Origin of the sequence: Thalassobellus sediminis (assembly GCF_044386045.1) — a bacterium.
Lineage (GTDB): Bacteria > Bacteroidota > Bacteroidia > Flavobacteriales > Flavobacteriaceae > Thalassobellus > Thalassobellus sediminis.
Genome location: NZ_JBISCD010000036.1, coordinates 1 through 57,671 on the forward strand (window position 1 = coordinate 1; position 57,671 = coordinate 57,671).

Annotated in this window: 49 protein-coding genes and 1 tRNA gene (1 of these 50 running past the window's edge); 20 read left to right on the forward strand and 30 right to left on the reverse strand. The window is 30.9% G+C overall.

Features of this window, described 5'->3' with window-relative positions; all coding sequences use genetic code 11:
- A partial coding sequence (locus tag ACH5TW_RS01350; protein ID WP_439334680.1) for a PQQ-dependent sugar dehydrogenase occupies window positions 1-2,891 on the reverse strand: 2,891 nt, incomplete at its 3' end.
- Window positions 2,892-3,179: 288 nt separating this feature from the next.
- Entirely contained in the window at window positions 3,180-7,382 is a 4,203-nt protein-coding gene (locus tag ACH5TW_RS01355; RefSeq protein WP_439334681.1) for a PQQ-dependent sugar dehydrogenase, read from the reverse strand.
- A 572-nt stretch (window positions 7,383-7,954) separates the two neighbouring features.
- On the opposite strand from ACH5TW_RS01355, the gene ACH5TW_RS01360 reads away from it, so the two are divergent.
- The 8 genes from ACH5TW_RS01360 (at window position 7,955) to ACH5TW_RS01395 (ending at window position 18,559) form a co-directional block, all read left to right on the forward strand.
- A complete protein-coding gene (locus ACH5TW_RS01360; RefSeq protein ID WP_439334682.1) occupies window positions 7,955-9,157 on the forward strand; it encodes a phage integrase SAM-like domain-containing protein in 1,203 nt (400 codons plus the stop codon).
- A gap of 547 nt (window positions 9,158-9,704) precedes the next feature.
- Window positions 9,705-12,035, forward strand: a complete 2,331-nt coding sequence (locus tag ACH5TW_RS01365; protein ID WP_439334683.1) for a TolC family protein — start codon at window positions 9,705-9,707, stop codon at window positions 12,033-12,035.
- A gap of 5 nt (window positions 12,036-12,040) precedes the next feature.
- The gene (locus tag ACH5TW_RS01370; protein ID WP_439334684.1) at window positions 12,041-13,129 is read left to right on the forward strand and encodes an efflux RND transporter periplasmic adaptor subunit; all 1,089 of its coding nucleotides are present in this window, start codon (window positions 12,041-12,043) and stop codon (window positions 13,127-13,129) included.
- 18 nt (window positions 13,130-13,147) lie between these two features.
- A complete protein-coding gene (locus ACH5TW_RS01375) occupies window positions 13,148-16,258 on the forward strand; it encodes an efflux RND transporter permease subunit (protein WP_439334685.1) in 3,111 nt (1,036 codons plus the stop codon).
- 1 nt (window position 16,259) lies between these two features.
- Window positions 16,260-16,913: an ion channel gene (locus ACH5TW_RS01380; RefSeq protein ID WP_439334686.1), complete on the forward strand. Its 654-nt coding sequence runs from the start codon at window positions 16,260-16,262 to the stop codon at window positions 16,911-16,913.
- A 93-nt stretch (window positions 16,914-17,006) separates the two neighbouring features.
- Entirely contained in the window at window positions 17,007-17,690 is a 684-nt protein-coding gene (locus ACH5TW_RS01385) for a hypothetical protein (RefSeq protein WP_439334687.1), read from the forward strand.
- A gap of 6 nt (window positions 17,691-17,696) precedes the next feature.
- Window positions 17,697-18,128 (forward strand): hypothetical protein, encoded by a 432-nt coding sequence (locus ACH5TW_RS01390; RefSeq protein ID WP_439334688.1) that lies wholly within the window; start codon window positions 17,697-17,699, stop codon window positions 18,126-18,128.
- Window positions 18,129-18,136: 8 nt separating this feature from the next.
- Window positions 18,137-18,559, forward strand: coding sequence for a hypothetical protein (locus tag ACH5TW_RS01395; RefSeq protein ID WP_439334689.1), 423 nt, complete (start codon window positions 18,137-18,139; stop codon window positions 18,557-18,559).
- Between the two features lie 24 nt (window positions 18,560-18,583).
- On the opposite strand, the gene ACH5TW_RS01400 is transcribed toward ACH5TW_RS01395, so the two are convergent.
- The 15 genes from ACH5TW_RS01400 to nrfH all read right to left on the reverse strand — a co-directional run bounded on the left by ACH5TW_RS01400 (window position 18,584) and on the right by nrfH (window position 35,937).
- Window positions 18,584-19,699 (reverse strand): BamA/TamA family outer membrane protein, encoded by a 1,116-nt coding sequence (locus ACH5TW_RS01400; protein WP_439334690.1) that lies wholly within the window; start codon window positions 19,697-19,699, stop codon window positions 18,584-18,586.
- Window positions 19,700-20,371 carry a hypothetical protein gene (locus ACH5TW_RS01405; RefSeq protein WP_439334691.1) on the reverse strand — a complete coding sequence of 224 codons (672 nt, stop codon included), beginning with the start codon at window positions 20,369-20,371 and terminating at the stop codon, window positions 19,700-19,702.
- Between the two features lie 8 nt (window positions 20,372-20,379).
- Window positions 20,380-21,396, reverse strand: coding sequence for a S1C family serine protease (locus ACH5TW_RS01410; protein ID WP_439334692.1), 1,017 nt, complete (start codon window positions 21,394-21,396; stop codon window positions 20,380-20,382).
- Between the two features lie 12 nt (window positions 21,397-21,408).
- A complete protein-coding gene (locus ACH5TW_RS01415) occupies window positions 21,409-22,983 on the reverse strand; it encodes a hypothetical protein (protein ID WP_439334693.1) in 1,575 nt (524 codons plus the stop codon).
- 45 nt (window positions 22,984-23,028) lie between these two features.
- A complete protein-coding gene (locus ACH5TW_RS01420; RefSeq protein ID WP_439334694.1) occupies window positions 23,029-24,867 on the reverse strand; it encodes an SLC13 family permease in 1,839 nt (612 codons plus the stop codon).
- 124 nt (window positions 24,868-24,991) lie between these two features.
- Entirely contained in the window at window positions 24,992-25,408 is a 417-nt protein-coding gene (locus ACH5TW_RS01425) for an META domain-containing protein (RefSeq protein WP_439334695.1), read from the reverse strand.
- Between the two features lie 48 nt (window positions 25,409-25,456).
- The gene (locus ACH5TW_RS01430; RefSeq protein ID WP_439334696.1) at window positions 25,457-25,933 is read right to left on the reverse strand and encodes a hypothetical protein; all 477 of its coding nucleotides are present in this window, start codon (window positions 25,931-25,933) and stop codon (window positions 25,457-25,459) included.
- 199 nt (window positions 25,934-26,132) lie between these two features.
- On the reverse strand, window positions 26,133-26,321 hold the full coding sequence (locus tag ACH5TW_RS01435; protein ID WP_439334697.1) for a hypothetical protein: 189 nt from the start codon (window positions 26,319-26,321) through the stop codon (window positions 26,133-26,135).
- Window positions 26,322-26,552: 231 nt separating this feature from the next.
- The gene (locus ACH5TW_RS01440) at window positions 26,553-27,494 is read right to left on the reverse strand and encodes an adenylate/guanylate cyclase domain-containing protein (RefSeq protein ID WP_439334698.1); all 942 of its coding nucleotides are present in this window, start codon (window positions 27,492-27,494) and stop codon (window positions 26,553-26,555) included.
- A 143-nt stretch (window positions 27,495-27,637) separates the two neighbouring features.
- On the reverse strand, window positions 27,638-28,399 hold the full coding sequence (locus tag ACH5TW_RS01445; RefSeq protein ID WP_439334699.1) for a LytR/AlgR family response regulator transcription factor: 762 nt from the start codon (window positions 28,397-28,399) through the stop codon (window positions 27,638-27,640).
- Between the two features lie 5 nt (window positions 28,400-28,404).
- Window positions 28,405-29,361 (reverse strand): sensor histidine kinase, encoded by a 957-nt coding sequence (locus ACH5TW_RS01450; RefSeq protein WP_439334700.1) that lies wholly within the window; start codon window positions 29,359-29,361, stop codon window positions 28,405-28,407.
- Window positions 29,362-29,605: 244 nt separating this feature from the next.
- Entirely contained in the window at window positions 29,606-30,259 is a 654-nt protein-coding gene (locus ACH5TW_RS01455) for a hypothetical protein (protein WP_439334701.1), read from the reverse strand.
- Window positions 30,260-30,598: 339 nt separating this feature from the next.
- Window positions 30,599-33,742: a cytochrome c biogenesis protein gene (locus tag ACH5TW_RS01460; RefSeq protein ID WP_439334702.1), complete on the reverse strand. Its 3,144-nt coding sequence runs from the start codon at window positions 33,740-33,742 to the stop codon at window positions 30,599-30,601.
- A gap of 81 nt (window positions 33,743-33,823) precedes the next feature.
- Window positions 33,824-35,323 (reverse strand): ammonia-forming cytochrome c nitrite reductase, encoded by a 1,500-nt coding sequence (gene nrfA, locus ACH5TW_RS01465; RefSeq protein WP_439334703.1) that lies wholly within the window; start codon window positions 35,321-35,323, stop codon window positions 33,824-33,826.
- Between the two features lie 14 nt (window positions 35,324-35,337).
- Window positions 35,338-35,937, reverse strand: a complete 600-nt coding sequence (nrfH, locus tag ACH5TW_RS01470; protein WP_439334704.1) for a cytochrome c nitrite reductase small subunit — start codon at window positions 35,935-35,937, stop codon at window positions 35,338-35,340.
- A 483-nt stretch (window positions 35,938-36,420) separates the two neighbouring features.
- Here nrfH and ACH5TW_RS01475 point away from each other — a divergent pair, with 483 nt between their 5' ends.
- Window positions 36,421-36,675, forward strand: coding sequence for a pyridoxal-phosphate dependent enzyme (locus ACH5TW_RS01475; RefSeq protein WP_439334804.1), 255 nt, complete (start codon window positions 36,421-36,423; stop codon window positions 36,673-36,675).
- 140 nt (window positions 36,676-36,815) lie between these two features.
- Here the strand turns inward: ACH5TW_RS01475 and ACH5TW_RS01480 are convergent.
- Window positions 36,816-36,889 (reverse strand) — tRNA-Met (locus ACH5TW_RS01480).
- Window positions 36,890-37,018: 129 nt separating this feature from the next.
- Here ACH5TW_RS01480 and ACH5TW_RS01485 point away from each other — a divergent pair.
- Window positions 37,019-37,411, forward strand: a complete 393-nt coding sequence (locus tag ACH5TW_RS01485) for an START-like domain-containing protein (protein ID WP_439334705.1) — start codon at window positions 37,019-37,021, stop codon at window positions 37,409-37,411.
- 64 nt (window positions 37,412-37,475) lie between these two features.
- Window positions 37,476-38,318: an aminotransferase class IV gene (locus ACH5TW_RS01490; protein WP_439334706.1), complete on the forward strand. Its 843-nt coding sequence runs from the start codon at window positions 37,476-37,478 to the stop codon at window positions 38,316-38,318.
- Here the strand turns inward: ACH5TW_RS01490 and ACH5TW_RS01495 are convergent.
- The 5 genes from ACH5TW_RS01495 to ACH5TW_RS01515 form a co-directional block, all read right to left on the reverse strand.
- Complete coding sequence (locus ACH5TW_RS01495; RefSeq protein WP_439334707.1) at window positions 38,315-38,875, reverse strand: YqgE/AlgH family protein; 561 nt, start codon at window positions 38,873-38,875, stop codon at window positions 38,315-38,317. The genes ACH5TW_RS01490 and ACH5TW_RS01495 overlap by 4 nt on opposite strands.
- Before the next feature lie 124 nt (window positions 38,876-38,999).
- Window positions 39,000-39,272 carry an HU family DNA-binding protein gene (locus ACH5TW_RS01500; protein WP_034040429.1) on the reverse strand — a complete coding sequence of 91 codons (273 nt, stop codon included), beginning with the start codon at window positions 39,270-39,272 and terminating at the stop codon, window positions 39,000-39,002.
- Window positions 39,273-39,460: 188 nt separating this feature from the next.
- On the reverse strand, window positions 39,461-40,408 hold the full coding sequence (fmt, locus tag ACH5TW_RS01505) for a methionyl-tRNA formyltransferase (protein ID WP_439334708.1): 948 nt from the start codon (window positions 40,406-40,408) through the stop codon (window positions 39,461-39,463).
- A 37-nt stretch (window positions 40,409-40,445) separates the two neighbouring features.
- Window positions 40,446-42,350, reverse strand: a complete 1,905-nt coding sequence (locus ACH5TW_RS01510) for a RecQ family ATP-dependent DNA helicase (protein ID WP_439334709.1) — start codon at window positions 42,348-42,350, stop codon at window positions 40,446-40,448.
- 9 nt (window positions 42,351-42,359) lie between these two features.
- Window positions 42,360-42,914: an AAA family ATPase gene (locus ACH5TW_RS01515; protein ID WP_439334710.1), complete on the reverse strand. Its 555-nt coding sequence runs from the start codon at window positions 42,912-42,914 to the stop codon at window positions 42,360-42,362.
- 167 nt (window positions 42,915-43,081) lie between these two features.
- Here ACH5TW_RS01515 and ACH5TW_RS01520 point away from each other — a divergent pair, with 167 nt between their 5' ends.
- The 3 genes from ACH5TW_RS01520 to murA all read left to right on the forward strand — a co-directional run bounded on the left by ACH5TW_RS01520 (window position 43,082) and on the right by murA (window position 45,416).
- Window positions 43,082-43,375, forward strand: coding sequence for a DUF493 family protein (locus tag ACH5TW_RS01520; RefSeq protein ID WP_439334711.1), 294 nt, complete (start codon window positions 43,082-43,084; stop codon window positions 43,373-43,375).
- A gap of 67 nt (window positions 43,376-43,442) precedes the next feature.
- The gene (locus tag ACH5TW_RS01525; RefSeq protein WP_439334712.1) at window positions 43,443-44,099 is read left to right on the forward strand and encodes a DUF4290 domain-containing protein; all 657 of its coding nucleotides are present in this window, start codon (window positions 43,443-43,445) and stop codon (window positions 44,097-44,099) included.
- Between the two features lie 6 nt (window positions 44,100-44,105).
- Window positions 44,106-45,416 (forward strand): UDP-N-acetylglucosamine 1-carboxyvinyltransferase, encoded by a 1,311-nt coding sequence (gene murA, locus ACH5TW_RS01530; RefSeq protein WP_439334713.1) that lies wholly within the window; start codon window positions 44,106-44,108, stop codon window positions 45,414-45,416.
- Between the two features lie 21 nt (window positions 45,417-45,437).
- On the opposite strand, the gene ACH5TW_RS01535 is transcribed toward murA, so the two are convergent.
- Window positions 45,438-46,124 carry a porin family protein gene (locus ACH5TW_RS01535; RefSeq protein ID WP_439334714.1) on the reverse strand — a complete coding sequence of 229 codons (687 nt, stop codon included), beginning with the start codon at window positions 46,122-46,124 and terminating at the stop codon, window positions 45,438-45,440.
- A gap of 207 nt (window positions 46,125-46,331) precedes the next feature.
- Here ACH5TW_RS01535 and ACH5TW_RS01540 point away from each other — a divergent pair, with 207 nt between their 5' ends.
- Entirely contained in the window at window positions 46,332-48,104 is a 1,773-nt protein-coding gene (locus tag ACH5TW_RS01540; protein WP_439334715.1) for an ABC transporter ATP-binding protein, read from the forward strand.
- A gap of 14 nt (window positions 48,105-48,118) precedes the next feature.
- Here the strand turns inward: ACH5TW_RS01540 and ACH5TW_RS01545 are convergent, their stop codons facing one another.
- From ACH5TW_RS01545 to ACH5TW_RS01555, 3 genes are all read right to left on the reverse strand, one after another.
- Entirely contained in the window at window positions 48,119-48,664 is a 546-nt protein-coding gene (locus ACH5TW_RS01545) for a cupin domain-containing protein (RefSeq protein WP_439334716.1), read from the reverse strand.
- An 84-nt stretch (window positions 48,665-48,748) separates the two neighbouring features.
- Window positions 48,749-49,552: a helix-turn-helix domain-containing protein gene (locus tag ACH5TW_RS01550; protein WP_439334717.1), complete on the reverse strand. Its 804-nt coding sequence runs from the start codon at window positions 49,550-49,552 to the stop codon at window positions 48,749-48,751.
- A gap of 191 nt (window positions 49,553-49,743) precedes the next feature.
- Window positions 49,744-50,949, reverse strand: a complete 1,206-nt coding sequence (locus ACH5TW_RS01555; protein WP_439334718.1) for a multidrug effflux MFS transporter — start codon at window positions 50,947-50,949, stop codon at window positions 49,744-49,746.
- Between the two features lie 100 nt (window positions 50,950-51,049).
- Between ACH5TW_RS01555 and ACH5TW_RS01560 the strand changes: the two genes are divergently transcribed.
- From ACH5TW_RS01560 to ACH5TW_RS01580, 5 genes are all read left to right on the forward strand, one after another.
- The gene (locus ACH5TW_RS01560) at window positions 51,050-51,634 is read left to right on the forward strand and encodes a Crp/Fnr family transcriptional regulator (protein ID WP_439334719.1); all 585 of its coding nucleotides are present in this window, start codon (window positions 51,050-51,052) and stop codon (window positions 51,632-51,634) included.
- A gap of 95 nt (window positions 51,635-51,729) precedes the next feature.
- Window positions 51,730-52,308 (forward strand): YceI family protein, encoded by a 579-nt coding sequence (locus ACH5TW_RS01565; protein ID WP_439334720.1) that lies wholly within the window; start codon window positions 51,730-51,732, stop codon window positions 52,306-52,308.
- 122 nt (window positions 52,309-52,430) lie between these two features.
- Window positions 52,431-53,039, forward strand: a complete 609-nt coding sequence (locus tag ACH5TW_RS01570; protein ID WP_439334721.1) for a DEAD/DEAH box helicase — start codon at window positions 52,431-52,433, stop codon at window positions 53,037-53,039.
- Between the two features lie 10 nt (window positions 53,040-53,049).
- Window positions 53,050-53,688, forward strand: coding sequence for an acyloxyacyl hydrolase (locus tag ACH5TW_RS01575; RefSeq protein ID WP_439334722.1), 639 nt, complete (start codon window positions 53,050-53,052; stop codon window positions 53,686-53,688).
- A 75-nt stretch (window positions 53,689-53,763) separates the two neighbouring features.
- Window positions 53,764-55,335: a helix-turn-helix transcriptional regulator gene (locus ACH5TW_RS01580; RefSeq protein WP_439334723.1), complete on the forward strand. Its 1,572-nt coding sequence runs from the start codon at window positions 53,764-53,766 to the stop codon at window positions 55,333-55,335.
- Window positions 55,336-55,705: 370 nt separating this feature from the next.
- Here ACH5TW_RS01580 and ACH5TW_RS01585 read toward each other — a convergent pair whose 3' ends face one another.
- The 3 genes in view from ACH5TW_RS01585 to ACH5TW_RS01595 are tightly spaced (at most 50 nt apart) and all read right to left on the reverse strand, a layout consistent with a single transcriptional unit that may run on beyond the window.
- Window positions 55,706-56,380 (reverse strand): PrsW family intramembrane metalloprotease, encoded by a 675-nt coding sequence (locus ACH5TW_RS01585; RefSeq protein WP_439334724.1) that lies wholly within the window; start codon window positions 56,378-56,380, stop codon window positions 55,706-55,708.
- Window positions 56,381-56,935 (reverse strand): NUDIX hydrolase, encoded by a 555-nt coding sequence (locus tag ACH5TW_RS01590; RefSeq protein WP_439334725.1) that lies wholly within the window; start codon window positions 56,933-56,935, stop codon window positions 56,381-56,383.
- Window positions 56,936-56,985: 50 nt separating this feature from the next.
- On the reverse strand, window positions 56,986-57,671 hold the 3' portion of the coding sequence (locus tag ACH5TW_RS01595; RefSeq protein WP_439334726.1) for a M42 family metallopeptidase. It continues 403 nt past the right edge of the window; 686 of the gene's 1,089 nt are visible here — the last part of the coding sequence; its start codon lies beyond the right edge, outside the window — the gene reads right to left on this strand; its stop codon occupies window positions 56,986-56,988.

A 57,671-nucleotide genomic window follows, 5' to 3' on the forward strand; every position in this document is an offset into this window, starting at 1 on the left:
CTATAGCCGCTAGGAGCAGAAGCCTCACATAGCATAGCAGTAGTTGTAGAACCAAAGCCATCACCATCGGCATCGACATAGTATTGTTGTGGCGTATTCACGGTATCATCCGTATCATCACAATCGGTATTGTTATCACTATAGCCGCTAGGAGCAGAAGCCTCACATAGCATAGCAGTAGTTGTAGAACCAAAGCCATCACCATCGGCATCGACATAGTATTGTTGTGGCGTATTCACGGTATCATCCGTATCATCACAATCGGTATTGTTTAGACTATAGCCAGCTCCTGGGTTAGAAGAAAATTCAGTTCCTGTTGTATCATTTGTATCACCATAGTTATCTCCATCAGCATCTGTGTAGTATGTTGTTGTACTGGTTGGGCCAATATATTTAAATTTCATTATAACACCAGGATTATCAATACTTACACTTGAACTACCAGAAGGCCCGGAAGTTGTACCACCAGTATCAGTTATAGCATAGAATGTTAAGCCATCAGGATCCATTGCAAAATCTCTATATCGATCGTTTGAAGAATGAAATTCTTCAAATTGATTATTAGTTGTTATATCTACAAGAGCGTCTCCTGAAGTATTTAATTTTGCTCTAAAAATAGTACCTTCTTTAAGTGTTGAAATTAAAAGTGATTGTCCCCAATTAGGAATAATACCACCTTCATATATATCAATACTTGAGGGTGCTACCGTTGGCCATGTTAACCAGCCACCTGATGGATCGTAATTTGTTGTACTATCATAAGTTCCTATTGGAGGTTGAAAATTTGAAAGTAATGAATTATTTACGGCGTCAAACTCTTGTACAGAAGAAACTCCTGAAGGACAGTTATGGTCGCTGAATCCACTGGTGCTACAGCCTCCAGGTGTAATAGACCAATTACAATAACTATATGCTAAATTATCATAGTAACCTGCAATATGTGGCCAGCCATAATTTTTACCAGCTGTTATAAGATTTAATTCGTCATCAACTTTTGCTCCATGTTCTGAAGCATATAATTTTCCATTAGATCCAAAAATGATTCCTTGCGTATTTCTGTGTCCATAAGTGTAAACGTGACTTTGAACTCCACTTAAGGTAGGATTATCAGAAGGGATAGTACCATCTAAATTTAATCTAAGAATTTTTCCTTTGTATGGGTCATAATCTGAAGGAGATGATGGTAATTCCTGAGCTTGTATGGGGTTGCAAGCGTTACCAAATTGGTTTGCTCCTTGGTCTCCAATGGTGTAATAGAGTTTTAAATCTGGACCTATAATCAGTCTTCCTGAGTTATGGTCATTACTTGCATCAATGCCTTCAATTATAGTAGTTGCACTGCTACTATTTAATAAACCTGTTCCTGTATTGTACGTATATCTTGCAATTCTCAGTTTTCTTCCACCTGAATCATAAGTATATGCTAAATAAACAAAATTATTAGAAGTGTTGATATCTGTATATAAATCTGGATGAATAGCCATACCCATAAGTCCATCTTGTCCAGCAGTTTGATACACTAAGCCAGAGAGGTCTAGCATAGTAGTTTTAGAGTTTATACCATCAGCAGGGCTAACCTTAACTACTTTTTTACCAACTCTTTCGGTTATCCATAAAAAACCATCTGGACCATAAGTCATTTCATAAGGATAATTTAACTCACTATCTGCTGTGATATTTGTAACAGACCAAAGACTGGTATCTGATGTAGCTCTTGTTGAACCACGAATAACAAATTCAAAAGAACCTTCATCACTATCGTTATTTGTTATTGTTACCGTAGAGGAATGTTTTCCTGAAGCTCCTGTATATCTAATACTAAACTGTGTGCTATTTCCAACATCAATAGGTGAGCTATAAAAAGGTGTTACAATTTCAAAGTCTGTAGTATTTGAAAGAGATATATTTGAAATGCTTAAGGGGGTTGTTCCAGTATTACTAATTGTATAAGTTTTTGTTGATGTGTTAGAAATGTCTACAGATCCAAAATTAGTGTCATTAGAAGTAGTAGGGTATAAATCTCCATTATTAATATCTTGTCCATTGCCCTGAACTTGAATTTCTGGTGAAGGTGCTACTGAGGTTCCTCTGATATTAAATGTATAAGAACTTGTATTGCTATCATTGTTGGCAATGGTTAGTGTCGCGTTTTTAACACCAGAAGTTGTTGGGTTAAAATCTATACTAAATTCAGAAGAAGATTGGGCTGATATTGGGCTTATTGGTATTTGATTTACTTCAAAATCAGAGGCATCATCTCCTGTTATTGAAATAAATGGAGAACCATCAGTTAGAATGAGGTTCGCTGATCCAAGATTTTGGATGGAGAATATTTCGGTTGCTATTGTATTGGCAGCTATAGAGCCGAAGTCTGTATTGTTTAATTCTGATGGTGAGTTACTACCATTTGAAATATCCATACTATTACCTTGAATATTGATTTCTGGACCTACTGATGCTCTAATATAAAAAGTGTGTCCGTCACCACCATCATTTGTTGCGTCACTAGTTATAGTTACTTTGGATGTGTATACACCTATAGCAGAGGTGAGTAGACTTATAGTGAAATTTGCATTTGGACCATTTTTTGCAATTCCTACAGGATTAGGATTAGTAGGGTTTACACTAACACTAAAATTAGTTGTATTATTCAAATCTATTGCAGAAACTGTTAGGGTAGTATTTCCAGTTCCTTGACTATTATCGATAGTGAATGATCTTGTAGTTTCAGAACCAAAATCTGTAAAGTCAATGGTTGAAGTATTGGTTTCTCCATCTGCAATAGATGTACCATTTCCAATAATATCAATTTCTTGAGCATATGAATATGGGAAAACCAATAATATTATTACACCTATTATTGCTTTTTTTAAAAAAGTAAAGTTTATCATGAGAGACTAGGTTTGATTTGAGAGTAAATTTGATTAACAATTTAGGTGTAAATGTATGACTAAATTTTTTTAATTATCCATGAAATGCTAAAAAAATCGATGAAATGCTTTTTTATTTTGTTAAATATTTGTAAATCATATAATTACAATATTTGAATTTTGAAAGAAAAATAAGTCTAATTGATGTTTTTTTGTGTTATTATTTTAAATTTTTAATAAAAGAAGGTGTGTAAATATTAATATTTACACACCTTCTAAATAACTTAAAGAATCTTTTTAAGGTTATTCTTAATGTTTTATAACAATTCTATTTATCTTAAGTATACTTCCTTTGCTATCTATTATATTAAGCATATATATACCTTCAGAAAGTTCTTTTACATCAATCTTTTGTAATTTGTTATAGTTACCGGTTAAATCAACTTTACGAATCAATTGACCTACAAGATTATAAAGTGAAATTGTGGCCTTTTCACCATTTAAAGAATTACATTCTATAAATAAATTTTGAGATGTAGGGTTAGGATAAATTTTTATAGGTTTTATGTTAATTGTATCATCATTTAATACTTTTTTATTAGTTGCATTTTTTGAAGTTACATTGGTTGAGCAATAGTGTACATCACTTAAATTTATACTCATATTATTATTTGTGTTTCCGTCAAGTCCATCAGTTAGACTAACAATAATACGCTTTACTATACCAGTTTGAATAATATTTACATTACTAATATTTGAACCATCAAATACTCCATAAAGTTGAATTGTATCGTTATCATCAATATAAGAAACGGTTACAAGATCTATATATCTGTCACTTGGTTTTCCATTAGTAACAGAACTTAAACCACTAATAGTAAATGAAATATCCTCACTAATACCCGGAAGGTCTAAAATTGTAGTATTAGATCCAGAACCAAAATGAGTTAATGGGTTATCGTTAAAAGGTGTGATTAAATTTTCGCAAGTAGTATCACAACCATCAGGTATACCATTTCCGTCTGTATCAAGGTTGTCATCAAAACCTGGACATTGGTCTTCAGAGTCAGCAACTCCATCATTATCAGAATCAATTAATGGGTCGCAACCGTCAGGAATATTATCAGCATCGACATCAATTGTATCATCAAAACCTGGGCATAAATCTTCAGAATCTGCAACACCATCATTGTCAGAATCAATTAGTGTGTCACATCCATCTGGAATGCCATCACTATCTAAATCTACATTATCATCAAACCCTTGGCATATATCACATCCATCTGGTATACTATCGGAATCGGTATCAGTCGTGTCGTCAAACCCTGGACATTGGTCTACAGAGTCAGCGATACCATCGTTGTCAGAGTCTATTAATGTATCACATCCATCAGGAATCCCATCGGCATCTATATCTATCGCATCATCAAAACCTGGACATTGGTCTTCAGCATCACTTACACCATCACCATCGGTATCTTCATAATCTAAAGTTAATGGATTACAGTCATTGTCAATACCATCATAAAGTATTTCTGCGTTACCAGGATAAGCTAGGGGTTGATTGTCGTCACAATCTGTATCAGAGTTTACTCCGTCATTGTCTGCATCAATAGTGTCTAAAGTTAGCGGGTCGCAATCATTATCAATACCATCATAAAGTATTTCTGTGTTACCAGGGTATGCTAAAGGTTGGTTGTCATCACAATCTGTATCTGAATTTACTCCGTCATTATCATTATCTTGGGTATCTAAAGTTAGTGGGTCACAATCATTATCAATACCATCATAAAGTATTTCTGTGTTACCAGGGTATGCTAGAGGTTCATTGTCATCACAATCATTATTAGTTAAACTAAATCCTATTCCAGGATCAGAAGTGTATTCTGTACCAGTTATATCGTTTATGTCTCCATATCCATCTTGATCGGCATCTGTATAATACGTGGTAAAAGGACTAGTTTGTGCACCAATATATTGAAATTTCATAACCACACCTGGATTAGATAGTGTAACACTAGAACTTCCAGAAGGCCCAGAAGTTGTTCCACTAGAATCTGTAATAGCATAAAAAGTAATTCCATCAGGATCCATTGCAATATCTCTATATCTGTCATTAGAAGAGTGAAATTCTTCAAATTGATTATCTGAAGTAATATCAACTAAGGCATCACCATTAGTGTTTAATTTAGCTCTAAAAATGGTCCCTTCTTTAAGTGTAGTAATTAATAAAGACTCTCCCCAATTAGGAATTAAACCAGCTTCATAAATATCAATACTCGAAGGAGCTACAGTTGGCCATGTTAGCCAATCACCAGAAGGGTTATAATTTGTAGTACTATCATAAGTTCCAATAGGTGGTTCAAAATTTGTTAAAATAGAAGTATTTATTGCATCAAATTCAGTTACAGATGTAACACCTGAAGGGCAATTATGATCAGAGAATCCATTTGTACTACAGCCTCCAGGAGTGCTAGACCAATTACAATATCCGTAAGCTAGATTGTCATAGTACCCAGCAATATGCGGCCATCCATAGTTTTTTCCAGCTGTTAGAATGTTCAATTCATCGTCAACTTTTGCGCCATGTTCTGAGGCATACAATTTACCATTAGAACCAAAAATAATTCCTTGAGTGTTTCTATGGCCATATGTATAAACATGACTTTTTACACCACTTAAAGTAGGGTTATCAGAAGGAATGCTTCCGTCTAAGTTTATACGAAGTACTTTTCCTTTATAAGGATCATAATCAGAAGGTGAAGTAGGTAAATCTTGAGCTTGGATAGGGTTACATGCATTACCAAATTGGTTGGCTCCTTGATCTCCAATAGTATAATATATTTTTAAATCAGGGCCGATTTTCATTCTACCAGAATTATGATCATTACTAGCATCTATACCATCAATAATTGTGGTTGCAGTACTACTATCTATAATGCCTGTAACCGCAATGTATCTATAGCTAGCAATGCGAAGATTTCTTAATCCACCACCAGTATCATATGTATATGCGACATAAACTAAGTTATTAGGCGTATTTATATCTGTATATAAATCTGGATGAATAGCAAAACCCATCAGTCCATCTTGTCCAGCAGTTTGATAAACAACGCTCGATAAATCTAATATGGTTGTTTTAGACCCTCCCGAAACAGGGTCAACCGTAACAATTTTTTTACCAACACGTTCAGATATCCATAAAAGATTGTCAGGACCATAGGTGATTTCGTAAGGGTTATTTAATTCTGAATTTGAAGTTATGTTAGTAACCGACCAAAGGCTAGAATCTCCAGTAGCTTTAGAAGACCCTCTGATAACAAAAGAATAAGTACCCTCATCAGCATCATTACTTATTATTGTTACTGTTGCAGAATGCTTACCTGCAGTCCCAGTATATTGTATACTAAACTGAGTGTTACTACCACTACTAACTGTAGTGTCAAAAGGAGTGCCAACAAATTGAAAATCTGTAGTATTAGACAAAGAAATACTTGAAATATTTAATGGAGAAATTCCAGTGTTATTAATAGTATATAATTTTGTAGAAGTATTACCAATATCAACAGAACCAAAATTTGTATTATTAAATGTACTTGGATATAAATCGCCATTGGATATACTCGAATTATTTCCTTGAACATTAATTTCTGGAGCAGGAGTTACTGAACTACCTTGAATTGTAAATGAATAAGGGTTTTCATTACTATCGTTGTTGTCAATACTAACCGTAGCAGTATGGGTGCCATCAGTTAAAGGAGAATAATCAATTGAAAAAGGTATGCTGCTACCTCCGTTAATAATAGTATTTTGAATAGGTTCAGAATTTATAGTAAAATATCCAGAGCCACCTGAAATGGATATACCTGATCCAGCATTATTTATTATTAAGTTTGTAATAGCGTTTCCGGTATTTTCTATTGTAAAACTATGATTTGTTGTAGTATTTGTTGCAACTGTGCTAAATTGAGTATTATCTATTGTGTTTGGTGTTGAGTCTCCGTCGGAAATAGTGTTTCCTAATCCTCTAATATTTATTTCTGGCTGTGGGGCTGTACCTGTACCTTGAATGGTGAAAGTGTATGGTGAATTTGTACCATTGGAAAATGTTAAGGTGACTGTGGCAGTCTTAATTCCAATAGAACTTGGAGTAAAGATAATAGAATGATTTATTGGATTATCGTTCCCTTTTAAATCTCCGAGATTTGTATTTACTTGGCTGAAGTCAGATGATCCAGAAATAGAAATTGAAATATTGTTTAGCTTTAGCCTAGGGTTGCCACCACTTTTGATATTATCAAGTACAAAAATATTACTATTATTGTTCCCAATTTCTACATTACCAAAATCTGTATTGTTGGAAATGGTAGGAGTATTAGAGTTATTTGAAATTAAGTTACTATTTCCTGTAACTTCTATAGTCCCTTGACTAAAGGAAGTGAAACTAAAAAAAAGGAGAATATTTACGATTACTAATTTCGTAATGGGGTTGGTTGGTAATTTTAAAATCATTTTTGGCTGGTTTTAAATTGTTTTTAGGGTTAAAATTTACTCTTTCAAGATATTAATAATCATTTATTATTAGTTATAAAATAAAGGTAGAGTTTTAAAAGAATATTAACAAATTAAAATAATAGTTGATAAATACTATTTAAATATTTGTTTGTCAGTTATTTAATGTGTGAAATAGGAGCTGGGTAGCTAGAGGTAATTATGATATAATGCTTTTAATCTATATGTTTTTATAACGTTAATTTGACTTATAATAAACATTATGAGATTTAATAATTTAAAATAAATATTAAAAATGGAGAGTTGAATCTGAAATTATTTGATTTTAACTTAAAACCCAAGATGAAATCTTGGGTTTTTTGTAGCGAGAGCGGGGCACGATCCCGCGACCTCCGGGTTATGAACTTTAATCTTTTTATATCAAAATGTATTATTTAATAGTAATATATGCTGATTTACAAGTGTTTAGTTCGTTTTTATGTTGTTTGATATTAAATAAAATCAACGAATGTTGTACCTATGTTGTACCTAAAATATGTATCTTTAGAATAAATAGTATAAATTCTAAAGCTATGTCATCGGTAAAAGCAGTTATAAGAACAAAACCCAATTCACAGAAATTATTTCCCATCGCAATACGGATTACAAAGGATAGAAAAACTTCTTTTCTATATACTGGTCAATACGTTCGTAGGAATCAATGGGATAAAACTAAGGGGCAGGTTAAAAAATCTCACCCTGACGCATTAATTATTAATCAATTAATATTTAAAAAACTTTCAAAAGTAAACCGTGGTTTATTAGATGCAGAAGTGAAAGATGAATATCAGTCTTCAAAAAATATAAAAAAGAAAGTAGTTACTACTCAATCAAGTGATTTTTTTAATGTAGCATCTATATATTTAAAGAATATTGAAGATAGAAATAAATCTCACCAATTGGATATTGAGTATAAGAGAATAGAAGTGTTTCAAGTATTTCTTAAAAAGGATAAACTTTTGTTCAATGAGCTGAGTATAGAACTACTTAGAAAATTTGAGAGTTATTTAATTAATGAACGAAATCTTTCTAAACGAACTGTAGTAAATTATATGATTACAATTAGAACTATATTTAATTTGGCTATACGAAATTCTTTTACAGATATTAAGTTATACCCGTTTGGCAAAGGAAAATACCAGATAAAGTTCCCCGAAACAAAAAAAATAGGACTAAATATAGAAGAAATAACTATTTTAGAAAATATTGAAAACTTAACAAAACCTCAAGAATATGCCCTATTTGCATGGCTTTTAAGTTTTTATTTTGCTGGTATTAGAATTAGTGATGTACTTCAGTTAAAATGGGAAGACTTTTTGGATAATCGTTTGTATTATAGAATGAATAAAAACAGTAAATTGGTTTCCCTGAAAGTTCCAGAAAAAGTTTTAATTATTCTAAGCAAGTTAGAAAGAAATGAAGACTCTGTCTTTTTATTTAAAGAGTTAGAAGGAATAGATTTTAATGATAATAAACTATTAAGAACAAGAATAAAAACTGTAACAAGAAATTTTAACAGGAGATTAGAGATTGTAGCAGAAAAAGCTGGTATTGAAAAAAAAATAAGTATGCATATTGCGCGTCATAGTTTTGGTAATATTTCTGGAGATAAAATTCCAATACAAATGCTTCAAAAACTATATAGGCATTCTTCCGTAACAACCACTATATTATATCAGTCAAATTTTATGCATAAGGATACAGATGATGCATTGGAAAAAGTTATTAATTTTTGAGTTTTAGCGGTTGTGGAGAAAGAGAAATTATCTATAAATTTTTAAATAATTCATTTATTGTTAGTTATGTTTGTTTTGTGCTATATACGAACCGAATTACGTGCCTAGTTTTTAATATGTTGAAATATAGTTATTTATGTTTTTTTTAAGTTACTATTCTCAATTTCAAGTTCTAAATTGAAATTTTATACTGAGTATATCCCATTCCTAATAATATTTTTTTTCAAATTTTAACATTTAAAAAAGTAAAAATTTAAGGGTTTCGTTAGAAAATGCTCATAAATCTATTAATAGGAAGCCGGACTTGTAAATTACTCTTATCATGAGATTACCTTATAATTGGGCTCATAACCGGAAAGTTACTGGTTCGATTCCAGTTTCCATAACTAGTAAATAAAATGCTTTACATTTTTGAAAAATATTTTCTTATTTTAATGCTTATATATGTGGAAATTAAGAATGTTTTCTCTCTTTTCATTTTTTATAAAAAAAACAGTGTGGTGGAATAATATAAAAGTATTATTTTTATAAAAAACTAAACCACCCTATGAAAAGGATCCTCGTATTTTTCTTCGTATTAATTATACAATTAAGTTTTTCTCAAACTATAGAGATTGGTCTTTTAACAGATAAAGATACGCCTGAAGTACAACCTTTATTAGAACAATTAAAAACTGAAATCAGAGCCGTTATAGGAGAGGGTAAAACAGTAAATTTTAAAAAGGTACTTTCAAATAATTTTAGCTTAGAGAAAGCTAAAGAAAATTATCAGTCTTTAATTGATGGAGACGCAGATATTATTTTGGCTTTTGGGGTTATGGATAATATAGTTCTTAGCCAACAGGAAAATTATACTAAACCAGTGATTGTTTTTGGTTCGATTAATTCAGATTTTATAAATCTACCTCCAGAACGCAAAACATCAGAAATAAATAACATCACATACATTATAGCTCCTTTGTCTTACAAAAAAGATTTGGATGATTTTAAAACAATTTACGATTATAAGAATGTTGGGGTTTTAGTAGATCAGTATATTATTGATGCACTACCTCTAGAAACGATTTTTAATCCATATTTCAACAGGGAAGGGAAAAAGTACCGTTTAATACCTTTGTCTAAAAATGGAATTAGAGCATTAGATTTGGATGGTCTTGATGCAGTCTATATTGCAGGTGGTTTTGAATTTACCGACGCTCAATTTGGCAAATTAACTTCTGTTATTAATTCTAAAAAATTACCATCATTTTCAGCAAACAGAGTTAAGGATGTTGAACGTGGTGTTTTGGCTACTAATCAGCCCCAAACAAATTTAAATCAGTTTTTTAGACGTATTGCATTAAATATTGAAGCTATAGCCAATGGTGCTAACGCTTCAGAACTACCATTACTTTTGGAGTATAAAAATAAGCTGACTATCAATTACAACACAGCTAAACGAATTGATTTTCCTTTGCGTTATGCTATGTTGGGAACTGCCGATTTTATTGGAGGTAAATTAGAACCAAATACTGAAAACATGATGTCTATATTGGATATTATGAATGGTGTTCTCGATAAGAATTTGAGTTTATCGTCTAGTGAGAAAAGTGTAGAACTAAGTGGGCAGGATATTAAAACAGCTAAAAGTGGTTATTTACCAAATGTGTCTGCTGGTGTAAGTGGGGTTTATCTAGACCCTAGAGTTGCTGAAATTTCAAATGGTGCAAATCCAGAGTTCTCAACATCTGGAAATGTTGTTTTAGAACAATTAATCTATTCAGAAAGTGCTTCTGCCAATATCGATATTAGGAAAGAATTACAAAAAGCAGAACAAGCCATTTATGATACCAACGAACTTGATGCTTTATTGAATGCTACCGTAGCTTATTTTAATGCCTTGATTTTAAAGACCAATACAAGTATTCAAAATCAAAACTTACAAGTTACTAAGCGTAATTTAGAAATAGCAGAACAAAACTTTGAAGCAGGTGAATCTGGAAAATCAGATGTGTTACGTTTTAGAAGTCAATTAGCTCAAAATATGCAAAGCCTTATAGAAGCTAGAAATCAATTGCAACAAGCATTTTTTACTATTAATCAATTGATGAATGTATCGATTAATAAAGACATTGATATTTTGGATGCTAAACTTTCCGAAGGTGTTTTTAAAAATTATAAATATGATGACTTTTACAAAATTCTAGACGACCCTAAATTACAACCAGCTTTAGTTGAATTTTTGGTGCAAGAAGCAAAAAAAAATGCTCCAGAGTTAAAGAATATCGATTATAATTTAAAGGTTACAAAACGTACTTACGATTTAAATGATTATGGTCGCTTTATCCCAACAGTTGCTTTACAAGGTCAGTACAATTTGGCAATTTCTCAATCTGGAAAAGGGTCTACTATACCATCTGGAATTCCTAGTGCACCAGATGGCACTTATAATGTAGGATTAAATGTTTCGTTACCAATATTCAACCAGAACCAAAGAAATATTAATAGACAATCAGCTTTAATTCAAGAGGAACAATTGGGTTATGAAAGACAAAATATTGAATTAAACATTGAGAAAAATGTGAATGATGTGGTGCTCGATTTGATTAATCAAATAGCAAACATCGAAATTTCTAAAGTATCGGAAGAAACAGCAAAAGAAAGTTTAGACCTCACGCAAAATGCTTATCAACAAGGCGCAGTTCCCATTATTCAGTTAATTGATGCACAGACCAATTATTTACAAGCTCAGTTAGCAAGGTCTACAGCCAATTACAACTACTTAATAACGTCTATGCAATTAGAAAGAGCGATAGGCTACTTCTTTTTAACTCATTCTGAAGATAATAATCAAGAGTTTATTCAAAGAGCCAACCAATATATTTTAAATAAAAACTAACCATTATGAAATTAAACATATACAAATTGTCCATTTTAGCTTTAGTTATAAACTTTTCTTCCTGTAAGGATAAAGTAGAGGTTAAAGAAGAAGTATTGAGGCCAGTTAAGTACGAAGTTGTTGGAACTCCAAATGTTCAAGGCACAAGAACATATAGTGGAACGGCAAAATCTAGTAATGCCATAGGGTTAAGTTTTAGAAGTGGTGGAATTATCACTAAAGTAAATCATTGGAAAGGAGCACAGGTGAAAAAAGGAAATATTATTGCAAGATTGGATAATGTTGAGGCTAACTTAGCTTATGAGCAATCTGTTTCAGCCTTAAATGCTGCAAAGTCTGCTATGAATACAGCTAAATCAAGTTTAGATAGAATTAAGTCGCTATATGAAAAAGGAAGTAATTCATTAAGTGATTATGAACAAGCAAAAAACTCTTACCAATCTGCTTTAGACCAATTTGAATCTGCAAAACGAAATAAAAGCATACAAGCTACCCAATTAAGTTATGGTATTATAAAAGCTCCTAAAGATGGTGTAATCGTTTGGACAGATGGTGCAGTTAATGAGCAAGTTTCTGCTGGTCATCAATTTGCAGAATTAAATGCAGGTAAAGGTATGAAGGTTGAGGTTGGTTTGCCAGAAGCAATCATTAATAAAGTGAAAGTAGATATGCCTACCAAGATTGAGTTTTCGGCTATCAATAATAAAGTTTTTGAAGGTAGGGTTTTTGAAGTCTCACCAAGTATAGATCCCAATTCTTCTACATATATTACGGCAGTTGCTATAATTAATCCTATTCCAGAAATTAAATCAGGAATGGCTACAAATGTCATTTTTCATTTTAAGCAAGATGAAAGTATTGCAAATGATACATTGGTTGTCCCTGTTAAGTCTGTAGGAGAAGATGGTAACGGTAATTTTGTGTTTATAGTAGAATCAAGCGATGGGATAACGGGAACTGTAAAAAAACAACAAATTGAAATTGGTGAATTAACACCATCTGGATTTGAAGTAAAAAAAGGTTTAAATGCTGGAGATAAAATAGCTACTGCTGGCTTGCAGACCTTATTAGATGGACAAAAAGTAAGATTATAATAACTAAAAACTAACCTTATGAATCTTACAGAATTTTCAATAAACCGTAATCGTGTTGTATTAAGTATTTTGGCTGTAGTTATGGTGATGGGTATGTTATTTTATGCCTCATTGTCAAGAGATAGTATGCCTCCTTACACCATACGAGTAGCATCAATTGTTTCATCTTTCCCTGGGGCAAGTCCAGAACGTGTTGAAGAATTAGTTAGTGATAAAATTGAAAAAGTAGCACAGGAATTACCCGAATTAAAAGTGGTGAAAAGTACATCTCGTACAGGGCTTTCAGTCGTTCAGGTAGAACTTAAAATGGAAGTTAAGCCAGAAGAACTACAGCCTGTTTGGGATAGACTTCGTAGAAAGTTAAGTACTATTCAGGGATTACCAAGTAATGTGAATCCTCAATTGCGGGATGATGGCATTGGTGAAGTATTTGGTATTGCTGTTGGCTTAATTTCTGATGGTTATGATTATGTAGAAATGAAAGATTATGCAGATGATTTGAGAGATGATTTAATAAAACTAGAAGATGCTGCAAAAGTTGAATTGAATGGTGCGCAGGAAGAACGTGTTTTCGTTGAATTTGAAAACACCAAATTGAAAACCTATGGGCTAACATCTAGCAGATTAAAAAACATAATAGGTAGCACTAATATACTTAGCTCTGGAGGAACAATTAATGTTGAAGCAGAACGTATTATTTTGGAGCCCACAGGGAATTTCAATGATTTAAAGTCCATACAAGAGATGTTAATCCCTGTTGGTGAAAACGGACAAGTTATAGCTCTTGAAGACATTACTACAGTGAGAAAAGGGTATATCAATCCACCAAAACAAAAAGTACGCATCAATGGAAATGATGCTATTTCATTGCATGTGTCTTTAAAAGAAGGTGCCAATATCATTAAGTTAGGCGAAGAAATTGATGTGTTACTTGGGGAGTGGCAAGATAAATTGCCAGTTGGATTAGAAGTATCTCGTTTGGCATCAATTGACAAATACATCGATTTAAAGATTAGTGATTTTATTGGCAACCTATTACAGGCTATTGCCATCGTATTAGCAGTTATGCTTTTCTTTTTAGGACTAAGAACAGGATTGGTTATTGCAAGTTTAATTCCAATAGTTACCATAACAACGTTGATGGTTATGGGGTTAATCGATGTGGGGCTGAATCAAATTTCGTTAGCCGCTTTAATTATGGCTTTGGGAATGATGGTAGATAATGCCATAGTTGTTGCAGAATCAGTCATGGTGAAAATGGAAGCAGGTATTCCCGTTAAGAAAGCTGCAATCGATTCGTGTTCAGAACTATTTACACCATTGTTAATTTCAACATTAACAACTTCTGCTGCCTTTTTAGCATTCTTTATGGCAGAATCTGTTATGGGTGATATTATGGGACCCATTTTCGTGGTAATTACCATTGCGCTTTTATCGTCATGGATTATCGCATTAAGTATAATTACACTATTTTGTGTCTTCTTCTTAAAAGTAAAACCAAAAGAAGCTGGAAAAGTAAGTTTCTTAGATAGACTCATTAATGGCTTAAAACTCAAGTATAAAAATTTAATTTTATTAGCTCTTAATTGGAAAAAATCGGTTTTAGTACTTATTGTTTTTATGTTCTTTTTATCCATTTTCGGATTTGGACTATTAGGTTTTGTGTTTTTCCCAGATAGTGACCGTAATATGATAACGGTTGATATCAATTTACCAGAGAATACTAAAATTGAGAATACAACATCTGTGATTTTAGCGCTTGAAGATTTTATTCAGAAAGAGCTAAAAGTAACAGATGATAAACCAGATGGTATTGTAGATTGGTCAGCTTACATTGGTGAAGGCCCTTCAGCTTACGATTTGGGGTATAATGCGGACGAAGCAAATTCAAATTATGCACATATCTTAATTAATACATCATCTTTTTTGGTGAATAATAGCATGATTGAAAAATTGGATGCCTTCAGTTTTGAAAACTTTCCTAATGCCGATATTAAAGTCGGTTTGCTTGGTTCAGGTGGAGGAGGAACACCTGTTGAAATTGAAGTATCAGGAGATGATCCCGATAAATTAGCAAGTATCTCCGAAGCCATTAAAGCGAAGTTGTTTACCATTTCTGGTACAAAAAACATTAAAGATGATTGGGGTCCTAAAGGGAAAAAGTTTGTTATTGATATAGACCCTAATAAAGCGCAAACAGCGGGGGTTACCAATCAAGATATTGCTACTTCTTTACAAACTGTTTTAGATGGTTTTCAAGCAGGGGAATATCGAGAAGGTGATAAATCTATCCCTATTGTAATGAAGAGTAATCAAAGTAAACAACAATCCTTATCGTCATTAGAAAGCTTAAATATATATGCGCAAAGTTCAGGAAAAAGTGTGCCTTTACTTCAAGTTGCCTCTATAATTCCTCAATGGCAATATTCAAAAATAAAACGTGTTGATTTAACTAGAACAATTAAAGTATCAAGTGAATTAACAACAACGGGTAATGCTTCTGAAGTCACTCAAGCCATTACTCCTTGGTTAGATGAACAGAAAGAGTTTTGGGGTAATGGTTATACTTATGAATTAGGAGGTGATGCTAAAAGTTCAGCAGAAAATATGGGAGCTGTAGCAAAGTATTTACCACTTTCTGCATTCATAATTGTGATGCTATTAATAATACAGTTTAACTCATTTAGAAAAATGGTTATGATAGTTTGCACTATTCCTTTAGGTGTTATAGGTATGGTTTTAGGATTGTTATTGTTTGGAGTGCCATTTGGTTTTATGGCGTTTTTAGGAGTTATTTCTCTTGCAGGTATTGTTATCAATAATGCTATAGTACTCGTGGATAGAATTGAGATTGAAGAAGCTGAATTAAAACGTAAGCCACAAGACGCTATAATAGCAGCATGTTTACAACGTTTTAGACCCATTTTATTAGCAACCTTTACAACTGTGTTAGGTTTAGTGCCTTTATATCTAGGAGGTGGTGAAATGTGGGAGCCTATGGCAGTAACCATTATGGTTGGTCTATTGTTTGGTACTATAATTACCTTATTATTTATTCCAGCATTTTGTAGTGTGATGTATAAGGTAGATTATAAGGGTTATGAATTTAATGATGACCTTTTAGATTAAAATGCTAAAGCGTTTATATTCATATCGTTTCGAGATATTTTTTTTTAGTCAGGTAGCAATTTTGTTTGGTTCTTTAATTGTACCATCAATTATTTTTGAAACGTTTTTATCTCCTGTAATATTTTTATTGAATCTATTGGCAGGAATAGTACTCTTGTTTAAGCAAAAAAAAACCATGTGGTTTTTAGTGTTATTACTCGCTATTAGTACGTTTTTATTGGGTTCTAATCTAATAGAAACTACTAATGAAGCTTTAGTGGGGCTTATTAAAATGGGAACTTATTTTTTGTTTTACGTTGTAGTAACATCAGAGATTATAAAGCAAGTTTGGCAAGCAAAAAAAGTAAATAAAAATGTAATATTTGGACTGGTTAGCGGATACATATCTCTAGGTTTAATAGGTTTCTTTATTTGTTTAAGTATTGAAATGGCATACCCCAATTCGTTTTTAGGTTTAATTGACGGTATTTCTATTACAGAAAACTTAATGTATTACAGCTATATTACGTTATTAACCATTGGATATGGAGATATTTTGCCCATAAGTGCATTAGCGCATAAAGCAGCTATTTTAATTGGTTTAATGGGGCAAATTTATTTAGTAGTCATTACAGCTATTGTAGTTGGGAAGTATATCAATCAGTCCTCTAAATAAGTTATTAAGGATTGGTAAAAATGTATTTTATAACGATTAGTAAATTTTGAAATTGATGTATATTGCGAAAAAATAATCCATAATTTTAAAGATTTGAAAGAAATTAAAAAAGTAACTCTATTATTAGTTTTAGTGCTATTTGTAACTAATTGTGCATCAGTAAAGCTTGCAAACTCATGGCATTCTGAAAACTTCGATACAACAAAAACTAGAAAAATTTTAGTTGTGGCAAGAGACAATGATATGGATGTAAGAACTTCTTATGAAAACGCGATGGTTTCAAATTTAAAAGAAGAAGGTGTTGATGCCGTATCTGCATTTGAAATGTTTCCTGCTTTAAAAGAAAATAAAAATAGAAAACAAGAAGAGATTGAAGCTTTAGTTGAAAGTTTTAAATCTAATGGTATTAATGCAATTATGTTAACTGCTTTAAAAGATACAAACATAGAAGAATCTCAACCTAAAAGTACTTCTTTTAGCCCTGTTTCTACAGCTAATGTTGGTATGTATGGTATTAGTTTTACAGATTATTATAATGTGCATTCTATAGAATATATAAGCAGAGGGCTAAAGCCTGTATATAATGATAGCCAAGATGCAGGAACAACACGATTATCATCAACTACTTATATTCTTGAGGCTATTGTTTATGATTTAACTTTAGCAAACAAAAAGCAATTAGTAGGCGTATTCGAAATTGAAATAACTGACCCTTCATCAGGAAAACAAGTATTAAATAAATTTACAACATTAATTTCAAAACAATTTAGAAAATAGATTATTATGAGCCTACTTAAACCAATCTTAACACTTAGCTTAATTTTTGTTACTTTAAATGCGTTTTCACAACAGAAAACTGAAAAACAGAAAGAAAGAGAAAAGAATAAAGTTGAACTTTATACACCAGAAGAAAAAGATAATTTGCAAGAATTCTATGCAGAAGAAGTAGATAAGATGAAATTATCAGAAGAAGAAAGGGATGAATATTACAATATCTTATTGTTTTATACTCACAGTATGTCTAGACTTGATGATAAAGATAAAAACTATACACAAACAGAAATTTTAGATAAATTTAATACTTTACATTTTAAAATGAATGAAAAGATGAAGGTGTTATTAACACCAGAGCAGTACGTTATTCATCTTGAAACTTTTAATAGAATAATATATAGTGTAAGTCGAAAAACAAGTTTATTTAATCAAAAAAAATAAGTTTAGATATGAGTAATTCAAGAAGCATTTATTTTGAGGCTTTTGCATCTATTATGAAAATTACTTTAAGAGATAATAATGCTACAGATGAGGAAAAGTCATTTTTACAACATTTTGGTAAAAAAATAGGTGTTACAAGCTCAGAGTATTTTGAGTTGATTGATGGCAATATGTATATGGAATATGAAATAAAAGCGCCTTACATGTATAATCAGCGCTTAGAAAGTTTATATAAAATTACACAAATTGTACATGAAGATAATTTATCAAAAACTACAAAAGAGAAATGGTTAAAAAGAGTGGCAACAGCAATAGGGTTTAACCCAAGTAATGTTAAATATGTTGTTGGTAAATCTCTAGATATGTTTAATGCTAGTAATAATTTGACATTGGAAGATTATAAGAATGGTATTAAAAATATTATGATGTAATATAAAAGCACTATAAGTTTCTATTTAAAAAGCTTCATTTATACCAAAATAAATACCAGAATTACCATCAATACCAGAGCCGATATCAAAGCGTAGCCATGTATCTTTATCTTTAAATATTTTATATCTTGTTCCAAACCCAAAAGACGGTTTTAGGTTGTTAATGCTAAAAAAATCTTCAGGTTTTTCGGCTACTTCTCCAAACAATCCAAATGTATTAATGGTCCATCTAGGTTTAAACCTCCAGCGATATTCTATTTGCGATACATACATTTGTTTATCAAGGAAACGACCAAAAAAGTAGCCCCTAGCCCTATTACCCCCTCCATAACTTGCTAACGCTTGAAAAGGCACATCACCATAATTATTTTCTATATATAATTGAAAAGCTAAAAGACTACGACTGCCTAAAGGTTGATACTCTCTTAAGTCTAAAATAAATTTATTAAAACCAGAAGTTGCACCAAAAAGTTCGCTAGAAAATTGTGCTTTTGCTTGATAGTAAAATCCTTTGTTTGGCGAGCCAGTATTATCTCTAGTGTCATAATTAAAAACAGCTCCTAAACCAGCAACAACAGTGCGTTTGCTTCCTGTTATATTTTGTGTGTCTAAAATACCCCCTTCAGCAATTTCTGTTATCTCATGGTTTTTAAATACAAATTGAAATCCAAAATTAAGATCGGGAGGTAGGCGTTTTAAAAATGAAATATTAAGCGCATGAGTTGTTTGATTATACACTTCTTCGTTTTCGTCTGGTGTATTGTTTCCAATGCCCCAAAATAAATTAGGATACACTTCTAATAAATAATGAGCATCAATAAAATAGTTTCCTGAGCCGAAATAAATTTGAGGCGTAATTTCAAACATAAGCTGTTTGTTTAATGTATAAATGCCGCTAAAAAGAACGTTGGATAATCTGTTTTTAAATGTGTTTTTTTTATCTAAAAAGAAAAGTTGTCCACCTCCTCCAAAACCCAAACCCGTTTCAGGCGTATAGAACGCAATAGGGATTGCTATAAGTTGATAGTTTTTTGTAGTTGAAATAGAATCTATTTTAACTAGATTGTTTTCGTCTTTTCTTTGAGCAAATGCAGTAAAAGAAAAGAATATCAAAATGATATATAAGGTTGTTTTTTTCATTTAAAAAAAGAAATCATCCAATATAACGTTAAACCCAAAAGAAAAAGAAACATCATTTGAAGAAATACTAGTATTTGTTATTGTTTGGTTTGGTAGTGATTTTTGTTCTATGTCTACCCAAAATAAGTTCACATTAACTCCTAAATCAAAAGCTATAAAATCGTTTATGGTATATGAATACCCGAGGCTTATGATACTTCCTAAACCACCACCTTCAGAAAGTTGCTGCGTAGTTTGATTTATTAAAGGCTCAATTCCCTCTAGCTCTGTTTTGTCTTTATACCTAACATAACCTAATGATAAACTAGTAAATAAAGATCCCGTTTTATTATCCATAAAATAATAATTAGAAAATGGACCTATATATAGTGTTTCCGTTGTTTTTGTGAAAACTCCAGAATTACTAATTTTATTGGCTTGAAATATACCTCCAATTAAAAGGCGGTTTTTGAAAAATTTTCCGCTTTTTATGTTTATACCAAAATTATTTGAGGTGGTTTTTGAATTTAAGTTACCAGCATCTGTTGTAGTAGAACTTATACTGCCTGATAAACCAGTAAAAAAACGACCTTTTCTAAAGGCTGTTTCTAAGCTATCAGTAGTCTGCGCAGAAATATTGCAGGTTATAAAAATAAAAGAAATTATAAATATGTTGCGTCTTGCTTTTTTCAAATTAATTCTTATTTGTTTTTTAAAGTAACAATTTTTCCTTCACGTAAAACTGTTAGTTCAAATTTTGGTTTCTTTTCTAAGCTATTTGCGAAATTAGCTATTTTCAATAAAGTGTAGTCTGTAACTTCGTACTTTATATCATTAAAGGCTAATATAATGTCGCCACCTAAAATTAATTTTTTATTACCAACAGTTATCTCAGTATCCCCTTCTTTTACTCCCATTTTATCAAACAAAGAAGTTGAGGCAATACGCTGTACTAACAAACCACTAGTTTGAGGTAGATTGAATAGTTTAGCTTCTTTTTCAGATAGGGAATATAGTTCAGCACCAAACCATGGCATTTTATTATTTAAAAGGAGCTTAGCCGCTAAGTTTGAAGTTGAGGCATAACCAATACCATCAGAGCCTCCAGATAATGATTTTATGTGACTTACAATACCTATAACATCACCTTCTAAGTTAAACATTGGACCTCCAGAATTGCCTTGGTTTATAGCGGCATCTGTTTGAATAAACTCTGTGTTAGTAAAAGGATTTCTTCCTAAAAATTGTTTTTTAAAAGCACTAATATAACCTGAAGATAGAGATAAACCTAAACCAAGAGGTACCCCAATGATGAACACGCGTTGTCCAATTTTCATTCGGTCAGAATCGCCGAACCTTAAAACTGTAGCATTTGTTTTTTGTCTTGATAATTCTAATAACGCTATATCTGCACTATCATAAGAAGTAATAACTTTGGCTGGTATAGTTTCTCCATCTGTAAACTCTACAACTAAAGTATCAGGTACTTTTACAACATGAGCTGCTGTTACAACTAATGTATTAGATATCATAAATCCTGATCCTAATCCAGAGTTTGTAACCATTTGTGAAACATTGTTTTGAGAGGTCATTATGTTGCTTTCTTGAGTGTGAATAGCAACAATGGCAGGACTTACCTTTTCATAAATAGAAGATAGATCTTGGGCATGTAAAATTGCTGAGGATACAAAACAAAGTATTAGAGTAGTTATTTTCATTTTTTTTTTAATTTAAAAGCGATAACCCAATTGTATCGTAGTTGTTTCTCTACCTCCAAAGCCCACTTGAAATAATAAATCCCAATGTTTTCCAAAACCTTTGTAAACTCCAACTAAGCCGTTCCATATAATAGGTTCAAAACTCACATTATAATTTAGTTTATCTCCTGTATCTGTTTCAATAAAACCTTTTATGTCTGAATCATAAAATTGACCTAATGCGCCAACCATAATATTAAAGTCATGAGGTAATCTATATCCTGCTAAAGGTAGCAAAGAATGCACTAATGTAGTGGTATTAGCTTCAGAAACATCAGCGAATATGAATTGATAGTTTGCACTAAAAAACACATTTCCAACACCACCAGCTAAAGTTGTTCCTGCACCATATAAATTAGCATTTACATTAACATTTAAAGGGATTTGACTAGGTATATCTGCTGGATTTAAGCCAAGAAAAGGAGCAAGATTGACCAAGGTTTCTCTTAATTCTTGGTCTAAGATTAAATTACCATTGATACTATTATCAAGAGTGCCTACAAAACCCATAACATTTAAAAAAGGAAAAATCCAAACATCACTTCTAACCATGTATGTGGTGGTACGTTCAGTTAAAAATGAGCCCTCAATATCAAACAAATCATTTAAAGGGCTAATTTCACCATCATTTAAGCTAATACCCAAACCTGTAAAATCTAATGTTGATTCTTGTGTGTGCACAATAGCATTTAAACCAATTGGTCTAGGAAGTCCATAGCCTAATTTTGTTGCTGGTTTACCCCAAATAGGTAATACCCAACCTAAGGTTACATTTACAGTATCTTTTTGAGTACTTGGGTTGAAAAAATCTGGTATTTCTGATTTTCCAGACCAACTAATTGTATTATTGCTTAAGTCTTTATATTCAGAGGTTTTAAAGTGCATATTGTATTCAACCTCTTTAATATTATATGTTTCTTTAACCTCTGTTACTATATACCCTTTTTGTCCATCGATTTGTTTATAGTATACTGTTTTTATGTAATTATCTTTTCTCTCTGATAAAACTTTATCATTAGTTAATACTACCTTCTCAAGCACGCCTTGATTTATATAGATTTTACCTCTTAATTTTTTTATATCATTGAGTTCTGGTTGAATATCATTTTTAGAATATTTAAAAGTCAAAATTTGATTACCGTCTGATGCCTCTAATAATTTTAGAGATGCTTCATCATATAAATTACTTCTAGATAAGCGACTCATTTTATGACTTTTCTCAATAGCTTTTTTTAACTCATTAATTTCCTTTTTTGTAAATGCTTTATTTTCAATAACAAAACGTAAATCTTTACCATCTTTAAATGAGGGGTCGTAAATAATTTGTGTTTTATAATCTTTGCTATAATTTTTGGTTTTAATGTTAAACTTTAAATTTTGAATAAAACTTCCTTCTTGAAGAAGTTCACTAGCAGCAGCATCAAGTACTTTAGGAGAAATACCATTGTCAATTAAATAATTACTATTCAGAGGCATACCTTCTTGAGTCCATGCTATGTTATAAACTAAAATAAAGAGTACAAAAAAAAAATATGTTGGAGTTTTCATTGGTATAATTTTATATTTAGCAAGTAATGAATGTTCTTTGAAAAATCAAAAAGGCCAAATCATAGGCACTAAAATCAAAGATAAAATAAAAAATAGTAATAATAAAGGTGCACCAACTTTTACATAATCCATAAATTTATAATCGCCCGCAGCCATAACCATGGCATTGGTTGTTGTGCCAACGGGGGTTAAAAAAGCGGTAGATGCACTAATGGCAACAACAATCATAAATGGTTCAGGTGAAATATTTAAAGACGTGGCGGCTAATATGGCTATTGGTGCCATTAAAACAGCAGTTGCTGAATTATTAATGGCTTGACTAAAACCAGTAGTTAATAAAAATATACCACCTAATAAAACAATAGGGTGTATACTTCCTAAATTAGTAACCAAGCTATTGGCAGCAAGTTCCGCAACACCCGTTTTTTGAAGCGCAATACCCATAGGAATCATTGCTGCAATCATTACGACACTTATCCAACTAATCCCTTTATATGCTTTTGCCATGGGCACACATCCCGTTAATAAAATAATACCCGCAGCAATCATGGCAGCAATGGCTCCAGGAACAACTTTAAATACAAGTAATGCAATCATTAGTAAAAGCATTGCTAATGAAATGTACGATTTATAGGTTAACGTATTTACATCCTTAGACATGCTTTCAGGGTTTCCAGAAATCACTAAATTTTTATAAACGCTTTTTAAATGTTCTATACGCTCCCAAGTACCTCGAATAATAAATGCATCTCCAGCTTTTACGGCTACATTTTTATCTTTTAAAGGCTTGTTATTTCTTGATGCAGCTAATAATTGAATGCCTGCTTGTTCTAAATACAATCCCATAGGTATGTTGTGTCCTAAAAAAAGTGATTTGGGTGTCACAATCATTTCTGCCATACCTACTTCTTGATTTATAAACTCATCCTTTAGCTCATCATTATTATTTTTAAAAGGAATCAAATTAAGTTTAAACTTCAGAATCATTTTATCTACATCTTCTGTGTTTCCTTTTACAGTAATAATGTCATGGTATTGTAAAATGGTATCAGGTGTTGGAAATTCAATATATTGTTTTACGCCTTTTACAATATTTGGAAATCGTCTTCTTAATCTAATTATTGAAACATTGAATTTATTATCAAAATCCCATTCACCAATAGTAGTATTTAACAGAGGAGACATTGAACGTATTCTTAGACGGTAAATATTTTCATCAATACTATAATTTTCAATCCATTGATGCATTTCAGAATCTATATTTATTGGCTGATTTTCAGAAGTGTTTTTTGGCAATAATTTATAACCAATAAAACGGAAATATAAAATTGAAACGAGTAGTAATGGCAACCCAATTAATGCAAACTCAAAAAATGAAAAGGATTGGAATCCATTTTCCACTAAAGCATTACTGGCAATAATATTTGGAGGTGTTCCTGTTAATGTTAATAAGCCGCCAGTATTTGACCCAAAAGCAACTGGCATTAATAATTTTGAAGGTAGTGTGCCCATTTTATATGCCGCAGATACTGTAACAGGTAATAAAGTAGCAACAGTTCCGGTATTACTTACAAAACCAGATAAAACACCAGAACCTAATGTGACTAATACTAATAGTTTTGGAACACTTTTTCCTGCCCATTTTACAAATTTTTGACCTGCTAATGCAGTCCATCCTGTTTGAGATAAACCTTCACCAATAATAAATAGAGAAGCAATCATTATGACTGTAGGGTTGCTAAACCCGCTAAGAGTTTCAGAAAGATCTAGAATGCCAAATAAAAACAAGCTTAGCATGGACATTAGCGCCACAATATCTGGAGTGAATTTACCCCAAATAAAGAGTGCAATTGTAATACCTAAAATAATTAAAAGTGTAAGCATAAATTATAAAAAGAAGTTAGTTGGACTAAAATAGTTAAAACTAAAGTCTATTCAAATGAAAAGAGGTGCGTTTTACATTTTCGCACCTCTTTTTAAGATCTATTTTTAATCTCGAAGAGTTCTACTATTCAATAATTTTAAAACGCATAATAATAACATCACCTATCATTAAATTCAATTTTCCGTCAGCGTCTATGATATATTTATTGATTTTTTTGATGGTATTTAAAAAGACTTTTTCTCCATTTCCGCAAAACATCATTGTTGTTGGCCCCGGCTCGCCAAATGAAATTTCATCACCTTCTAAAGTATACTCTGCCGAATACCCGTTGCAGCTATTTGTACCTTCTACTTTTTTAGTCGTTTTATTAAAAGTAATTACTGGTTTTTTATCAGGGTATAAACCAGAAAAAGCAATTCGTGGTCCAGATATAAACTCAAGCTCCCAAGTCACATTGAATAGATTAGTATCTCTAGAGTTTTTTGATGATACACATGAACTCATTGTAACTACCAGTATCATTAATATAATTCTATTCATTTTCATACTTAAAAAATGTCTTTCTTTATTTCACCTAGTTCTTTATGATTAATCAAATATAATATCATTTGTTTTTAAATCTTCAATATTCTTTTGATTTCTGCTGTTTACTGGAACTTCAATAGTTAAGAATGTATCTTTTCCATCAGAATCTTTACCTTGATAAAATTTAAAAACATAAGTTTCTTTCTGTAATGCTCTTACTGGTATTGAAAATGTTGTTTCGGTAATAGCTTCATTACAGCCAATACCATCATCTACATGTACTATGGGGTAAATTAGCCTTGTTGGTCCATCATAAATGTAATCAAATTGATCATAGTAAAAATAGCAACTATTGGGCAGAGATATAGTTACATTAACTAGGTAAGAGCTTCCGTAATTAAATTCCTCAGGAAGTTCTGCTCTTATAACACTTGAGAACTCAAAGTGGTAGTCGTGGTCGTTATCGTTGTCGCTGCTACATGATAATACAGATATAGAAAGACTAACGATTGTAATTAATAAATACTTAAAATTTTTCATTTTATTTTGTTTTTAATTTTTATTCAAATGTACCCGTGCTTTACATTTTTAATGGATTCATTTGAAGTGCTTAATGGTTAATAATGATTTTATTTTCTCTCTCGTTTTAGTGTATCCAAAAACTCCTATTTGAATTAATACCGACACTAATACTATAATTTTTTAGGTATTTTAAATAGAATAGTCATGATTTATAGTTTTATTGTCTCATAGCTATTCCTGCAGCGGTTCCATATTCTTCTAGTATTTTGATAAATCCTTTGATTGCATTTCTGAAAACTATTTTAACTTTTTCGAGTATAGTATATGTTGGTATTTCTCCTATTATAGGTCTATAAAAATTTTTATTGAATTGAGCGTTGTTAATTGTTGTGCTTTGAGTTTTCATATCTATTTGTATTTAATTATTATTTATAGTACAAATTTAGGTCTAAGTGAAAGTTGAAATTGAGGTTAACTAAGTGAAGTGACCAAATAGAATAGTGAAGTGATTCTAATTGAAAGTGAACTTAAAATGTTAGTATTAGTTAACTGATAAGAATTGAAGAAAACAGCGCTGTTTTGATGCCCTAATTATAGTGATATAACTTCAAAAATGCTACTTAGATTAGAGAGTATCCTAAGTGCGTGTTACGGAATAGATATTTACTGTTCCCTGCTTACCTTTTAGAAGCACATTGCCTTCAAGTTTAGTTGCCGTCCATAAGTCAATTTCTACGACTTTTAAAAGTTTTTCTGAAATAAGTAGGTCAAACCCTAATCGATTACATTGGTCTTGGATTCTTGAAGCTGTATTTATAGTATCACCATGATAAGCAATTTCACGTTTATGTTCACCAACTTCTGCAACAGTTACGATACCACAATTCATACCTGCTTTAAATTCTGGTGCTAAACCATAAGTTTTCAGATAATAATCTTTTCTACTTTTAATTTGATCTTTAAAAGCATAAAAAGCGCGTATGCTTTTAGCGTTTTTAAGGCCTTCCTTATACGGCCAAGTTAATACCGCTTCGTCTCCCACATATTGGTGAATAGAAGCTTCATATTTATTAACTATGGCCAAATCAAAAAAACAGTCTTGAAGGAGCCTGCTATATTTTATATGTCCTAATTTTTCTGCAATTGTGGTAGAACTTCTAAGATCTAAAAACATAAAAATAAACTCTTTTTCTTTTGGCGTATAGAATTTTCCTGAAATGAATTTAATCAAGTTGCCTTCACCTAGCATTAAATTAATATTGAGAAAAAGACTTATAAAAAAGTTGACTAATATAGTATAGATAAAGCTTACCCAAATGACAGGTAATTGAATAAACTCGGATATTTTAAAAGTAGCGTCTACAAATATTTCAATCTTAAGAAACAAATAGAATATAAATACATAAAACCCAATAGCCGATATAATTTGTAGTATAAGTGCAAATACAAATAATTTAGATAATGAAATACGTTTTTTAACTAATTTCTCAAGAAAAGTATGGAGTATGCCATAAAGTAGTCCTTGGGTAATCCATGCTATAATGAATATAAAAAGTATGTTGGAGAAAGAATTCTCCATATAAGGGATGTTTGCGTCCTGAGATCCTCGAAGGAGTTGCCAGACGAGGCTTGCAATTAACCAACCTATGATATAATCTTGTAATATTTTATTATGTCTAGATTTCAAATTAAGTCATTGATAATTAAATGTTTTTCGTGAGCCTAATTATTTATCCAATTTTTTATTTCTGACGATTTTGCTTTGCTTATTGTAATACGCTCCTTAGATGGCGGATTTACATTAATAATTAGTTTTCCATTAAAGTAGAATTTAATATTCTGTATAGCATTTCTATTAAGTATAAATTGCCTGTTTGCCCTATGAAAATTATACGGGTCTATTTCGTTTTCAATATCTTCTAGTTTTTTATCTATTATGTAAGTTTGATTTTTACCTGTCACAGCTTTTACAATACTGTTTTCTATATAAAAATAAGCAATATCTTCTGTTTTAACAGGAATTAATTCATCTCTCTGATGTACTAAAAATGTAGTTCTGAAAACTTGATTTTTAGATTGCATTAATTGTACTAATTGTTGAATGTTGTTATAAGGTATTGTATCAATTTTTGAGTTGGTTTTAAACTTTTTGATTGAGCTATTTAATTCTTCCTCATCAATTGGCTTTAAAAGATAATCAATGCTATTTACCTTAAATGCTTTTAGTGCATATTGGTCATAAGCTGTTGTAAATATTATTGGAATATTGATAGTTACCTGTTCAAAAATTTCAAATGAAATACCATCAGAAAGATGTATATCCATAAAAACTAAAACCGCTTCACTTGGATTAGAAAAATAATCAATGGCCGATTTTACAGAATCAAGAACAGTTAGTACCTCTATGTTAGAATCTATATTATTTATTAAGTAAGTGAGTTGTTCACTTGCTGCTAATTCATCTTCTACAATAACTACTTTCATGATGATTAATTTAAAGAAAGTTTGACTTTAAATGTGTTGTTTTTGTTACTTATTGATATGTGCTTCTTTTTTAGAGCATAATACCGCTTATTAAGGTTTGATAAGCCATTACCGGTTCCAGTAGCTAAACTTTTTCTGGGTCTTATTTCATTTTCAATAATTATAAACTCATCTTCGGAATATATATTAACTTCTAGTGGATTTTCTTCTGATATTTCATTGTGTTTAATTGCATTTTCAACTAATAACTGAAGTGCTAAGACGGGTACTTCTTTTTTTATCCATTTTTCATGAATATTATAAGTGATTTTAAAACGATTGCGGTATCTTGTTTTTATTAAATGTATATAACTACTTAAAAACTCAAGTTCTTCTTCTATAGATACTAAATCTTGTTCACTACTTTGTAATATATAACGATACATGGAGGAGAGTTTGTTTATAAAATTTATAGCATCTTTATTTTCTTTAACAAGTGCACTTAATGAATTTAGAGAGTTGAATAGAAAATGAGGATTAACTTGGTTTTTTAAAGCCATCAATTCATTTTGTAAGCTTTGTTGTTTTAAAGCTTCTTGCTCTATTAATTTTTCTTTTAAGCTCAATTGATATCTTAAAATTCTAGCTATAAAGATTATTATTACTGTTATAACGAAATAGATGAAGTATGTTAACCCTTCTTCTTCTGAAACCATTGACTCTCCTACTAATATTGGATACAAAAAGAAGAATAAATGTAATAATGCTAAGTATAAAGCAATATTTATAATTATAGTTGTTAACCCTCTTAAAAAGCTTTGAAATTTTGAATAAAAGTATTTAGTATTGGCATTAAATTCTAGCAGCAACCATGAAAAAAAGGTAAACCATAAAAACCGAAAGATTATATCTTTTACAGAAGCTGTAGTGAATGCTGTGGATAAATCATCTACAATATCAAAGATAATCAAAATTCTAGGCAAAGTTAAAAGTGTTGATATAATAAAGGCTATACCTAGTAAAACGTTTTGCTTTATAAATTTGGTTGTCAAAATGGTTATAGTATTATTGATGAAGAACATAGCTAATATAATTAAAATTAATGTAAGTAAATTGTATAATTTTAGCTGATTATTTATGAAATTAAAAACTGCCAGAGAGGTGTGAAATATATTTCAGTAATCTCTGGCAGTCAAACTAACCAACCAAACTAACTATACATGAAAATTATTTTATCAATTCTTTTACTATTTGTTTTGAAAAATCTTTAGAAATAGTTCCTAAAGATTTGGGGTTATCAATCTCTGTCGTTATAACTGATCTCAATCGTTCGTTATCAGTTTTTGTTAAATCGTAAATTACAGTTTCTAGAATGTATTTTTTACCAGTATGGGTAATGGTGCTTTCAGGCTTAGATTTTACATGAATACTACTGTAATAACGATAGAATGTTCCATTAGGACCTCTAAAATATCTTGGGAAATAAAGTGTTGAGTAGTCTCCACCAATGGTTTCTGTTCTTGAATATTCTTGAGTCTCTTTCAGAGTGTTAAGAATAATAATGTCTATGCCTTTATTTTTTAAATCCTCAACGATATTTTTAACTTCATTTTCGTTGAGTTTTACCTCGGTGTCAATTTTTGGAAAAACGGTTAAGCTTTCCATAGAATTAAGACCATGTTCTCTTAATTTATTTACTAAGTCATTCTCAAACTGACTTCTAACTACACGGTCGTCTGTTTTACTGATTACCATTAAGCGTTTATCATTTAAATTGAGTTCTTTTGAATTGTTCCAAGTACTAACAACTTTGACAGTTGAGCAACTTGTAAACATAATAATTAGTATTAATATACTTAGTATTTTGTTTAGTGTTTTCATGATTTCTAGTATATTTATATAAACATATGGATGTCATTAGTATCTCTGTTGATTAAATTTAATCTTACTGAGGTGTGATTTTCAGAGCTTTTTAGATGTAAAAACCGTTTTACAAAACCCCATTTTTTTAGAATTGATTTTAAATTTTTCATGACGTTAATGTTTTAATTCTTATACAAATGTATGTCACGATTAAAGTCTAAATCTTGACTTTTTAAGTGAAGTGACTAAAATCTAAAGTGAAGTGCTCTAACTTGAAAGCGAATTATATTGAAAGTACAAGTATCCCATTTATAATTTTAAAACAAAGGGGATAAATCTATAAGATATAAGTCTTAATTAGTTGAGAGAAAAAGCTCTTTTTCTATAATAAGCTAATACGGATACAATGATAATTATAACAATTAGTATATAGATAAATGTTGGAATTGGTAATGGGTCTCCAGCAGCGTAACTATGTAGTCCAGATAAATAATAATTAACACCAAAGGATGTCATTATAATTGAGCCAAATGCAAAAACACTAGCTGTATTAAGTATAAAGGAACTTTTTAACTTAGGGATAAGCCTAAGGTGCAAAACAATAGCATATGCTATAATGCTAATTAAAGCCCATGTTTCTTTTGGGTCCCAAGCCCAATAACGCCCCCAAGATTCGTTTGCCCAAATACCACCTAGAAAGGTTCCAACGGCTAGTACAAATAAACCAATTGTCATTGAAATTTCATTGATATAGGTTAGTTCTTTAATTCGAATATCAATTTCTTTCTTTGATTTTTCAGTTTTAAAAATCATAAGTAATAATGCCATAAGTCCTAATATTGCAGAAAGTGCTAAGGGCGCATAACTGCTTACAATAGTGGCGACATGAATTTTTAACCAAAACGATTTTAATACAGGCATTAAATTGGTTATCTCAGGGCTTAACCAATCTAGATAACTTACAAATAATAAAGCTCCTGAAAATAAGGTGGAGAGTGGTAATGCAAAATCAGATTTTCTAAACGTCATTAATCCACAGAGCAGCAATACCCAAGATACAAATACTAACATTTCATAACCGTTACTCCAAGGTGCATGTTGTGCTATATACCACCGGAGGATTATATTTCCTGTGAATAAAAGGAAACTAATAAGGGTTATAATAATGAAGATATTCCAAAGGAATTCAATTGCTTTTTTCCTAGTAAAAATTTTAGTTATGGCTAATACTAAAAGAATAGCTCCCAAAGTAAAAAATACTTGAAACAACCAAAAATTCAAATTAAGTTGATTGTACCATAATTCAGATTCAATACGCTTACGGTTAGGTATAATATCTTTACCTAAAACGTCCTGAAAGGTTTTTATATATTCTAGTTTTTCGCTCGCTGCTACCCAATTTTTAGTGGTAACATCTTTATAATAAGTTGGGATAATTTGTTTAGCAAATGTTGCATCTTCAGGTGGGAAATCTTGAAAATGGTGTGTTTGACTGTGCCATTTATTGTTTTCATCATTGCTATTAGGGAATACTTTTAAATAATTTCCAGAAAATACGTTATAAAGAATATTGAAACGTTCATCTACTTTTAAAACTTCTTTATCCAATTCGCTTCTTTCTGCAGGTTTCTTTTTATTAGCTTGTTCAACAACTTGTCCAAAAAAGTACTTTCCTTTATCATCTAATAAACCTACAAAAGACACTAAACCATCTTCACTAATGTTTAAATCTTTAAAGAGTTCTCCTCCTTTTTTAGGGTCTACTTTTATAAGTGGAATATATTGCCAAATATTTGATGCCGATTGCATAGCAAGAAATGCCTGATTTGCATTAAAACGAATACTTTCTCCATCTTGTGTAAACTTAAAATAAGGCTTACGCGATAGTTTTCTTAAAAACTCGGAAGCTAAAGTGTTCATAGGTTTTATGCGTCCGTCTAAATCTTGAACCATCAAACGCCCAAACAATTCAGCATGTTGTTTGTCTATACGCTGTTGTTCTATGGTTTGTAAATCAATTTTTGGTGTTTTGTTGGTTTTATCTTGAGCAAAAGAAGTATTTGAAAGACTCAGGAAAAGTAGAAGTATTAAAGCATTTTTTAGTTTTAGCTTTTTTAATTTTTTATTGATTAATGTGAAACGAGATGCTTTTCCAAAGAGTGTAAAAAACATACCTATCATCATTAATAAATAGCCCAAATAAGTAATATTTGTACCAATAACATCATGATTAACGGCTAATACGGTTCCTAGTTCATCTGTGTCATAACTGGCTTGAAAAAAGCGATAGCCATTATAATCTAACACATTATTCATGAAAATACGATGAGGTATTTCGGTGTTATTATCAATAACTTTAACCTCACTTGCGTATGCTGATGGACTTGTAGAACCAGGGTAGCGTTCCAATTGAAAATCATCCAAATGAATTGAAAAAGGCGTCGTTATAGCTTCAGCTCCATAGGATAGTGATACTTTAATAGTATCAATATTTAAGTTATGTGTTGTTGGTAAAAAGCCTTCACGATACAGTAATGTTGTTTCTTTAGTAGTTTCGTTTACTTTAATATTGACAATTAAAGCATCATCCTTTTGTTCATCATTATCTTTTGGTTTTTCTGAAGCACTTACAAGCGCTATTTCAGCTTTTGGGTGATAGGATAGCGGCACAAATGAAGCATCACCATCACGATATAATGTTCGTAACGACATCGCTTGTAAACTATCTTTTTTAATGGTTCCCGCTATTTCTGTAGCCATAACAAACGTACTTAAATTTCTGGGAGAAAGAATGCTAAATACACCATCATTTTCAATAATATTGATGACATCTGGTTCATTAACTTCAAAGCCTACTTTATGTTTATGAGCACCAATAGCTTCAACTTCGCCTTTTTCTAAAAAAACAGTTTCTCTTCCGTTTCCTGCTGAAACCACCATTTGAATCATGGCTTTTCCATTTTCAGCATCGTCCTTTATTTCTGGAACAGCATCTGCAATAAATTCATTGTAAGAAATGGTAATAGGAGTCGTGTTGAATTCTGTAGCAATACTAAAATCGTTATTACTTAATGGAGAAAAATTAAGTTGTTTTTTAATGGTTTTTACAGTTTTGCCATTAGATAAGTGTACATGTAGATAGTTGTTATCAGATACGATAATGTTAGAAGAAGCACCTTCGCGAATTCTCATAATTCCGCCATAAGACGCATAGCGTGTAATGCTTGCGCCAATTAATATGATGATAAAAGCCAAATGAAACATAAGTAATGCCCATTTTTCTAAACGCCAAAGTTTGTATTTATAAATATTCATTATGAAACAAATACCGAGTCCTAACATAACGAGTTCAAACCACCAAGCATCATAAATTAGTTTCCATGCCGTCGCCGTACCAAAGTCGTTTTCGATAAAGGTGGCTACAGCCATAGACACCGCAAAAGTAAGTAAGAATAGCACTGCTAAAATAGGCGAGGAGAATAGGCGTAATAATTTATTCATGAATTAGGTGGTATGTAAATTAAAAGATACCTTACTTTTTGTATAATAAGGTATCTTTAATATTGTAATCTAGAAATAAAATTAGTTTTCTACAGATGATACTGCATTTATTGGCATCTTATCTTCACGAGCTTTAGCTTCTTCAAGCCATTTTGGTAATAGCGTTTTTTTGAATTCTGCTTTTTCTGCTCTTAATTTTTCCATATCTAGACCTATAAATTCCTGTGCTTTTTCTTTAGTAGAAATATCAGGCATTTCTATAGGTTTATTATGCCCTAAATCGGCTAATAAACGCGCTAGTTTAACACGAGCTTCTTGCGCTATCACTAATCCGCTACCAATAACTCTTGCAGTTTCTACAGGAGAATGAAAAGATGCGCCATGCGCTGCCGCAGAATAATCCCAACGCCATTGTCCGTGACGAATATTTGTTAATATGGGCTTCATTTGTTCTTCTGTGGCTCCTAAATCCCAACATTTTTTAGCTTCTAAATGCGCTTTTACAAGAAGGTCTTCTAATTTCAATCTATTTTCGGTAGCTTTACGTTGTCTCTCGTAAACATTGGCAATGAGTTTGCCAGATTCTTCTCTATGGCATACTTGGCACGCATTAGATGTATTGTTTAAAGGTGATTGAATGTGATGGTCTGTAAATTTTTGTCCGCCTTCACTTTTGTAAGGCATGTGGCAATCGGCGCACGATACACCTCTATCTGCGTGAACTCCAGTAGTAAATGTTTCATATCCTGGATGCTGCGCTTTTAACATAGGTGCTTTACTTATTTTGTGTGTCCAATCTTTAAATTCTAAGTTGTCATAATACTTTTCCATATCTTCAACGGTCATGCCATCTTTCCAAGGGAACACCAAATAAGGTACACCTTCTTTTCCTGGTAAATTTTTATTGAAATAATACTCTACATGGCATTGTGCACAAACTAATGAACGCATTTCATTATGTGTAGCCTTGTTAATATCTTTTCCCATAGCATCAAAGGCCTCTACTAAAGCAGGTCTTGTAATACGAAGCTTCATAGTTTCAGGATTATGACAATCGGCGCATCCTATTGGATTTACTACTTCTTCACCTTTGTCTGCCCATTTTCCACTATAAAATTCAGCAATACCAATTTCATTCATTAAACGTGGCACATCTGGACTTTTACATGTCCAACAGGTTGCTGGCATAGGACCATCACCTTTGCCTTTTGGTCCTCCAGTTCGTAATGAATTATGTATATCTTCAATAGCATAGGAGTGTCCACGTCCTTGATTGTAATCTTTTGAAAAACCATAGCCAGCAAATAGTACTACTAAACGAGGATCTTCTTCAAGAACATCTCGCATACGTGAACCACCTTGATAAGAAGCAAATGTGGTATCTAAAGTTTGTAATGAAGATTGATATTCTAATGGAAAATTCTCTCCCCAAACCGCATTTCTAGGTTCATTCTCTCCTATATTTACCTGAGGTACGTATCTATACTTTGCTTCAGATTTTCTATTTACAATACTAGATGCCAAAAGCCCTAGTAGAAAAACGACAATAATGGTTACGATAAATAATACTTTGTTTTTCATACTATATATTTTTATTAATCTTTAATCTGTTTTTGCATCCAAGAAGGTATAACAAGTTCATCTTCTTCATCGGTAGGCAATGGGGCAACATTAAATTTTATAGTGGTTAAACCATGTACTTTGCCATGAGGTACTTGCTTATGGCAACTCCAACATTGGCGTCCTGTTCTATTTTCTTTATGGCCTTCTAGCCAACCATCATATTTTACTTGTGTAACTTGTTGTACATGGCAACGAATGCAGTTGCTTTGTACTACTTTTTGAGAAGCTTCTTTCATTTCTATAACATCAGGTTCTGCACGAGCTGTAAAAACAGAGGCATGATATAAACCATCTTTTGCTTTAAAGTAATATTTATTGAAGATGTTATTATGAGGTACATGGCAGTCGTTACATTTAGCCCATTCGCGATGTGAACTATGCATCCAACTATTATAAACAGGTGTCATAACATGACAGTTTACACAGGCTTGAGGATCATCAGACATATAAGATGTTATTCTAGACTCTCTTGCCATAAACAAGCCTAAACCAATGACTACTGCAATAAAAAAAACGGCAGTAGTTCTCCATTTAGAGGTTTTTGAGGGTAAAAATCGTCGTTTAAAATTCAATGATGTTGTTGTTTTTTTTTAAAAATAGGCAATAAATGTTTGACTATCAATTTTTTTTTTATTCTTTTATGTTTAGGAAGTGGTAATTAAATTTTTGGAATACTTTTTTATAGGTACATAATATACCAGTTATGATTTAGCTCTTTATATTTTATATTTTCAGGTTTATTTGTATCTAATTATGAAAAGTCTAATATAAATTCGCAAAATATTGTTATCAATGATGTTGTCCTATTTCTTTTCAAATGTAGCTAATTTTAGGATAGTTTCTAGAAATAATTCAGCACATTTCCTTCTATTCCTTAAAAACTTCTTTCCAGAAAAAGAGCTTCATTAAAATAGTTCTTGGACATAATCCATATTTTTAATTTTTCATACCGTTAACCCTTTCCGTCTCGATAGCTATCGGTACTGGAAAGGAACACTTCATTCCCAAGTGAAAAGCGTGAATCAAGTCCGCCAAATAGGATAAAAATATATTCTATTAAAGATGCTACGCTAATTGGAGGCTATGATACAAAAGGATATGGGGTTGTTGCTCAAAATGAAATAAAAGCAATTAAGGAGTTAGCTCAAAATGAAGGAATTATTTTAGATCCAGTATATTCTGGAAGAGCTTTTTATGGAATGCTTGACTATATTATTAAAAGCAAGATAGAAAAAGGTTCCAATGTTCTTTTTTGGCATACTGGTGGTTTGCCTGCTAATTTTTATTATTCAAATGAATTAATACAATAATTATATCTGGTTAATAATATTTATTGCTAATTGTATTAATTCATGGTGTCCATTAAAAAAAGATTCATTTGTTTTACCTATGTTGTACCTGTAATAAGAAAAGCTGAAGATATATCTTCAGCTTTTCTTTGTTTACCTTGTAGCGAGAGCGGGGCACGATCCCGCGACCTCCGGGTTATGAATCCGACGCTCTAACCAGCTGAGCTACCTCGCCATAATTTAAGGCTGCAAATATAAAAACATTATTGTTGTACACAAACTTTACTTGGGTAAAATATTATTAAAATTATTGTTATACTTATCAATTAATGTATATATTGGCAACATAAACTTAAAGTGCTATATGGACGATAAAATTAAATTTGATATAGAATTCCCAATTCACGCATCTCCTCAACTGTTATATCAATATATATCTACTCCGTCTGGTTTATCAGAATGGTTCTCAGATAATGTAAATTCAAGAGGAGAGTTGTTTATTTTTATTTGGGATGATAGTGAAGAAAAAGCTAAACTTTTAAGTAAAAAAAGTGGTGAGCGTGTTAAATTTAGATGGATTGATGATGAAGAGGAAGGTTCACAGTGTTATTTTGAAATTAGAATACAAGTAGATGAAATTACTAAAGATGTATCTTTAATGATTACAGATTTTGCAGAAGAAGATGAAGTTGATGAATCTAAAATGCTATGGGAAAATCAAATTTCCAGTTTAAAGCAAGTATTAGGTTCAGCTTAAATTTATAAATATTTTTTAAAGTATATTTGCCCATTCTTAATTAATATAAGAATGGGTTTTTTTTATGACAAATTTTAATGGAAATATCTTAGAAGATAATGTACTATTATCTATTCAAAATAGAGGCTTAGCATACGGTGATGCACTTTTTGAAACTATAAAAGTATTAAATGGTACTTTGTTGTTTTGGGAAGATCATTATTTTAGATTAATGGCATCTATGCGAATTATGCGCATGGAAATTCCTATGGATTTTACTATGGAGTTTTTAGAAGATCAAATTAAAAAAACATTAGAATCTAATGAATTAACTACAGCATCTTCAAGAATTAAATTAACAGTATTTAGAGAAGAAGGCGGTTTGTATTTGCCTAGTACAAACAATGTGAATTTTTTTATTACAACAAAATCCCATGATAATGATATATATATACTTAACGAAGATTTTTACGAAGTAGATTTGTTTAAAGATTATTATATATCACCAAGTTTATTATCAACTTTAAAAACAAATAATAAAGCTTTAAATATTGTTGGAAGTATTTATGCGAATGAAAATAACCTACATAATTGTTTTGTTTTAAATACAGATAAAAAAGTTGTTGAAGCGCTTAACGGAAATGTGTTTTTAGTAAAAGGAAATACTATAAAAACACCACCAATTAATGATGGTTGTTTAAAAGGTGTTATGAGAAAGCAACTTATTGATATAATAAAAACTATTCCAGAATACGAACTTGTAGAAGATTCCATTTCTCCTTTTGAAATTCAAAAATCAGATGAAATTTTTATAACTAATGTTATTGTTGGTATTCAGTCTGTAACAAAGTATAGAAAAAAGACTTTTACTAATGAGTTTGCTAAAAGTTTATTACAGAAATTGAATATAAAAATTAGATTGAATTAATTAAAACTAGGATTTTCTGGTGCATTAGACCAAATACTGTATTCGCCACCAAATTCTAACATTTTTTCTTTCCAAAAGGTTTCGTAGTTTTTTTCAATAATATTTTTTTTGTAAATATTTTCAGCTACTACCCAAGAATTAGCTTTTAATTCTTCTTTTAATTGGTTGGTATCCCAACCAGAATAACCTAGGAAAAAACGAATATCGTTTTCTTTTATGGTATTGTTTGCTATTTGTTCGGCAACTTTACTAAAATCACCACCCCAAAATATACCTAAAGAAATTTCTATACTATTAGGTATTAAATGTGGTATTTTATGAATAAAATATAAGTTATCTTGTTCTACAGGACCACCATTATAAACTTTAAATGTAGCTTCTACTTCTGGTACCAAGTCATTTATGGTGTATTCTAATGGTTTATTTAATATAAAACCTATAGAGCCTTGTTCTGTGTGATCTGCTAATAATACAATAGAGCGATTAAAAGAAACATCGCCAATTATTGCAGGTTCCGCAATAAGTAAATCACCTTTTTTAGGTTTTGATGTTACCATAGATTTGAATATTTATCAACTAAATCTAATATATATTTATTAAATAAGCAACTGTTTTAGTAATATAAAATAAAAAAGCCTTCAATTAATTGAAGGCTTTTTTTGAATTATTAAGAAGTAAAACTTAGTTTACTGCACTTGATAAATCAGATCCAGCTTTAAACTTAACAACGTTTTTAGCTTTAATTTTTATTGTAGCACCAGTTTGAGGGTTTCTTCCTTCTCTTGCAGCTCTTTTAGAAACTGACCAAGATCCAAATCCTACTAAAGAAACTCTGTTACCTTTTTGTAAAGCTCCTTCAATTTCAATGATTGCACACTCTAAAGCTTTTTTTGCAGCAGCTTTAGTAATTCCTGCGTGTTCTGCCATTGCATCGATTAAATCTGTTTTGTTCATAATGTAAAATTTAATTATTAATAAATTGGTTAAACTTTTTGTTAAATCCTACTACAAATTTATACGGATTATGCTACCACGCAAGTAATAGCAAGGGAAATACCCAGTATTGTTGATAACTTAATACTTTTGTTAATAAAGACAGTGTATTTTGTCGGATTTTTTAAGATATCACTGTTAATAAGGGTTTAGAGCATTTTTGCATCTGCTTCAAATGTATACCCATTTAATAACGATTTTATATCCATTAATTTTTTACCTGGAAGCTTAATTTCTTCAATAATTATGTAACCATTTGTTACTGCTACTTTTAATTCTTTCTTCGTAGAAATAATACTACCATTAATTAATGAGTGATTAAAAGTCTCCTTTTTAGCGGCGTAAATCTTAATAGCTAATTCATCATTTCCATTAATTAAGGTGCACCAAGCAGCAGGATATGGACTTAAACCACGAATCATATTATATATATGGTTTATGTTGTCGTTCCAATTAATTTTACAATTGTCTTTATTAAGCTTATAGGCGGTTCTTGTTTCGGCATTTTCTTCTTGCGGTGTTGTTTTTAAAGTACCTTTTTCAATTAAAGCTAAGGTTTTTAAAACAAGCTCACTTCCTAGGTGCATTAATTTGTCATGCAGACTTCCGGCGTTTTCTTCAGAATCAATTAATATATCTTCTTGTAAAATCATTTCACCAGTATCAATTTTTTCATCTATAAAGAAGGTTGAAACACCTGTTTTTGTTTCACCATTTATAATGGCCCAATTAATTGGTGCAGCGCCACGGTAGTTTGGTAATAAGGAGGCATGTAAATTGAATGTTCCATATTCAGGCATTTGCCAAACAACTTTTGGTAACATTCTAAAGGCAACAACTATTTGAAGGTTTGCATTAAGTGCTTTTAATTCTTCTAAAAAAGCTTCGTTCTTTAAATTTGTAGGTTGTAATATATTTAGATTTTGAGTTTTTGCATATTGTTTAACGGCACTCTCGTTTAGTTTACGACCTCTACCAGCAGGTTTATCGGGTGCTGTAATAATACCAACAATATTATATTTATTTTCTACGAGTGCTTTTAATATAGTAACTGCAAAATCGGGCGTACCCATGAATACAATTCTTAAATCTTTCATTTTTTTGTGTTTATTTTATTCTGTCAGATATTATATTTTATAAATGACTTAATTTAAAAGTATTTGTTTTTGTTATAGAAATGATATTATGCTCTAACAATAGTTTTATAACTTTTTTTATGTCTTCTTTTGATGCATCTAGCTTAGTGGTGATTTCTCTAGACGATAAATCGCCATTTTCTAATAATTCTATAATACGATTTTTTAGCGTACTTATGTTTTTAGGCTTAGTACTTTTTTTTGAACTTACACAAACCGAGCAAATACCACAGGGTTTCATGTCTTTTTCTCCAAAATAGGAGAGGAGTTGCATGCTTTTACAAACCGAATCATTTTCAACATAATTAAGTATGGCTTTAACTTGCTGTTGTTTTAGTTGGTTTTGTTGTTCTATAATTGATGCAATTCGGTTGATGGTTTTGTCATCTTCACGCGGCTGAATGAATGTAACTTGTGCATCGGTTTTAGATAAATGAAGGGTTATAATACCATCTTTTTCTAATTGTTGTAAGGTGCTAATTATAATATTTTCTTTTACAGATGCTTTTTCTACTATTTTAAATAGGTTAATGCTTGTTTCATGATCAAAAATACCACCATACATACGAAGTATAGATTTTACAATAATATTGTAATCTTGATGTGTGTCTAGATAATTAAAAAGCGATGCATTTGATGTAATAAATTGTACAGATACTTTGTTTTTAAACTGTTTAGATAGGGAGATAATACTATTTCTGTCTAGTAATAGTAACGCATTATAACATAAAACACTAGAGAACTTGTATGTTTTACAAAAGGAATTGAAATCAAAATCGAATGTTAAATATTCGCCTTCACCATAAGAAATTTGAAAATAGTTACACAGTTTTCTATATATTTGTTTAACAAAATCGACAGTGGGTAAAACACTTAAAAATTGATTTTTAACCAAAACTTCATCACTATTATTCTTTAAAATAACGGCAAAGGCTTTGTCTCCATTTCTCCCCACGCGACCCGCTTCTTGAAAGTAACTTTCAATACTTTCTGGTAAATTTAAATGAATTACGGTTTTAACATCGGGTTTGTCAATGCCCATTCCAAAGGCATTGGTGGCTACCATAACTTGTTTTTTGTTATGTATCCAATCATCCATGTTGCTATCTTTATCATTATTAGCGAGTCCGCCATGATAAAAGGTTGCAGATATGTTTTTAGACTCTAAAAACGAACTAATTTCTATGGTAGATTTTCTGTTTCTAACATAAACAATAGAAGACGCTTTGTATTTCTTTAAAATAGTTTCCAATCGGTAATGTTTATCATCTTCATGAAAAACCATATAGCCTAAATTGGGTCTGTAAAAGGAGTGTTTAAATATTTTTGGATTAATAAAATCGAGTTCTTTTACAATATCGTCTACAACTTCTGGTTTTGCCGAAGCTGTTAATGCAATAACATTAACGCTAGGTTGTAATTGGCGTAATAGAACAATGTTTTTGTAAGCAGGTCTAAAATCGCTTCCCCATTGAGAGATACAATGTGCTTCATCAACAGCAATTAAATTTACATTCATTTGCCTAATACGTTCCTGTACTAACTCTTGTTGTAAACGTTCGGGCGAGAGGTATAAAAACTTATAATTTCCGTAAATACAATTATCTAAAAGCGTGTCTAATTGACTGTATGAAATACCACTAGTAAGCGCCATAGCTTTAATCCCTTTGTTATTAAGAGATTCTACTTGGTCTTTCATTAGAGCAATAAGAGGCGAAACAACAATACAAATACCTTTTTTTGCTAAAGCCGGTATTTGAAAACATAACGATTTTCCGCCACCAGTAGGCAATAAAGCAAAGGTATCTTCGCCTTCAAGAACAGCGTTAATAATAGCTTCTTGATTGGGTCTAAAGGCTGTGAATTTCCAGTAGCGTTCTAATATGTTTATGGGGTGCTCCAAAAAAATATTTTAAATATTGTTTAATATGAAATCAATACGTTTTTCAATAGTTCCAAAAGGAACTTCAGTAATATTATAAGCTAATTTTTTATAAACTTGTTTTAATGCTTCATGAATTTTAATAGCCTCTTCAAAAGTTTCAAACCGTTCGTTGTCAGTTTTATAAATAGCTTTCCAAGGCGGTAGTAAAAAAATATGATTATATCTATTAGTATCACATATTTTTAAGAATTCTTCACTGTATTCTTGATTAAAAAAATCCATGTAAGCTAAAACATCAGGAATTCCACGATCAAAAAAAACGAGCGATTCATTTAAATCAAGAGCCTGCTTAAATTGATTTAACCTACCATTTAATAGTTTGGTATTAAAATCTAACGGATCGTTTACAAATGCAATGGGGTTAGAAATTTGTGAATCTGCTTCCACATCATTTTTAGCTTCTAAAGTTAATTCCCTTATAACTTCATCAAAACAATAATGATTTTGATTTTTCAATTCATTAATAATTGATGTTTTTCCAGTACCTGGACCTCCTGTAATAACAATCTTTTTGCTGTTCAATGCGTATAATTTAGCTGTAAAATTCGGAATTTAACACCGATAAAAAAAATACTAGTGAAAACATCTATACCAAATAGTTAATATTGTGTGAATATTGTGCCCTAATAAAAAAAGTACAGTAACAACATAAATGAAAATAGTATATTTGTACCATATAAAAAAGCATAATGAGTACACCTCCAAATTCGGAAGAATTTTACAAAAAATTAAAAACACAATTATACGATACAGCCCTTTGGCCATCAGCGTATTTGTATAAATTTATTGTGAAATCTGACAAAGAAAAAATAGCATTAGTTGAAGCCTTATTTAATAATATAGGAGCCGTTATACAAAAAAAGGAATCTAAAAACGGAAAATACACGAGTATATCTATTAATGTTTTAATGAAAAACCCAGACGCGGTAATAGATAAATACAAGGAAGTTACAGAAAAGGTTGAAGGCGTTATAAGTCTTTAGTTTTTTTTTGTATTTTGCGCAAGCATAACAACTACATGCACATACATTTAACTCTACACGATAAATTTTGATAGACGATTTAGAATATAACACAGAGCGTGAGCATTTAATCATTCCAGAATATGGAAGACACATGCAAAAAATGATTAATCACGCTAAAAGCAGAGAAACAAAGGAAGAACGCGAAAAGTTAGCTAAAGCTATTATTTCGGTAATGGGTAATATGCAACCGCATTTAAGAGACGTTCCAGATTTTCAGCATAAACTTTGGGATCAGCTTTTTATTATGTCTAATTTTGAATTGGATGTAGATTCACCGTATCCTATACCTACAAAGGAAATTTATGAAGAGCGTCCAGAGCCTTTAGAGTATCCACAGAATTTTCCTAAATACCGTTTTTACGGAAACAATATAAAAACCATGATTGATGTTGCAAATACATGGGAAGATGGCGAGCTTAAAGAAGCTTTAACATATACCATTGCAAATCACATGAAAAAGTGTTTTTTAAATTGGAATAAAGACACTGTTGAAGATGAGGTTATTTTTGGTCATTTATTTGAACTTTCAAAAGGGAAAATAGATTTAAGAAATTCTGAAGAAGCTTTATCAGAGTCTAGTAGTTTACTTCGTACAAAAACAAAATATAGCAACAATTCAAATAAAAAAGGAGGACATTCTAAAAAGAACAACTCTAATAATCGCCAAAGAAAACGCTACTAAATCTACATGGGAACATTTAAAATTGAAGGTGGTCACCAATTAAAAGGGAGCATTCAGCCCCAAGGTGCAAAAAACGAAGCTTTACAAATTTTATGTGCAGTTCTACTAACTCCAGAACTGGTTACAATTAATAATATTCCAGACATTGTTGATGTTAATAAACTAATTAGTTTATTAAAGAAACTGGGTGTAAAAATTGAGAAGTTATCTCGAAATACGTATACATTTCAGGCAGACGATCTTGATTTAGAGTATTTAGAATCGGATGCATTTAAAATAGACGGACGCGGTTTACGTGGTTCTATTATGATTGTAGGCCCTTTACTAGCACGTTTTGGAAAAGGATACATTCCGAAACCAGGAGGCGATAAAATTGGTCGTCGTCGTTTAGATACCCACTTCGAAGGTTTAATAAAACTAGGCGCTAAGTTTAGATACAGTAAAGAAGATCAGTTTTACGGTGTTGAAGCCGAATATTTAACAGGAACTTATATGCTTCTTGAAGAAGCATCGGTTACTGGTACTGCCAATATTGTTATGGCAGCCGTTTTAGCAAAAGGACAAACCACTATTTATAACGCAGCTTGCGAGCCTTACTTACAGCAATTATGTAAAATGTTGAATAGAATGGGCGCTAAAATTAGCGGTGTTGGTTCTAATATGCTAATTATTGATGGTGTTGAAAGTTTAGGAGGAACAGAGCATACCATGCTTCCAGATATGATTGAAATTGGGAGTTGGATTGGTTTAGCAGCCATGACTAAAAGTGAATTAACCATTACTAATGTGTCTTGGAATGATTTAGGCGTTATACCTAACGTATTTAGAAAATTAGGTATTACAGTTGAAAAACAAGGCGACGACATTCATATTCCAGCACATACTGATGGTTACGAAATACAAAGTTTTATTGATGGTTCTATTTTAACCATTTCTGATGCACCTTGGCCAGGATTTACTCCCGATTTATTAAGTATTATTTTGGTTGTAGCAACGCAGGCTAGAGGTAGTGTTTTAGTACATCAAAAAATGTTTGAAAGCCGTTTGTTTTTCGTTGATAAACTGATTGATATGGGCGCTAAAATTATACTGTGCGATCCGCATAGAGCTACCGTTATTGGGCATGATTTTAAATCGACTTTAAAAGCAACCACCATGACATCGCCAGATATTCGTGCAGGTGTATCGTTACTTATTGCTGCACTTTCTGCAAAAGGAACATCTACTATTCAGAATATTGAACAAATAGATCGTGGTTACGAAAATATTGATGAACGTTTACGTGCTATTGGCGCTAAGATTGAGCGCGTGGAGTAGTTTTATTTAAGGTATTTTGTTTTAAAGTTTAAAGTCCCAATTTAGTATTAGATTCACTGAATTTGATTTTGTAGAACTAAAATTACTATTATTAGATTTACTATTGTCATTAATGCCGTAATTATCTCTTAATTCAATAGATATTGAATTGTTTTCATCTATTTCAAAATTATAACCAAAACCAAAAGTTAGACCAAAATCAGTTTTATTGAAACTGTCATTAAAATCTAAATCACTTTCATTTCCGTCATCAATATTTTTAACATCTAAAAGATAACTTAAGAAAGGACCTCCATTTACGTAAAACTCTAAGTTCTTTCCAAAAAAATATTTTACCATTATTGGAATAGAAAAGTATTGAAATTTGGTTTGAAATTTTAAATCAGGTATAGGTTTTGGTGCTTCTCCAATAGGAGTTCCAACAAAAATATTCGTAACATTTGATTCTGGATAGAATAATTTGACTGATTTTTTTTCATAATTTAAATCAGTTGACAAAAATAATTTTTCACTAATTTTAAAGTCAATTGAAACCCCAATTAAATAGTTTAATTCGGAGTCGAAATTTTCAAAAAACCTATTTCCTCTAAAATCAGAATATGTTAAGCCTGTATTTATACCGGTAATTATTTTGTCTTGACCATAAAGATTAAATGTTAAGAAAATAAGGATTATTCCAATTAGGTTAGTTTTTAAATTTTGATTCATGCCTTTTTGTATCTATGCGTTATTTTTAGAATCTGTTTACCGATAAGCGAAGTTAGATTTTTCTTACTAAAAAAGCAATAGGTTTATGTACTTATATAACGTATAAACTTTTGAAAACTAGATACTTTTAATTATTACACCCTTATTTATATGATTCGTTGTAAAGAATAGTTAATTTCGCCTACTACTTCTATTAAAATTATTTAAATGCAACATTTAAAAGAATCATCTAAAAATAAAACCAAAACAGCTTCTAAAGTAACCATGGCGCAAGCTTTTAAAACTATAATTTGGCCAAGGAGAAAGTTAGTTTTTATTGGTTTACTATTAATTGTTATTAGAAGTTTATCGGGCTTAATTTTACCATGGCAAAGTAAAGTTTTACTAGATGAAGTTGTACCAAATAAAGATTATACACAGCTTTATTATTTAATTGGTATTGTAATAGCAGCTATTACTGTACAAGCTACAACATCATTTTTACTCACTCGTATTTTAAGTGTACAAGCACAATATTTAATTAGCGAACTGCGTGCGCAAGTACAGAAAAAAGTACTGTCGTTACCCATTAGTTTTTTCGATAATACAAAGTCGGGCGCTTTGGTTTCTAGAATTATGAGCGATGTAGAAGGTGTTAGAAACCTAATAGGTACAGGTTTAGTACAGTTAGTTGGCGGATCGTTTACAGCCATAATATCTTTAGTTATTTTAATAAAACTAAATCCTTGGATGACTCTTTTTGTGTTTGTACCACTTTCAATTTTCGGATACATTGCGTTGAGAGCCTTTAAATACATTCGCCCAATTTTTAGAAAACGTGGAAAAATAAACGCCGAAGTTAAAGGGCGTCTTACCGAAACCTTAGCAGGTGTACGTGTTATAAAAGCTTTTAATGCCGAACAACAAGAAAATGATGTATTTGAAAAAGGCGTTGATAAACTATTTCAGAATGTAAAAAAGAGTTTAACTGCTACAGCTTTTATGACGAGTTCGTCTACTTTTTTAATAGGAGTTGCTACTACTGGTATTATGGGCATTGGTGGGTATTATATGATTTTAGGAGAGATGACCTCGGGTGAGTTTCTGTTTTTTACTTTAATACTTGGTTTTATGATAGCGCCAATTGTTCAAATGAGTAATATAGGAAGTCAGTTAACCGAAGCTTTGGCAGGTTTAGATAGAACCGAGGAACTTATGAATATGACTGCTGAAGAAGATGCCGAAGACAGAGATATTCAGTTAGAAACTTTTAAAGGAGATTTAGAGTTTGATGATGTGTCGTTTTCGTATGAAGCAGGTAAAGACGTTTTGCATAACATAAATTTTAAAGCACCAGCAGGATCGGTTACGGCTTTGGTAGGAAGTTCAGGTTCTGGAAAATCGACTATTGCGGGCTTATCGGCTACTTTTTTATCGCCTAAATCAGGAACAGTAACTATTGATAATCAAGATTTGTCGAAGGTTAAGTTGAGTAGTTATCGTCAATATTTGGGAGTGGTGTTGCAAGATGAATTTTTATTTGAAGGCTCGATTAGAGAAAACATTATGTTCCCGAGACCAAATGCTTCTGAAGAAGCATTACAAAACGCTGTAAAAGCAGCTTATGTAAATGAGTTTACCGATAGATTTGATGAAGGTTTAGATACGTTGATAGGAGAACGAGGCGTGAAATTATCTGGAGGCCAGCGTCAACGATTAGCAATAGCGCGTGCTATTTTGGCAAATCCTAAAATTATTATTTTAGATGAAGCAACCTCTAGTTTAGATACCGAAAGTGAGGCGTTAATTCAGAAAAGTTTAGCCGAATTAATTAAAGATAGAACCACTATTGTAATTGCGCATCGTTTAAGTACGATAAGACAAGCAGATCAGATTTTAGTAATAGAAGCTGGACATATTGTAGAACGTGGCACACACGACGAATTAATAGCTTCAGGTGGTAGGTATTTTGATTTGTATACCTATCAGGCTAAGATTTAAAGCCTAATTAGGTTTTATATAAAACTAATACCATGTTTTCCACAAATTTCTGTTACTTTTTCAAAATCTGGAGGTCCAGCAGGAAGTTTTGATAATTCGTCAAACATGTGTTCTATACCGGCAGGAAAAGCAGTGGTAATCATTTTAGCTTTTTCTGTTCCAACAACTTTCCATGAATGAGGTATGTTTTTTGGCGCAAAAGCAATGTCGCCATGTTTTAAAACAGTAGTTTTACCATCTACCATTATTTCAATTTCACCTTTAATAACTCTAAAAATTTCATCTTCTTTTGTGTGAATATGTGGAGGTATTCCAGTACCTGGTTCAACATTATCAACCCATTCAACTAATTGGTTTCCTGTATCACTACCAACTAGCTTATGTGTTTGAATGTCTCCTATTACATTGAGAATATTACCTTCAGAATCTTTAACTAATTTGGGTTTAGAATTGATTGAATATTTTTTTTTTGTGGAGATAGTTTGACCTTTAATTAATCCAGGAATTAAGGCGACACCTAATCCTAAACCTGAAGTTTTTATAAATTTTTTTCTGTCCATGGTTAAAATTTTTCTGCAATTTATATTTCTAATTGCAAATTAGCAATGTGAAAAGCACGGTAAATTCATAGATTTTGGGAGAAATTAGCTTTTTCTCAAGACAGATGGAGTAATTCCTGTATGAGTTTTGAAAAAATAACTAAAATAATCAGGAGATGAAAAACCTAATTCAAAACTGATTTCTTTTATGGTTTTGTTTGAAAATTTTAATGAATGCCTTGACCTCATAAGCAATTGTTCAATTATGATACTTTTTGAACTTACTTGTAAAACTTCTTTAACACATTCATTTAAATATTTTGGAGATATTTTAAGAAGGTTAGCGTATTCTGCTACTTCATGATGTTCAATTACATGCTTGTCTACTAGTTTTTTATAGTTATAGACTATGTTTGTTTTGGAATTGTTATTTGAAACGATAGATTTTATGTTACATTGTCCATCACAGTAAACAAAAAAAGTGTTTAATAGCGATATTATAGCATCTTCTTTGTGGTGGAGTTGAGAACCTAAAAGCTCATCAATCATTTCTAAAATAGCTTGTGTTCTTTTTTCAATTCCTGGACTTAATTTTAATAATGGAATTTCATCAGAATTGGAAAATCTTATTTTATTTATGTGCAGGTTTAAAAAGATAGGATTATTTAAGACCTCTTCAGTTATATGCAAAATATAACCTGAAGAAGTTGAGGTGTTCTTTTTTAAGATTTTCCATTGATGTTTAGGATCAAGAAAAAAAATACAATTAGAAACATTTTTATATGAAACATGATCTATTTCAATATAATCTATTTCATTTTTAATCCAACAAACAGTAAAAAGCCCCTTGTAATGTTCTGAGGAGGTTTCTTTAATGATTTGTGATATGTTAATATAACCTAATGTCATTTAGTATATGACACTAATGTGATTTTTTACAAATAGTATCAGCTATTAACGAAGTTAAGCAAAATATATTAAATGACAAGAAGGGGTTTTTTGTAAAGAAAAGCAGTCAAAAGTATTTTGGCTTCATCTAACAAAATAATTTTGAATAACTTTTATACAAAGATAAAGTTTTGCAAAAAGAGAAGCGAAAATCAAACAGTAGCTAATTTGTTTTTCTGCTTCAAAATAATAAAAACCAAAACAGATAAAATTCCAAAAATTGAAAACCCAATAAAAAGAGGTAATACAGAAGTTTTCACAAAACCACCAATGAAGTTTGCTATAGGAACTGCCATAACCGTTGAAATAAATCCGTTAATAGCAGCACCAATACCAGCAATGTGTCCTATAGGTTGCATGGCTAAAGCTCTAAGATTTCCAAAAATAAATCCTACCGCAAAAAATTGTAAAGCAAAAAAGCCAACTAAAATATAAATACTAGGATTGTTGCCAGACCAAAATAAAACAACATATAAAATAGAAATAGCTGAATATGCTATACTTGCCATGTATGCAATACGCATCATACCAAATTTTACAACTAATTGGCTATTTAAAAAAGTAGCCAAACCTATAGAAATGGCTAGACTAGCAAAAATGTATGGAAACATATCGGCTAAGTTATATTGATCTTCAAAAATTTGTTGTGAGGTGCTTAAATAAACCATAAAAGAACCTGTAATAAAACCAGATACAAGTGTAAATGCAATAGCAGCAGGATACTTAAAAAACTCTTTTGTACCATCAATAAAAAGATGCGGTGTAAACTTAATACGTTTTTCTTTTGGTAACGTTTCTGGTTGTCGTTTCCAGAACCAAAGCATAATAAATATACCAAAAATTAAATTGAAGTAAAATATAGATTCCCAATTAAAAAAATGAAGTAAAAAAGTACCTAAAGTTGGAGCGATAATGGGAATTAAAAGAAAAAACATAACAACAAAGGATACTATTTTAGCCATATAATCACCACTATAAGAATCACGAATCATTGATAGACTTAAACTTCTAGGAGATGATAAACCAACACCTTGAAGTACGCGCCCAATAATCATTAATTCAAAATTATTAGTCGCAATACAAATAATACTAGCTATTATAAAAAGTATAAATCCAAAATATACAATAGGTTTTCTACCAAAACTATCAGAAAGTGGACCGAATATAAGTTGTCCAAACCCTAAACCTAAAAATATCATGGTAATAAGCAGTTGGTTATCGCTTGTATTTGTAACATTTAAAGACTTTCCAATTTCTGGTAGCGCAGGTAATAAGGCATCAATAGAAAGCGCTACAATTGACATTAATGCAGCCATTAAAGCAACAAATTCTAACTTAAAATGTTCTGTTTTTTGCATAAGGCAAAAGTAAAAGAATTTAATCGAGTAAAAACTCAATAATCATTTAATAATACAATGTTATTATTACTAAATTTGATACTAAATTTATTTTAGTAAAATGACCATTGAACCGCTTTTAAAATATATTCGTAGCTACATTGATTTAACTAAAGAAGAAGAAGATTTTTTAGAATCAAAAGTTATTGTTAGAAAGTATTTAAAGGGACAATATATTTTACAACAGGGCGATATTTGCAAGTACGAAAGTTTTGTGCTGTCTGGGTGTACTAAAACGTTTTATGTTGATAAAGAAGGACAAGAGCATATTTTAATGTTTTCTATTGAAGATTGGTGGACTTCTGATATGGCTAGTTTTATAACTCAAACACCTGCCGATTTTAATATTCAATGTATAGAAAATACAGATTTAGTTTTATTTCCTTATGGCACTAGAGAAGAATTGTTTGAAAAAATACCTAAGTTAGAACGTTTTTTTAGACAAATTATTCAACGCGGGTTTATAGCATCACAAAAACGAATTGTTAGAGGTTTTAGTCTTTCAGCAAAAGAACAATACCTATACTTTAGAGAACAGTATCCTAAAATTGAACAACGTATACCTCAATATATGATAGCCTCATACCTTGGTATTACTAAAGAATTTCTTAGTAAAATAAAAAGTCAGATTCTTTTAGAGAAATAGATGTTAAACTAGATTAATATTATTTCTTAATCTATCTTATCTTTTTTTTAAAACTACTTTCAGATATTTGTATCATAAAATTAAAAAAACTTAAAATGAAAAAAGTAATTAAAAATTTAGCAGCAGTAGCAATAATAGTATTTGTATCATTTTCTTTTACAGAAATACAAGTAGATAAAAAGGAAATTAAAACAGATAATAGTAAAGTTGTTTGGAAAGGTTATAAAGTAACAGGATCTCATGAAGGGACTATTGCTATTAAATCTGGGTCTTTATCATTTGAAGCAGGTAAGTTAGTTGGAGGTGAATTTGTTATTGATATGGCAACAATTAATACAACAGATTTACAAGGAGAGTATAAAGGGAAATTAGATGGACATTTAAAATCTGCAGATTTCTTTGGTGTTGAAAAACATCCAACTGCAACATTAACTTTTACTAAAGTAGAAGCTTCTGGAAAAAACGCTTATAATGTTACAGGAGAATTAACAATAAAAGAGCAAACTCACCCTGTTGCTTTTGTAATTTCAATTTATGGAAACAAAGCAACAGCATCTTTAAAAGTAGATAGAACTATATATGATATAAAATATGGTTCGGCTAGTTTTATGGATGGTTTAAAAGATAAAGCTATTTACGATGAATTCGATTTAGTAGCAGATTTAGAATTCTAAATTATATATTGATTAATAGCAGTAAAAGGTGTTCAGAAATGAATACCTTTTTTTGTTTTCAACATTTTCTACTATAGATTTTGAAAAGCTTATATTTGAAGAAAAAAAAGCAAACACTATTTATGCCATTCAAGAAATTAATTGAACCACTTAAAGATACTATTGCTCATAAGGGGTTTGAAACTCCTTTACCACTTCAAAAAAAAATACTATCTAAAATTAAAGGAGGATCAAGCTTGTTTGTTATTGCTCCAAAAGAATCAGGTAAAACAACTAGTTTGGTTATTAGTGTTATTCAAAAATTAAAAAATGCTTTTGAAGATGCACCACGTGCACTCATTTTTGTAAAAGATAAACAAGCAGCGCTAGATTTAGAATTAGAGTTTAATGCATTTAAAAAAGGAACCGATTTACGTGTATATTGTGCTTATGAAGAAAAAAGTATAGATGACCAAAAGGATGAAATTTATGTTGGAACCGATATTGTTATTGCAACTCCAAAGCGTCTAAATAAAATCTTTTTTTTAAACGGGATTAATCTTAATAAGTTACAAATGTTTATTGTAGAAGATGCCGAATTTTTATTTAGAAATAATAATTTAAGTGAAGTAACAAGAACACCAGAAAGTATTGATAAATGTCAATATTTAGTATTCTCTGATAAATTTGATGCTCGTTTTGAGCGTTGGCAAGATTCGTTTATGTATCGTTCTGAAATTGTAAAAGGTTAAGGGGTTTTAAATGATAAAAGTAGTTAAGCATTATTTTATAATTATATTATTTTTTATTATAAATAATATAATAGTAGCTCAAATTAAAAAAGAAAATTTAAAACTGGGTGTTTCTTACGGTATAGGTTCTCAAAATAAGTTTCCTTTTAATTCTAAAGACTATAAACATGAAGTTACTTTTTATAAAGCAGTCATACATTATAAGATTTTAGAAAAAAAGCGATGGTCTTATGAAATTAGTATTGAGCCAAGTTATAATATTGTTGAGCATCAATTACTAAATAAATTTTTTATAAAGCCAACTGACGGAGATGATTATTTAGAGCAACAAGCATTGCATACACAAAATAGAACTATTAAAGAGTATGTTTTAAATTTTGGATTTATTGCAAGTTATAATTTATTTAAAAACTTAAATAGCTATGCTATTGGAAGTGTAGGACCAATGATTTCTGATAAAGGAACCGAGAGATTGGCAACAGGGTATGCGTTTTCAGATATATTTGGTTTAGGTTTGACATATACAATTGGAAAAGTAGAACTCGATTTCAGATATTCTATTAGGCATACATCAAATCTTCAGTTTAAAACCCCTAATAATGGTCATAATACAACAAATTTAGAATTTTCAATCTTATATAAGTTATAATATTTTGTATGTTATTTTAACCTAATTTTACGTATTTTCGTATGATTATTAAAATAACAGTGTAGAAATACAGTTATGCCTAAAAATATTTATTCTCTCAAAATATTATTTTCAAGCTTCTTTGGAATAATTTTATGTTTTTTTAGCTTCAGTCAAAACGATAAAAATTTTCACCGTTTTGTTGATTCTGCAGATGTTCATATTGATACTAGTTCTAAAAAAGCATTAGCTTTTCTAGATTCTATTCCAAATCCTTTAGAAGAAAATATTAAAGGTCGATTAGCCGATTATTATTCAATTAAGGCTCTTGTAAACGACGATTTTAAAGAATATACCCAATTACATCAAAATTATATTTTAGCGCTTAAATATGCTGAAGAAGAAGGTAACTGCTTAGTAGCAGGGGAAGCTTGTTTAGAGTTGTTTTGTAATATGTACTTTGTTAAAAAAGATTCCACGGCATATAAATATTTAGATAAAGCAAAAAAATATTATGAATCTTGTGATTATGAATATGGCTTAATTGAGGTAGAACAATCATATGCCTACGCTGAGTTTATGGATGCAAATCATATGGCTTGTAATAAGTTAATTTTAGAGAATTTAAAAAAATATAAAAATCTTGATGACAAGTATTATTATTTGTTTGCTACCTATATGTTAACTTCAGATTATATATATCTTGAAGATATAGAAAACACTAACAAATATTTTAATGAGTTTAAAGCTTTAAAGAATAATGATTCGTTTACGGCACATAATTATTTTTCTTTTGAAGCAGCTATTTATATAACGAAAGCAGATGTGTTTTTTGAAAATAAAGAGATGGATTCTACATTTTTTTATTTGAAAGAAGCTTCTAAACTTCTAGATCATATGGGAGGAGATGTAATTGAAAATTATTATAAAATCTTTGCAGAAGCTTATAATTTTACTGGAGATATTAAAACTTCTAAGACTTATATAGATTCTTTATTGCTTTTTCAAAACAAAATATACAGAAGTACTGTTAATGCTAGTGTAGATATTAATGAGTCACTATCAAAAGTTCAATTAGAGTTAAATGAAGCTAAAGAAAAGAAGTTTCTTCATCGCGTTTTAATTGTTGTTTTATTTCTCTTATTAATTTTTATTGGGTATTTGTATTTTTTATTTTACAAGAAAACTAGACTTAATTTAATTGAAGACCTTTCAAGTCAGAAGGGGAATCTTTCTTACTTTAAGTCTAACAATGAAAAGTTAACAATAAAGGTACAAGGCTTAGAAGATTACATAGTAAATTTAAAAAAAGAAGTTAAAACGATATCAGTTATTAATGACCCTTCAGATTTGAGGAACAGAATTAAAGATTTTTATAAAAATTTACACCTTAATTCTTCAACACTTTTAGACAAATCAGAGAATCATATAGAGTTAGTTAACGATTTAAATGTAGATTTTTTTAAAAAATCCCACGAGCTATATCCTCAATTAAATAATTCAGAAGTTATTATTTGTTATTATTTATATATAGGTTTTAAGAATAAAGAAATAGCTGTTTTTTTAAATACTACAGTAAGAGCTATAGAAAGTAAGCGTTACCGTATTACTAAAAAAATTAATCTTGAAAATACAACTTTGATAAAGCATCTTGAAGCCACATTTTAATTAGATAATAAATTTATTCATCTAAGTGTTTTAATTTCTGATGTTTTTAATAGAAATAACTTCGATCTCTTTGTTTTAAAGGTTTGCGTAATAATTGCGTAGTTGTTGATGATGCTTTTATCAATGTGATTTATCAAATTTGTGAAGCTATTATTCAACAACTGTAATCTCTCATGATAGCCTGCTTATTTTACTTTCTATAGGGTTGGAAAAAGTTACGATCTAGTATTGTAATAAAGAAAGTAAAATAGAGTTATGGTTGTAGATTTTATTAGACTATTTAACAAGGTTAATTTAGAGAATAGTTTTTTAAGGTCATTTAAATTAAAAGGGAGCTTGTTAATAGGCTCTCTTTTTTTATTGCAAATATTTAAATTTTAAAATTTGAATTATTTTGATGCCGTTGAATAGCTTTTCTAGATAATATAATACCAATAAATAGTGACACAAATGCACCAATCCAAATACCAGGTATAAAATTTATAAATAAGAAAAAGTCGTAAGCACCATGAAATAAAACTGCTAAAAGTAAACCGCTAATATTTAGTATGGTTTTATTGCTTGAAAATTTAGCTTTCCCCATATAATATCCCATAAGTATCCCAAAAGTAGCATGTGCAGGAACTGCTGTAAATGCTCTTAAAAGAGCCGTTTCATAACCGCCTTGTAATACATACGATATGTTTTCTGTTGCAGCAAAACCCATAGAAACCATAACAGCGTAAACAATACCATCAAAAGGTTCGTTAAATGCTTTATTGCGCTGCGCAAAATAGTAAACTATAATGTATTTGCTAAATTCTTCGGAAAAACCAACAACAAAAAACGCTTTTATAAACTGCTGAAAGATGCTTTCGTAGTTTGGTAATGGTAGAACAATATCAAAAATATAATAGAATATGGTGGTTATAATAATGCTAACTATAGCTCCTAATAAGAAATTATAAAGAAGAAGGCGTTTCGGTTCTTTTTCATATTTATCTTTATAATAGATATATAAAATAACAACCACTACAGGAGCAATAGCAACTAATAATAAATTCATTTAGTTTATAATGTTTATAATTTCTTGTAAAACAAATTCGTAATACGGTTTGTTAGATTCTACAAAGTGATTATTGTTATTGCCAATAGTTTTAAAAAGGAGTTTTAAATCTTCTATAGAAACTAATTTTATAGCTTCAACTTCTTCTTCCTGTGGTATTAATTTAGATATTGGAACTTTAAGTTCTGCTAAAAAGGTATGATGAAATTCGTTATCATGAATGTTGTCTCCATAAGATTTGAAACATTCAAACACGCCTATTTTTTTTAAATCGGTTTTAGAGATAGATACGCCTATTTCTTCTTGAGTTTCCCTAACAGCAGCTTGTTCTATAGTTTCTCCAGCATCTATATGTCCTGCAACCGATACATCCCACATGAGTGGGCAAATTGCTTTTTTTGCAGATCGTTGGGATAATAATACCTCTCCATTCGTAGTATAAAACCAAATATGTGCTGTATTATGGTAGTATCCTTTTTGGTGGATAATAGATTTAAGTTCAGATTTCCCTGTAGGCTCACCTTCTTTAGTTACTATGTCTATGTATTCGTCCATGAAATGACTGTTAAAAAAGATTCCCGCGAAAGCGGGAATCAATAAAAATATTATTCAAAATAACTAAAAGATTCACCATCTTTTATGTTCAGTAATGTTTCGTAAATTAATTTTATAACGTTCTCAACGTCATCTTTATGCACCATTTCAACTGTAGTATGCATATAACGAAGCGGTAACGAAATTAAAGCAGAGGCAACACCACCATTACTATATGCAAAAGCGTCTGTATCGGTGCCTGTTGCACGAGATAGGGCAGAGCGTTGAAAAGGAATTTTCTTGTCTTCCGCAGTATCCGTAATTAAATCACGTAATTTTTGTTGTACAGCTGGAGCATATGCTACAACAGGACCTTTTCCAATTTCCAAGTCGCCTTGTACTTTCTTTTCAATCATTGGAGTAGATGTATCATGCGTTACATCGGTTACTATAGCAACATTAGGTTTAATGGTTTGCGTTATCATTTCGGCACCACGTAAGCCTATTTCTTCTTGTACGGCGTTGGTAATGTATAAGCCAAAAGGAAGTTCTTTTTTGTTTTCTTTAAGTAAACGAGCTACTTCAGCAATCATAAAACCACCCATGCGGTTATCTAAAGCACGACAAACAAACTTATTGCCATTTAAAATATGAAATTCGTCTGGATAAGTAATAACACACCCTACATGAACGCCCATTTTTTCAACCTCTTCTTTGTCTTTTGCTCCAACATCAATAGTGATATTATCTGGTTTTG

Excerpts from the sequence above, each read along its gene's own strand:
- ACH5TW_RS01545 (WP_439334716.1), bottom strand. The coding sequence starts at position 48,664 with ATGGACAGAAAAAAATTTATAAAAACTTCAGGTTTAGGATTAGGTGTC.
- ACH5TW_RS01585 (WP_439334724.1), bottom strand. The coding sequence starts at position 56,380 with ATGAATTTATTATTAGTTGCTATTGCTCCTGTAGTGGTTGTTATTTTA.
- ACH5TW_RS01580 (WP_439334723.1), top strand. The coding sequence starts at position 53,764 with ATGCCTAAAAATATTTATTCTCTCAAAATATTATTTTCAAGCTTCTTT.
- ACH5TW_RS01535 (WP_439334714.1), bottom strand. The coding sequence starts at position 46,124 with ATGAATCAAAATTTAAAAACTAACCTAATTGGAATAATCCTTATTTTC.
- ACH5TW_RS01560 (WP_439334719.1), top strand. The coding sequence starts at position 51,050 with ATGACCATTGAACCGCTTTTAAAATATATTCGTAGCTACATTGATTTA.
- ACH5TW_RS01540 (WP_439334715.1), top strand. The coding sequence starts at position 46,332 with ATGCAACATTTAAAAGAATCATCTAAAAATAAAACCAAAACAGCTTCT.
- ACH5TW_RS01495 (WP_439334707.1), bottom strand. The coding sequence starts at position 38,875 with ATGGTAACATCAAAACCTAAAAAAGGTGATTTACTTATTGCGGAACCT.
- ACH5TW_RS01565 (WP_439334720.1), top strand. The coding sequence starts at position 51,730 with ATGAAAAAAGTAATTAAAAATTTAGCAGCAGTAGCAATAATAGTATTT.
- ACH5TW_RS01590 (WP_439334725.1), bottom strand. The coding sequence starts at position 56,935 with ATGGACGAATACATAGACATAGTAACTAAAGAAGGTGAGCCTACAGGG.
- ACH5TW_RS01500 (WP_034040429.1), bottom strand. The coding sequence starts at position 39,272 with ATGAACAAAACAGATTTAATCGATGCAATGGCAGAACACGCAGGAATT.
- murA (WP_439334713.1), top strand. The coding sequence starts at position 44,106 with ATGGGAACATTTAAAATTGAAGGTGGTCACCAATTAAAAGGGAGCATT.
- ACH5TW_RS01570 (WP_439334721.1), top strand. The coding sequence starts at position 52,431 with ATGCCATTCAAGAAATTAATTGAACCACTTAAAGATACTATTGCTCAT.
- ACH5TW_RS01360 (WP_439334682.1), top strand. The coding sequence starts at position 7,955 with ATGTCATCGGTAAAAGCAGTTATAAGAACAAAACCCAATTCACAGAAA.
- ACH5TW_RS01370 (WP_439334684.1), top strand. The coding sequence starts at position 12,041 with ATGAAATTAAACATATACAAATTGTCCATTTTAGCTTTAGTTATAAAC.
- ACH5TW_RS01490 (WP_439334706.1), top strand. The coding sequence starts at position 37,476 with ATGACAAATTTTAATGGAAATATCTTAGAAGATAATGTACTATTATCT.
- ACH5TW_RS01365 (WP_439334683.1), top strand. The coding sequence starts at position 9,705 with ATGAAAAGGATCCTCGTATTTTTCTTCGTATTAATTATACAATTAAGT.
- ACH5TW_RS01435 (WP_439334697.1), bottom strand. The coding sequence starts at position 26,321 with ATGAAAACTCAAAGCACAACAATTAACAACGCTCAATTCAATAAAAAT.
- ACH5TW_RS01550 (WP_439334717.1), bottom strand. The coding sequence starts at position 49,552 with ATGACATTAGGTTATATTAACATATCACAAATCATTAAAGAAACCTCC.
- ACH5TW_RS01355 (WP_439334681.1), bottom strand. The coding sequence starts at position 7,382 with ATGATTTTAAAATTACCAACCAACCCCATTACGAAATTAGTAATCGTA.
- ACH5TW_RS01425 (WP_439334695.1), bottom strand. The coding sequence starts at position 25,408 with ATGAATAGAATTATATTAATGATACTGGTAGTTACAATGAGTTCATGT.
- ACH5TW_RS01520 (WP_439334711.1), top strand. The coding sequence starts at position 43,082 with ATGAGTACACCTCCAAATTCGGAAGAATTTTACAAAAAATTAAAAACA.
- ACH5TW_RS01390 (WP_439334688.1), top strand. The coding sequence starts at position 17,697 with ATGAGCCTACTTAAACCAATCTTAACACTTAGCTTAATTTTTGTTACT.
- ACH5TW_RS01430 (WP_439334696.1), bottom strand. The coding sequence starts at position 25,933 with ATGAAAAATTTTAAGTATTTATTAATTACAATCGTTAGTCTTTCTATA.
- ACH5TW_RS01555 (WP_439334718.1), bottom strand. The coding sequence starts at position 50,949 with ATGCAAAAAACAGAACATTTTAAGTTAGAATTTGTTGCTTTAATGGCT.
- ACH5TW_RS01400 (WP_439334690.1), bottom strand. The coding sequence starts at position 19,699 with ATGAAAAAAACAACCTTATATATCATTTTGATATTCTTTTCTTTTACT.
- ACH5TW_RS01440 (WP_439334698.1), bottom strand. The coding sequence starts at position 27,494 with ATGGAGAATTCTTTCTCCAACATACTTTTTATATTCATTATAGCATGG.
- ACH5TW_RS01395 (WP_439334689.1), top strand. The coding sequence starts at position 18,137 with ATGAGTAATTCAAGAAGCATTTATTTTGAGGCTTTTGCATCTATTATG.
- nrfA (WP_439334703.1), bottom strand. The coding sequence starts at position 35,323 with ATGAAAAACAAAGTATTATTTATCGTAACCATTATTGTCGTTTTTCTA.
- ACH5TW_RS01575 (WP_439334722.1), top strand. The coding sequence starts at position 53,050 with ATGATAAAAGTAGTTAAGCATTATTTTATAATTATATTATTTTTTATT.
- ACH5TW_RS01460 (WP_439334702.1), bottom strand. The coding sequence starts at position 33,742 with ATGAATAAATTATTACGCCTATTCTCCTCGCCTATTTTAGCAGTGCTA.
- ACH5TW_RS01455 (WP_439334701.1), bottom strand. The coding sequence starts at position 30,259 with ATGAAAACACTAAACAAAATACTAAGTATATTAATACTAATTATTATG.
- ACH5TW_RS01415 (WP_439334693.1), bottom strand. The coding sequence starts at position 22,983 with ATGAAAACTCCAACATATTTTTTTTTTGTACTCTTTATTTTAGTTTAT.
- ACH5TW_RS01380 (WP_439334686.1), top strand. The coding sequence starts at position 16,260 with ATGCTAAAGCGTTTATATTCATATCGTTTCGAGATATTTTTTTTTAGT.
- ACH5TW_RS01375 (WP_439334685.1), top strand. The coding sequence starts at position 13,148 with ATGAATCTTACAGAATTTTCAATAAACCGTAATCGTGTTGTATTAAGT.
- ACH5TW_RS01485 (WP_439334705.1), top strand. The coding sequence starts at position 37,019 with ATGGACGATAAAATTAAATTTGATATAGAATTCCCAATTCACGCATCT.
- ACH5TW_RS01445 (WP_439334699.1), bottom strand. The coding sequence starts at position 28,399 with ATGAAAGTAGTTATTGTAGAAGATGAATTAGCAGCAAGTGAACAACTC.
- ACH5TW_RS01420 (WP_439334694.1), bottom strand. The coding sequence starts at position 24,867 with ATGCTTACACTTTTAATTATTTTAGGTATTACAATTGCACTCTTTATT.
- ACH5TW_RS01410 (WP_439334692.1), bottom strand. The coding sequence starts at position 21,396 with ATGAAAATAACTACTCTAATACTTTGTTTTGTATCCTCAGCAATTTTA.
- fmt (WP_439334708.1), bottom strand. The coding sequence starts at position 40,408 with ATGAAAGATTTAAGAATTGTATTCATGGGTACGCCCGATTTTGCAGTT.